We start from the raw sequence: 57671 nt of genomic DNA on the forward strand, positions 1-57671 counted from the left end.
TTGCCCCGGACGTACGCCAGCGCCACGGCCGCGCTCAGGGTTTCGGCTTCGGGGCGCCCGCCGCGCAGCGCGGGGGCGTACGCGGTGCCGTCGGCGTCGGCGTCGGGCAGACAGTCCTGGGCCATGGCGGTGAGCACAGCGTCGGGGCCGAGCTCCAGGAAGGTGGTGGCGCCCTTGTCGGCGAGGGTCCGCACACCGTCGCGGAAGCGGACCGCCTCGCGGACATGGCTCACCCAGTACTCGGGCGAGCACAGCTCCTCGGCGGTGGCGACCCGCCCGGTGACGGTGGAGACCACGGGGATGCGCGGCGGCGCGTACTCCAGCACCTGGGCGACGCGCCGGAACTCGGCGAGCATGCCGTCCATGAGCGGCGAGTGGAACGCGTGGCTGACCGTGAGCCGCTTGGTCTTGCGGCCCTGTGCCTCGAAGCCCGCCGCGATCTCCAGAGCCGTCTCCTCGTCACCCGAGACGACGACGGAGTCGGGGCCGTTGACGGCGGCGATGCCGATCCGGTCCTCACGTCCGGCGAGCAGCGGCAGCACCTCGTCCTCGGACGCCTGCACCGCGATCATCGCGCCACCGGCCGGGAGCTCCTGCATCAGCCGGCCACGGGCGGCGACCAGCGCGGCGGCGTCCTCGAGGGACAGCACACCGGCCACATGGGCCGCGCTGAGCTCGCCGATGGAGTGTCCGGCGAGCAGGTCGGGGCGCAGCCCCCAGGACTCGATGAGGCGGTAGAGCGCGACCTCGACGGCGAACAGGGCGGGCTGGGTGTAGTCGGTGCGGTCGAGGAGGGCGGCCTCGGGGGTGCCCTCCTCGGCGAAGAGCACGTCGAGGAGCGGGCGTTCGAGCTGTTCCTCGAGGTACCAGCAGGCGTCGTCGAGGGCTTCGGCGAAGACGGGGTAGGCGTTGTAGAGCTCGCGGCCCATGCCGAGGCGCTGGCTGCCCTGTCCGGTGAACAGCAGGGCGAGCTTTCCGGCGGCGGGGGCGCCGCGGACGACGGACGGGCTGTCGCCGCCCTCGGCGAGGGTGCGCAGGGCGGCGAGGAAGCCGTCCCGGTCGCCGGCGAGGAGCACGGCGCGCTGCTCGAAGGTGGCGCGGGTGGTGGCCAGGGAGTGGCCGATGTCGGTGAGGGCGAGCCCGGGGTCCGACTCCAGCCACGCGTGCAGCCGCCGGGCCTGGTCGCGGAGGGCGTCGGGGGTCTTCGCGGACAGGGTCCAGGGCAGTACGGCGGGGGTCTGTCCGTCGGGCCGCGCGGTGGACTCGCCGTCGGCGTCCCGGGTTCCGCCGTGGCCGTCGGCGCCGCCCTGCTCCCCGGCGCCGTCCCGTGTCTCGGCGCCGTCCTGGGTCTCGGCGGGAAGCGGGGGCTGTTCGATGATGGCGTGGGCGTTGGTGCCGCTCATGCCGAACGAGGAGACGCCGGCGCGGCGCGGGCGGCCGTGTTCCGGCCAGGGCCGCGCCTCGGTCAGCAGTTCGATGTCACCGGTGGTCCAGTCGACGTGCGGGGTCGGCTCGTCGATGTGCAGGCTGCGCGGCAGGACGCCGTGGCGCATCGCCATGACCATCTTGATGATGCCGCCGACACCGGCCGCGGACTGGGTGTGGCCGATGTTGGACTTGAGCGAGCCGAGCCACAGCGGCTGGTCCGCCTCCCGCTCCTGGCCGTAGGTGGCCAGCAGCGCCTGCGCCTCGATCGGGTCGCCCAGCGTGGTGCCCGTGCCGTGTGCCTCGACCGCGTCCACCTCACCGGCCGACAGTCCGGCGTTGGCGAGGGCCTGGCGGATGACGCGCTGCTGGGCGGGGCCGCTGGGGGCGGTCAGACCGTTGCTGGCGCCGTCCTGGTTGATGGCGGTGCCGCGGACGACGGCCAGCACCCGGTGGCCGTGCCGACGGGCGTCCGAGAGCCGTTCGACGAGCAGCATGCCGACGCCCTCGCCCCAGGCGGTGCCGTCGGCGGCGGCGGCGAACGGCTTGCAGCGGCCGTCGGGGGCGAGTCCGCGCTGGCGGCTGAAGGCGATGAACGAGCCGGGGTTGGCCATGACCGCCGCGCCGCCCGCGAGCGCCATGGTGCACTCGCCCGCGCGCAGCGCCTGGACGGCCAGGTGGAGCGCCACCAGGGACGAGGAGCACGCGGTGTCGACGGTGACGGTGGGGCCTTCGAAGCCGAAGGTGTAGGCGATGCGGCCGGAGGCGACGCTGGCCGCGTTGCCGGTGACCAGATAGCCCTCGAAGCCCTGTTCGGCCTCGTGCAGCCGGGGTCCGTAGTCCTGGGTCTCGGCGCCGACGAACACACCGGCCCGGCCGCCCCGGAGGGTCGTGGGGTCGATCCCGGCGCGTTCGAAGACCTCCCAGGAGGTCTCCAGCAACAGCCGCTGCTGCGGATCCATCGCGAGCGCCTCACGCGGCGAAATTCCGAAGAACGCCGGATCGAACTCATCGGCGTCGTGCAGGAATCCGCCTTCGCGGGTATAGCTGCGGCCCGCCTTGTCCGGGTCGGGGTCGTAAAGCCCGGCGAGATCCCAGCCCCGGCTCACCGGGAATTCGGAGATGACGTCCTTTCCGTCCGCGACGATTTCCCAGAGTTCTTCGGGAGAGCCGACCGAACCGGGGAAACGGCAGCTCATTCCGATAATCGCGATGGGTTCATCGGCGGCTGTCGGACCGGTGCCGGTATCGGCCGAGAGGGCGTCGGCGCCGTCGTCGGCGCCCAGCAGTTCGGCCCGCAGACGGCGGGTGAGGTCGGCCGGGGTGGGGTGGTCGAAGGCGAGGGTGACCGGCAGCCGCAGTCCGGTGGCGGCGGTCAGCCGGGCGTGCAGATCGACCGTGGCGAGGGAGTCGAAGCCCAGGTCGAGGAAGGGACGTTCGGGGTCGAGGACGTCCGGCGCCTTGTCCTTGAGGGCCTGTGCGACGACCTCGCCGACCCATGCGCCGAGAGCCTCGGCGCGCTCGGCCTCGGGAAGTCCGGCGAGTCGGTCCCGCCACGGGGACACCTCTTCGGAGCTCGCGTCCTGAATTTCGGTGTGCTCGGGCGTGAAATCCACGGACTCACTCACCATCGCGCGCCCCATTACCTCGCAAGACATAACACCTAGACCGTAGGCCAGCCTTACACAGGGCAGGACGACGAGATACCCCTTCAAACCCCCTATGGACCCCTATCATCCCTTTAGGGTCCCGTATGCACTCACCCTTTCATAAGGGCCGCGCTTAACTCAGGGTGCATGAGAATTCTGGTGGCGACAAGGAGTACGGAGAAACAAGGCGTATTCAGAGGTCGAAACCGCGGCGGCGGGGAGGTCCGTGGCGGCAGTTAAGTCCTCAGAGGTGGAGGGGCGGCCTTTCGGTACGCCCCTCCACCTCTCGGGGGATCGCCAGTTGGTCATTGGGTGGTCAGCCACGGCCGGGCGTCCGCTCGATGAATGGGGCGAGCAGCCCGGGTACCGAGGTCTCGGCGAGGGCGATCCCCTGGTCTTCGGTCAGATCGTGCACGTGGTAGGCGCCCTCGCCGGCCGCGGTGGTGGCGCCGACGGTGAGCAGTCCCGCCCGGCGCTGGAAGGGTGTGCGGGAAATCTTCCAGCCGATGATGGCGTCGCGCTGGAGGGCTACGGTGCGGTGTGCGAACGTCCCGGAGGAGGCGACCAGATAGCGGCCGCGGAGCCCATGGCCGAGGGTGCGGTAGGCGTTGATGGCGAACGCCACCAGGAGCGGCACCAGCACCACAGCCGTGATCACTCCGGTGGTGATGAGCCAGCTGCCCAGCCACAGTCCCAGGCCCACCGGGACGGCCGCGATCAGGGCCGACCACATGAGGGCGCGGTTGATCCGGCGCCGCAGGGCGGCCCTGGGGTGCGGGAGGAGGCCCTCGCGCGCGATCAGGCCGGAGCCCGCCGGCAGCACCTCGGCGGCGACCCGCAGGGCCTCGGCGCGCGGGGTGGGAGAGGTCAGGGCACGACGCCTGCGGTTCTCGTCCTCGCCTCCCAGGCCGCTGGCGACGGCGTTGAGTTTGGCGCCCTTGGCCCAGCGCAGCGGAATGGGCTCGACGAGTTCGAGGCCGCGCAGATGTCGTTCTTCGATGGTCACGGAGCGGGTGATCAGCAGTCCGCGGCGGATGCGGAGCAGTCCGCCCTCCTCACGGCGCAGTTCGTAGCCGGCCCAGTTCTCGATGAAGGTGGCGGTGGAGCCGACCACGCCGAGGGCGACGATGACGACGACGGCCACCAGGATTCCGTACCACAGCGGAACGGAGCCGAAGCGGCGCTCGATGTCCTTGACGATGCCGAGTTCGAGCGGGTCGATCTTCATCTCGTTCAGGGTGCGGTACGCACTGCCCGCGGCGATGAAGACGCCGCCGACACCCCAGACGGTGAGCGGGCCGTAGCGCAGCCAGGACCAGTCCAGCCGGCAGATCACACCGTCGTTGTCGGCCACCGCACGGGACCGGCCGGCGTCGCGCAGGGTGATGATCCGGCGGCGCAGTTCGAGGGCGTCGGCCTTGGTGATGCCGTCGAGGGCGAGCCGGCGCGCGGCGGTGTCGCTCTGCTCCCCGCTGTCGATCCGCAGCGTGGTGAGGCCGAAGATCCGGTGAACCGGGTTGGCGGTGAGGTCGACGCCACGGATGCGGCCGACCGGGATCGAGCGCTCGCTGCGGAAGAGCAGACCGGTGTGGATCTCGAAGCGGTCCTCGGTGAGCCGGTAGCGGGTGGTGAACAGCCGCATCAGCCCGATGCCGCTGATGACCAGGAAGGTCACGAACAGCGACGCGAAGGTGATGACGACCTGGAGGTTGGTCTTGCCTCCGGTGAGGACGAGGCTGGCGAGGAACATGGCCAGCGGCGCGCCGAGGAAGGACAGATTGACCAGCAGCAGCCGGCTGTTCAGCCTTCCCCAGTCATGGCCGGCCGCCTGGGGCGGCGCCGTGGTGTCAGGTGTCATGTGGCGTCTCCGGGGGCCGCCTGGACGCGTGCGGCCAGGTAGTCGACCAGACCCTGGGCGACCTTGTGGTCGATGCCCTTGATCTTCACGGCGCCCGAGGAGGAGGCGGTGGCCACGGTGACACCGGAGAGTCCGAACATCTGCTGGAGCGGACCACGCAGGGTGTCCACCGTCTGAACCCGGGACAGCGGAACGACCCGCCACTGCTGCCAGAGCCAGCCGGACGCCGCGTAGACCGCCTCGTCGGTGGCCTCCCAGCGGTGGACCCGGTAACGCCAGGCCGGCATGACGGCCATGTAGAGCAGTCCGGGGAGGCACGAGATCAGCGTGGCCCACATGAAGAACTCACGCGTCGGGGGGATGGAGGCCCACAGGATCCCGAAGGTGAGGGGCAGGGGCAGGGCGAACAGTGCCGCCTGGAGAGTCCACCAGCCCATCGCACGGCGGTCGACCCGGTGGCGAGGGGGCCGGAGCCTCAGGTTGTCATGGCGTTCCACTGCTTCACCCTGCTCTGCCTTGGGAGGGGATGCCGGGCACACCCGGCGGGGTTGGAGGGCTATGAAATCAGGCTCCGGTCGATACCCGGTCGGCGGCCTGCCGGGGCAGCTGGGCACTGCCGTCGTCCTGGGTCCTCAGCTTGCGCATCTTGGCCAGCAGAACGGCCGTACGGGTCAGCACCATGGCCAGCGCCATGAAGATGAAGGCGTTGGAGTAGGTGTCCTGGCCGCTGATGCCGTAGTCGATGGAGAACTTGATCAGGCCCACGGGGTACCAGTGCTCGGCTCCGTAGACGAAGATGACGCGCGCGCTGGAGAGGACGATCCACACCAGCGCGTAGCCGATGCCGCCGATGGTGTACAACTCGCCCGAGCCGGCGTCCTTGTGGGCGGGCAGCAGCACTCCGGCGATCAGGCCGCAGATGACACCGACGCCGACGCCCACGAGTTGCAGGGACACGTCGTTGTCGCCCACGGTCGGGAAGGAGTGGACGAAGATGGCGACGACCACGGCCACGGCGATGATCGAGCGCAGCATCCGCAGCGTGGTGATGCGGCGGCGGCCGAGGTCGGTCGCCAGGACGATGGTCAGGATGGTGCCGCTCGCGATCAGTGCGGCCATGAATTGGCTCATCTGTGGCATCTGCGACGTTCTCCAAACCAAGGGGACGATGTGCTTCGCGGTGTGACGGCTGTGCGTCCCACCAAGGTCAACCGTAGAAGCGGGCCGTACGGCGCGAGACGACTGAACGGTGGGTTCCGGCTGTCAACCGATCGGTGGACACGGTGGACACCCGTGGTAGTACTGAGACCGTGCGCAATCACTCTCCGGGGGACGGCTCGAGGACCGGTGCGTATCTGGGTCCCGAGTCCGGCACCCGCTGGTTCGGCCTCTGGGACGGCTTCTTCGCCGTTTCCTATCTCGTCACGGCCGTCCTGCTTCTCCTCTCCAGCGGCTCCCAGGTCAGCCACTCCCTCCCGGTGGCCGCGCTGACGCTGATGGTGCCCTGGTACGCGGCGGTCGGCCGGGGGCTGATGATCGAGGCGAGCTACGGGCCCCGGAACCTGGTCTTCGCGGTGGGCCTGGTGGCGCTGTTCTGTGTCACCACGGTGTTCAGCCTGATCGGCACCTTCGCGCTGTTCGCGGTCGTTCCCATGCTGATCATGAGCCTGCCGATGAGCTGGGCGGTGGCGCTGGCCACGGTGGCCAATCTGTGTCCGGTGCTGGTGGTGGTGTTCATCGGTGAGGACCTGGGGCTGAGCGTCTGGGAGATGGTGCCCGTTTCGCTGCTGAGCATCGCGCTGTCGGTCCTGCTGGGGCTGTGGATCAAACGGGTGGTGCGGCAGAGCAAGGAGCGCGGGCAGCTCATCGAGGAGTTGCGGCAGAGCCGGGAGCGGGTGGCCCGGCTCTCCCACGAGGCCGGTATCTCCGCCGAGCGCGAGCGGCTGGCCCGGGAGATCCACGACACTCTGGCGCAGAGTCTGACCAGCATCATCAGCCTGGTGCAGGCAGCCGAGTCGGAGGTGCGCGACGCACCGGACCAGGCGGTGGACCATCTGTCGCTGGCCGGGCGGGTGGCCAAGGAGTCGCTCGCCGAGGCCCGTGACTTCGTGGCCGCCCTGACCCCGCCCGCGCTGCGCGGCGGCTCGCTGTCGCAGGCGGTGCGCCGGCAGGCGGAGGGGCTGATCGCCGAAACCGGCCTGGAGGTGCGGTGTTCGGTGATGGGCGAGGAGAAGGCCCTGCCGATGGCGGTCAGCGTGGTGCTGCTGCGCACCGTGCAGGAGGCCATCGCCAATGTGCGCAAGCACGCCAAGCGGGCCCGTACGGTGGATGTGATCGTGGTCTTCGACCAGGGCGGCGTCCGGCTGCTGGTCCGCGACGACGGCGAGGGGTTCACCCCGGACGGCACACAGGAAGGCTACGGGCTGCGCGGGATGCAGGCCCGGGTGGAGGAGATCGACGGGGTGGCGTCCGTCACCAGCGGCCCCGGACGGGGCACCACCGTGGAGGTGAGCGTGCCGGTGTCGGCGCTGACCGGGGAGGCAGCGAATGGCTGAGGGAGCGTCGAACGGGTCGGGCGGGCCCATCAGGGTCCTGCTGGCCGATGACCATCCCGTGGTGCGGGAGGGGCTGAGCGCCATGCTGGACTCCGCCGAGGGGATCACGGTGGTCGGACAGGCCGGTTCCGGTGAGGAGGCGGTGGTCCAGGCGGTCGCGCTGCGGCCGGACATCACCCTGCTGGACCTGCGCATGGGCGGCATGGACGGGGTCGAGGCCACCGGGCAGATCCTGCGGCAGGTGCCGGCCTGCAAGGTGGTCATCGTGACCACCTACGAGGACGACTCCGACATCCTGCGGGCGGTGGAGGCGGGCGCCGCGGGCTATCTGCTGAAGGGCAGCTCACGTCAGGAGCTGATCGAGGCGGTGCAGACCGCGGCGCGCGGCGAGACGGTGCTCACCCCCTCGCTCGCGGGCAAGCTCTTCCGCACCCGGGTGGCCGAGCCGTCCCCGCTCTCCAACCGTGAGCGGGAGGTGCTGCGGCTGGTCGGCCGGGGGCTGACCAACGCCGAGATCGGCGCGGAGCTGTTCGTCAGCGAGGCCACGGTCAAGACGCATCTGCTGCGCTCGTATCGGAAGCTCGGCGTCTCCGACCGCACGGCCGCGGTGCTGAAGGCCATGGAGCAGGGCCTGCTCTCCTGACCTCGGCGGTGCGGTCAGCAGAGCCGGGAGGCCCTCACACCGTGCCCGTCAGACTGCTGTCGGAGAGCTTCGCGGGCAGGTCGCGGCGGCGCTTGACGTTCAGCTTGCGGTAAATGCGGGTCAGGTGCTGCTCCACGGTGCTGACGGTGACGTACAGCTTGGAGGCGATCTCCCGGTTGGTGTTGCCGTGCGCGGCCAGTACCGCGATCCGCACCTCGGCCTCGGTCAGGGCCTCCACATCGCGCTGCGCCTCCGACCCCTGGCCCGGCTGTGCGGCGGCCGCGGCGAACTCGCCGCTGTCCGCGTGCCGGGGCATCAGCTCGCGGCACAGCGGATCGGCGCCGCAGGTCTTGGCCACGTGCCAGGCCTTGCGGACGAACACCCGGCCCCGGTTGAAGTCGCCCAGGGAGCGGTAGGCGCGGCCGAGTTCGCCGAGGGCGATGGCCAGCTGGACGCGGTCGTCGCCGCCCTCCAGGATCTCGACGGCCTCCTTGAGCCGGGGCACCCGGCGCTTGAGTTCGTCGGTGCGGGCCAGGACGACCAGCAGGGCGCCGCGCAGCCGGGCGTCGTCCGGGCCCCGCCGCAGCTGCTCCTCGGCCAGCGCGCGGGCGCGCCCCGGGTCGCCGAGGGCCAGCCAGGTCTCGGCGGCGTCCAGCCGCCAGGGGGACAGCAGGGGCATGTCCATCCGCCAGGTGTCCATCAGCTCACCGGCGGCCGTGAAGTCGCCGAGCGCGGCGTGGTAACGGCCGGTGGCCAGATGGCAGCGGCCCCTCGCCCGCAGGTAGAACAGCCCGGGGAGGGTCTGGAAGAGCTCGTCGGGCAGGGGCTGTTCGAGCAGCGCCATGGCCTCGTCGTAGTGGCCCATCCCGGTCTCGGCCTGGATCAGGGTGGACAGCAGCAGCCCGATGCCCACGCCCCAGCCCTGGACCGAGATCCGCGACATCGCCGTGCGCGCCTGGTGCGCGGCGACCTGGAGATCGCCCTGGCGCAGCGCGATCTCGGCCCGTACGGCGGACAGCAGCGCCTGCCAGGTGGGCACGCGGCGGGCGGAGCACTCGCCCAGCAGCCGCTCGCACCAGGACAGGGCGAGGTCGAGCCGGCCGGCCAGGACCAGCGCCAGCAGCGCCACGACCAGCGGCTGGAGGGTGCTGTCGCTCAGGTGGTAGCGCTGGAGGACCCGTTCCGCCTCGATGACGGCCCGGTCGACCTGGCCCTCGGTGAGCGCGGCGGACATGGTGGCCGCGGCGTGGGCGTAGGCCAGGCCGGCCATGTCGCGGGGGGCGCCGGTGGCCGCCGGGCTGCCGGTGCCGACGGTGGGCAGGCGGTCGCGCAGCGGGGGGCTGAGCATCGTCAGCCACTGGGCGGAGGCGGAGACGGCGGCGGTCATCGCGGGGTCGTCGCCGCCGGCGCGGGCCGAGCGGGTCAGCGCACAGACGGCGTCGGCGGCCGCGTCCAGCCGTCCCGACCAGGCGAGGTAGGAGGTGGTCGGGGCGACGTCGCGCGGGGCGAGCCGGCCCTTCCGGGCGCCCTCGATGAGCTCGGGCAGATGGCTTTCGGCGGCGGCCGGGCCGATCCGCCAGGCGACGCCGACCAGCCGGGCCTTGAGGGCGGTGCGCTCGGGGCCGGGCTCGCAGGCGTGGTGGGCGTATTCGAGGCAGCGGAGCGCGAACTCCAGCTCCTCCTCGACCAGGGCGAACTCGGCGGCCTCGCGCAGCACGGGGACGGTCCAGCGCTCGGCGTCCTGCCGGGCGGAGACCAGCTGGCGGGCGACGTCGAGCGCGGAGGCGCCGTCGGTGTGCAGCAGCCGGGCGGCGCGGGCGTGCAGGGTGGAGCGGGCGGGCGCGGGGATCGCGTCGAGCACCGCGGTACGGGCCACCTCGTCGCGGAAGGTGTTGTGTTCCAGGAGGCCGCACTGGTGCAGGTCCTGGATGCCCTGGTGGACCGTGTTGACGCTCAGGTCGAGGAGCTGGCCGAGCAGCCGCGGGGAGCGGGCGTCGCCGAGCACGGCGATCCCGCGGGCGATCCGCAGCGCCTCGGGTTCGCCGCGGTGCAGACAGCCGAGGACGGCGTGGGCGAACGCCTCGCCGGGCACGGGCCGTTGCTGCGCCTCGCCGTGCTCGCCCACGGTCCGCCAGTCCTCCAGCAGGGCGCGCAGCAGCAGCGGGTTGCCGCCGGAGACGCGGTGGCATTCGGGGGCCAGGCGGGCGGCGACGGTGGCGGACAGGGAGCCGGACAGCGCCTCGGCGACCCCGGCCTCGGTGAGCATGTGCAGCCGCATGCGGACGCAGTTGGGCTGGCGGAGCAGTTCGGCGTGGAAGGTGAACTGTTCCTGGCGGAGCCGGGGCGATTCGGTGAGGACGATGAGGACCTTCGCCTGACGCACCCGGCGGGCCAGATGGAGCAGGAATTCCAGGGACTGGCCGTCGCCGCAGTGCACATCGTCGACGAGGACGACAAGAGTGCGATCGTCGACCATGCGCAGCAGTACCGAGGTGATCTGGGACATCACGTGCATACGTCCCGCGGCGGTGCTTTCCGGTGCGTTACCGTCCAGCAGCGCGATCGCCTCGGACCGTACGTCGGCGGGCATCGCGGCGTTGTCGAAGATCTTGCGGAGAATGCCGAAGGGAAGGTCGCTCTCGGCGCGCGAACCGGCCGCTTCCAGGAGCAGTGCGCCCTGGTCGATGGCGTGTTCGGCGAAGGTGTTCAGCAGCGTGGTCTTCCCGCTGGCCACCGCGCCACTGACCAGAGCCAGCCGGCCTCGGCCCTGCGTCGCACCGCGCAGCATGTCGCGCAGCGCCGACAGGTGGTTCTCGCACTCGAAGAGGTTCGCAGGCAAAGAATTCATCCCCCGAGGGACGCCCTCCGATGCCCCTGACGGACCGCCGGGGCATCGAGCGTGGCGCGCGGTGTTGTGCAATGCGTCGGCTAGGTTTCCTGAAGCGGTCCGGCTCAGGGTTTCGGTCCCGAAAGCGCCTCCGCGACGAGACTCATGATCTGCGCTTGATGTCCGGCCAAGAAGAAATGGCCGCCCGGGAACACCCGGATGTCGAACGCCCCGGTGGTGTGCGACCGCCATGCCGTGGCCTCATCGAGGCTGGTCCTGGGGTCGTTGTCGCCGGTCAGCACGGTGATCGGCGAGCGGACGGCGGCGTCGGGCGCGGAGCGGTAGGTCTCGATCGCCTTGTAGTCACCGCGGATCGCCGGCATCGCCATGCGCAGGATCTCCTCATTTCCGAGAATGCGTGAATCGGTGCCGCTGAGCAGCTTCATCTCGCGTACGACACCGTCGTCATCACGCCGGTGCACATTCTCGTCGCGGTAACGGGAGGGGGCCCGGCGGCCCGAGGCGAAGAGGGCGCGCGCGGAGAACCCCGCATCGGCCTCCTCCAGACGGCGGGTCACCTCGAACGCGAGCACGGCGCCCATGCTGTGCCCGAAGAAGACGACCGGGAGATCGAGCCAGGGCGTCAACTCCGCCGCGATGGCGTCCGCGTACTCCCCGATGTTGTCGATCAGCGGTTCATGCCGCCGGTCCTGACGCCCCGGATACTGCACGCACAGGACATCGGCGGACGAGGAAAGCGTTTGGGACATCGGGAAGAAGAACGGCGCCGAACCCCCGGCGTGCGGCAGACAGACCAGCCGGGCGCGACTGCTCGGCGCCGGATGGAATCGTCGTATCCAGACGCTGTCTTCTCGCGGTGCACCCATGCGTGGGGAATGTCTTTCACTCATCAAGCAATCCGTGGGGGGGACAAGAACAGCACTGCCCCCTTCATGACTAACACGACCGATGATGTAGGGGGCACCCCTAAGTTTACGGGGATCCTCATTGACTGGGCCCTCGGGGCGTGCGCGACTGCCGGGCGCTCTTGCTGAGCGCCTCCGACAGATCGTCCAGCGCGTCCACGAGTTGCTCGGCGCCGCGCAGCGCCACCCCCGGCGGGTCCCCGGCCGTCCGCTGCCACCGCTCCAGCGACCGGTGCACCGCCGCCCAGTGCGGCGGCCGCCGTTCGCGTACCGCCTCGACCGCCTCCGGCATCGCCTGCCGCAGCGCCGCGGCGAAGTCCTCGGCCTCCGCGGACGGGGGCACATCACGCTCCGGCAGATGCGCCTCCAGCAGCATGACGACCCGTCCCATCGTGGACAGCGCCGTCTGCGCGGCCCGCGCCGCGCGCCGCGACAGTCCGCGGTGGCGCACCGGTTCCCGGTGGGCCTGTGCCTCGCTCTGCTCCCAGGCGGCCCGCGCCGCGCGGGCGTCCAGCAGGGCGTCCCGCACCTGACGGGGGCGGCGGTCGGCGGGGCGGGCGTAGGCGTCGAGGACGGCGGTGGCGAACGAGCCGTTGGCGGCCAGCCAGTCGGCGAGCCGGTCCCGCAGCCGTGGTGTCTCCCAGGCGGGGAAGACCGCGTAGGCGGCCATCGCCAGCACCCCGCCGAGCAGGGTCAGCGCCACCCGCGCCTGGACGGTCTGCTGCCATGCCTCGCCCGGGATGCTGAGCAGGAAGACGACATACGCGCTCACACACGCGGAGGTCACGATGAAACCGGTGCGCAGCAGCAGATACATCGACAGCACGCACAGCACGGCCAGCGTGGTGCTCAGATAGGGGCCGGGGTGGACCAGCGCCACCAGGCCACCGCCGACCAGCACCCCCGCCAGGGTGCCGAGGAAGCGGGCGATACCACGGGAGTACGTCTGGGCGAAGTCCGGCCGCAGGACCATCGTGGAGGTCAGCGGCGCCCAGTAGGCGTGCCCCAGCGGCAGGGCCGTGGACAGCAGATAGCCGCTGACGGCGACCGCGCACAGGCGCACCGCGTGCCGCAGCACCGGCGAGGACCAGCGGGCCTCGCGGCGGACGGCGCGCAGCGCCGCGGTCACGGTGCCCGCGATACCGGGGCGGGGCAGGAAGCGGTGGACCATCCGGCCTTCGGCGGACACCTCCTCCACCGGCTCGTCGGACGCCTCCACCACGTCCGCCACCAGCGAGATGAGCCGCAGCGCGGCGCGGCGGGGGGCGCCGGTCAGCTGCCCGCCGTCCTCCGGCACCCGCACCACGGACATGGCGTCGGAGGGCACCCGCACCGGTTTGCCGTGGCGGATGGCGTGGGCCACGGCGTCCAGCACGGTGCCCGTGGCGGCCAGCAGTTCCCGCACCCGGTCGCGCTCCGGCCCCTCCTCGGGGGCGCCGACCACCGGGTCGGCGAGCGAGGCGAGCACCGGGCGGATCCGCTCGGCCAGCAGCCGGTAGCCCCGCAGCTGGCGCGGGCGGCGCCGGGCCTGACGCGGTGTGAGGGCGGCGGCGCTGCGGGCCTCCATCAGCGGCTTGGGGTCGAACGGCGCCACCGGGTCGTGGCGCAGCCGGCGGGCGTAGTCCGCGACGGCGGCGAGCGCGTCCGCGAGGGCGTCGCGCTGCACACCCCAGGGCCGCACCGGGAAGAGCACGATCAGCAGGGCCTGCACCACGCCGCCGACCCCGATCAGCAGGGCGTGTCCCAGGGCGCCCAGGACCGAGGTCGGCAGGGTGACCGTGATCAGCATGACGGCCACCATCTGGGTGGAGACCAGCCCGGAGACCGGGCCGACCGCCCATGACATGCCGGTCAGCAGCGTCCATACGGCGAGCATGAGGACGAAGCTGAGGGTGTGGGCGGCGGCCAGATAGCCGAGGAAGGTGGACACCGCGAGGAGGGCCGAGGCGGACAGCGCCAGCCAGGGACGGGGGCGCCAACTGCGCTGGAAGGTGGCGATCCCGGCGGAGAACGCGCCGAACGCCGCCGAGACGGCGAGCGTCGTGGAGCCGAGCCACAGCGCCACTGTGACGACGAGCGCGACACCGCCCGCGGCGCGGACCGCCACCAGCGGTTCGGTCCTGGTGCGCTCGATCGCGAGTCCCGTCCGGGCGGTCTCCTTCAACGCGTGCGACCAGGTCATACGGCGAGACTACGGGGTGGTCCGGGGAGAACTGAACCACCCGTTCCGGTCTGGTTCCCCCCGGGACCGCCCCTGGCGGGGATCAGTCCCCGGGCGCGCAGTCCACCTCCAGGAGCTGGAGCGGCCGGCTGCCGTCGAGGTCCACATACGCGGTGAAGGTCGCGGTCCGCGGCTCCTGAGCCCAGTGGGTGGTGATGGTCGCCCAGCCGACCCGCGCGGACTGGGCCGTGGTCACCTCGCCGACCTCGATGTCCGCCGGTTCGTTCTGCGCGCACAGCAGCAGGTCGTAGCCGGGCGTCTGGGCGTTCCGCTCCTTGAGCTGGTCGGAGACCAGGTAATCCCGCTCCCAGGGGCGCGGGCCGTGGTTGCCGTAGAAGCCTTCCAGGAAGTGGTGGATCTCCTCGGCGGTGTAGCGGCCGTTCGGGTCGGTCCGGTCGGTGGCCGAGGCGGGCGCCCCGGCGGCCAGGGCGAGTCCGAGGCCGAGCGCGGCCACGCAGCCGCCGGCCACCGCGGCGCGGGAACGAAGCGAACGAAGCATGACATATCCCCCTGTGTACGGTCGTGCGCTGATGATTCGCGCTGATTCGCCCCATGTTCGGGCGAGTACCCAGGTAGACCCGTCAGCGGTCCGAAAGGTTGCCTCAACTGTCCCTGGGACATGGGCACTCCCACGCCGCCCGCTGTCCCCGTCCCCTGCCGGACCCGGGCCCGGCAGGGACGGAGCGGGGAGCAGGGCGCCTCAGTGGTTCTTCGGGAAGCCGAGGTTGATACCGACCTCCTCCGAGGGCTCCGGCCAGCGGGTGGTGACGACCTTGCCGCGGGTGTAGAAGTGCACCCCGTCGTTGCCGTAGATGTGGTGGTCGCCGAAGAGCGAGTCCTTCCACCCGCCGAAGGAGTGGTAGCCGACCGGCACCGGGATCGGCACGTTGACGCCGACCATGCCCGCCTCGACCTCCAGCTGGAAGCGGCGCGCGGCGCCGCCGTCGCGGGTGAAGATGGCCGCACCGTTGCCCCACTTGGAGCTGTTGATCAGCTCGATGGCCTCGTCATAGGTCTCGGCGCGGACCACGCACAGCACCGGACCGAAGATCTCGTCGCGGTAGGCGTCGGCGGTCGGCGGCACCTTGTCCAGCAGCGAGACGCCGATGAAGAACCCGCTCTCGTAGCCCTCGACGGTGTACCCGGTGCCGTCCACGACCACCTCGGCGCCCTGGGCGGCGGCCCCGTGCACATAGGAGGCGACCTTGTCGCGGTGCTCCTTGGTGATGAGCGGGCCCATCTCGGAGGCCGGGTCCGTCCCGGGGCCGATCCGCAAGCGGGCCGCCCGGTCGGCGATCTTCTTCACCAGCTCGTCGCCGGTGTCGCCGACCGCGACCACGACGGAGACCGCCATGCAGCGCTCACCGGCCGAGCCGTAGGCGGCGTTGATGGCGTTGTCCGCGGCGAAGTCCAGATCGGCGTCGGGCAGCACCAGCATGTGGTTCTTGGCGCCGCCGAGCGCCTGCACCCGCTTGCCGTGCTCAACGGCCTTGGCCTGGATGTACTTCGCGATCGGCGTCGAGCCCACGAAGCTGACCGCCGCGACGTCCGGATGCTCCAGCAGCCGGTCGACGGCCACCTTGTCGCCGTTGACGACGTTGAGCACGCCGTCCGGCAGCCCCGCCTCGGTGGCCAGCTCGGCCAGCCGACGGGAGGCCGAGGGGTCCTTCTCGCTGGGCTTGAGGACGAAGGTGTTACCGCAGGCGATGGCCACCGGGAACATCCACAGCGGCACCATCGCCGGGAAGTTGAACGGGGTGATGCCCGCGACCACGCCGAGCGGCTGGCGGATCGAGGACACATCGACCCCGGTGGAGACCTGGGTGGACAGCTCGCCCTTCAGCTTCTCGGCGATCCCGCAGGCCAGCTCCACGATCTCCAGGCCGCGGGCCACCTCGCCGAGCGCGTCGGAGTGGACCTTGCCGTGCTCGGCGGTGATCAGCTCGGCGATCTCCTCCCGGTGGGCGTCCAGCAGCTCGCGGTACTTGTAGAGGATCGCGCTGCGCTTGGCGAGGGACACCGACTTCCAGGAGGCGAACGCCTCCTTGGCGGCGGCCACGGCCGCGTCGACCTCGGCCACGGAGGCGAGGGCGACCTGGGTGTCCTGGGCACCGGTGGCGGGGTTGTAGACCGGGCCGTACGCGCCGGCCGTGCCCTCGGCGGTCGTGCCGCCGATCCAGTGGTTGACGGTCTTCATGGGTGCGGGGCCTTTCTCCCGAAAACGTCTCCCTCGAAACGTCTCTCTCGAAAACGTCAGAGGTGGCGGCGGCGTGCGGCGGCCTGCCGGTCGTAGTCCTCGCGGGCCTTCACGGCGGCGGGGCGGGTCGCGGTCTGGGCGACGGGCACGTCCCACCACGCCTGTGCCTCGGGTGCGCCCGGCGCCGTACCGGCCGTCTCGGTCTCCACGTACACACAGGTGGGCCGGTCCGAGGCGCGGGCCGCGGCGAGCGCCTCGCGCAGCTCGCGCACGCTCTTCGCGCGCAGCACGCCCATGCCGAGCGAGGCCGCGTTGGCGGCCAGATCGACCGGGAGCGGATCGCCGGTGTACTGGCCGTCGGCCGCCCGGAAGCGGTAGGCGGTGCCGAACCGCTCGGCGCCGGTGGTCTCCGACAGACCGCCGATCGAGGCGTAGCCGTGGTTCTGGACCAGCACGACGTTGATGTTGATGCCCTCCTGGACCGCGGTGACGATCTCGGTGGGCATCATCAGATACGTACCGTCGCCGACCAGCGCCCAGACCGGGGTGCCGGGCGCCGCGAGCCGTACGCCGATGGCGCCGGGGATCTCGTAGCCCATGCAGGAGTAGCCGTACTCCAGGTGGTACTGGCGCGGGGAGCGGGCGCGCCACAGCTTGTGGAGGTCGCCCGGCAGCGACCCGGCCGCGTTGATCACCACGTCCTCGTCGCCGACGACCGCGTCCAGGGCGCCCAGGACCTGGGTCTGGGACGGGCGGGCGGTCTCGTCCCCGGCGGCGAAGGCGGCGTCCACCCGGCGCTCCCACGCGGCCTTGCCGGTGCGGTACTCGGCCTCGTACGTCTCGTCGACCCGGTGGCCCGCCAGCTCGGCGGTGAGCGCTTCGAGCCCGGCGCGGGCATCGGCGACCAGGGTGGTGGCGCCCAGTTTGTGGGCGTCGAACGGCGTGATGTTGAGGTTGAGGAAGCGGACGGCCGGGTCCGCGAACAGGGTCGCGGAGGCGGTGGTGAAGTCGCTGTAGCGGGTGCCCACACCGATGACCAGGTCGGCGGTGCGGGCGAGGTCGTCCGCGACGGCGGTGCCGGTGTGGCCGATACCGCCGATGTCGGCGGGGTGGTCGTAGCGCAGCGAGCCCTTGCCCGCCTGGGTGGAGGCCACCGGGATGCCGGTGGCGTCGACGAGGGCGCGCAGGCTGTCCTCGGCCTCGCTGTGGTGGATTCCGCCGCCCGCGACGATCAGCGGCCGGCGGGCGGCGCGGATCGCCTGCGCGGCGGCGGCCACCTCGGCCGCCTCCGGGGCGGGGCGGCGGACCGGCCAGACCCGGTCGGCGAAGAACTCCTCGGGCCAGTCGAACGCCTCGGCCTGCACGTCCTGCGGCAGGGCCAGGGTGACGGCGCCGGTCTCGGCCGGGTCCGCCAGCACCCGCATGGCCTGGAGCGCGGCCGGGATCAGCGCCTCGGGGCGCACCACCCGGTCGAAGTAGCGGGAGACCGGGCGCAGCGCGTCGTTCACCGAGATGTCGCCCGCGTACGGCACTTCGAGCTGCTGGAGCACCGGGTCGGCGGGGCGGGTGGTGAAGATGTCGCCGGGCAGCAGCAGCACCGGCAGCCGGTTGACGGTGGCGAGCGCGGCACCGGTGACGAGATTGGTGGCGCCGGGGCCGATGGAGGTGGTGACGGCCTGGGCGGCGAGCCGGTTGTTGTGGCGGGCGTAGCCGACCGCCGCGTGCACCATCGCCTGCTCGTTACGGCCCTGGAGGTACGGCATGGTGTCCGGCCCGGACTCCAGCAGCGCCTGGCCGAGCCCGGCCACATTGCCGTGGCCGAAGATGCCCCAGGTGGCGTTGATCAGGCGCCGCCGCCGCCCGTCCCGCTCGGTGTACTGGTGGGCCAGGAACTCCACCAGGGCCTGGGCGACGGTCAGCCGTCGCACTGCCGACGTGTTCATCGTGGGTCTCCAGCGGGTGCTTGGGTCAGGGGCAGTCGGGGGTCGACGGGCTGGTCCGGCCAGGTGGAGCGGATCCAGCCGTGCTCGGGGTGGTCGCAGATGAGCCAGGCGCGCTCCGCCCCCGGGCCCGCCATGACGTTGAGGTAGTACATGTCGTGGCCGGGGGCGGCGATGGAGGGGCCGTGCCAGCCGTCCGGGATGAGGACGGTGTCACCGGAGCGGACCTCGGCGAGGACGTCGGTGCCCCGGCCGTGGCCCGAGGGGGAGACCCGCTGGTAGCCGACGCCCTCGGTGCCGTGGGCCTCGGCGATCTCGAAGTAGTAGATCTCCTCCAGCTCGCTCTCCTCGCCGGGACGGCACTGGTCGTGCTTGTGCGGCGGGTAGGAGGACCAGTTGCCGCCCGGGGTGAGCACCTCCACCGCGATGAGCTTGTCGCACGCGAAGGTGCCGGCCGCGCCGAAGTTGTTGACCTGGCGCGAGCAGGTGCCGCTGCCGCGCAGCTCGACGGGGACGGCGGAGGCCGGTCCGTAGCGCGCGGGCAGCCGGCGCTCGCAGCGGGCGCCGGTGAGCGCGAAGCGGCCGCCGGCACCGGCGGCGATCCGCGCGTGGGAGTCGCGCGGCAGGTAGGCGAAGTCGCTCACCCCGCTGAACACGCTGTCCCGGCCGTGCAGTTCGAAGGTCTCACCCTCGGCGGTCACGGTGCAGCCGCCGCTCAGCGGCAGCACGATCCACTCGCTGTCACCGGTGTCCAGGGAGTGCGAGCCGCCGGGCGGCAGCTCGAGGACGCGCAAGCTGGAGTAGCCCCAGCCGGCCCGCTCAGGGTCGATGTCCACGGCGTAGGGTCCGTCGGCCGCCTGGCCGGCCCGCAGATGAAAGCCGGGGAACGGATCGGTGGTGGTCATGGCGTGCAGTCTCTGCCTTTCGTCACGTCACAGCAGGCCGACGGCGGTGTCCACGGCGGTCTCGACACTGCCCTCCGCCGGGTAGAGCAGGGAGCGCCCGACGACCAGCCCCTGCACGGTGGGCAGGCGCAGCGCCTTGCGCCACTTCTCGTACGCCTCCTCCTGGTCCTGCGGAGACTTGCCCACGTCGCCGCCGAGCAACACCGCCGGCAGGGTGCTCGTCTCCATCACCGCCGCCATCTCGTCGGCGTCCCTCGTGACCGGCACCTTCAGCCAGGTGTAGGCGGAGGTGCCGGCGAGCCCGGAGGCGATGGCGATGGACGTGGTGACGGCCTCGGCGCTCAGGTCGTTGACGACCTTTCCGTCCACCCGGCGGGAGATGAACGGTTCGACGAAGACGGGCAGCCGCCGCTCGGCCATCTCGTCGATGGCGCGGGCGGTGGAGGCCATGGTGGTCAGCGAACCGGCGTCGGCGTAGTCGATGCGCAGCAGCAGCTTTCCGGCGTCGAAGCGGAGCCGGGTCAGGTCCTGGGGGCGGTGCCCGGTGAACCGGTCGTCGAGTTCGAAGGAGGCCCCGGCGAGACCGCCGCGGTTCATCGAGCCCATGACGACCTTGCCGTCGAGGGCGCCGAGCAGCAGCAGGTCCTCGAGGATGTCGGCGGTGGCGAGCACCCCGTCGACCCCGGGCCGGGACAGCGCCACGCACAGCCGCTCCAGCAGCTCGACCCGGTTGGCCATGGCCAGCTTGTGGCCGCCGACGGCGAGGGCGCCGCGCGCCGGGTGGTCGGCGGCCAGGATCATCAGGCGGCCGCTGTCCCCGATCAGGGGGCGGCGGACCCGGCGGGCGGCCGCCTCGGCGATGGCCTCCGGGTGCCGGCTCCGCACCGTGACGAGGTCCGAGATGCTGATGCTCACAGTAGTTCCTCGCATTCGCGATTCATGAGGGTCACCCGGGACTCGGGCACCGCGTGACCGGACGGGGGGAAGGGCTGACGGCTGTGGTCAGTTCCCCGCCAGCAGGGCCTCGACCTCTGCTTCGGTGGGCATCGCGGAGGAGCAGGCGAGCCGGGAGGCGACGATGGCGCCCGCGGCGTTGGCGTACCGCATGATCTTCTCCAGGGGCAGGTCCGAGAGCAGCCCGTGGCACAGGGCGCCGCCGAACGCGTCGCCCGCGCCGAGGCCGTTGACCACCTCGACCGGGACGGGCGGGACCTCGGCGGTGGTGCCGTCGCGGTGCATGGCGAGAACGCCGCGGGGGCCCTGTTTGACGATGGCGAGCTCCACACCCGCCTCCAGCAGCCCCTGCGCGCACGCCTTGGGCTCACGCGCCCCGGTGGCGATCTCGCATTCGTCGACGTTGCCGACGGCGACGGTCGCATGGCGCAGCGCCTCGGCGTAGAAGGGGCGGGCGGTTTCCGGGTCGGCCCAGAACATCGGCCGCCAGTCGAGGTCGAAGACGGTGGTGCCGCTCTTGGCGCGGGCGGCGAGCGCGGCGAGGGTGCTGGTGCGGCTGGGCTCCTCGCTGAGTCCGGTGCCGGTCATCCAGAAGATCCGGGCGGCGCGGATGGCGTCGAGGTCCAGCTCATCGGAGTGGATCTCCAGATCGGGCGCCTTGGGGCGGCGGTAGAAGTACAGCGGGAAGTCGTCGGGCGGGAAGATCTCGCAGAAGGTGACCGGGGTGGGGTACTGCTCGACCGGGGTGACGAAGCGGTCGTCCACCCCGAAGGCCCGCAACTCCTGGTGGATGTAGTCGCCGAACGGGTCCGCCCCGGTGCGGCTGATCACCGCGGAGCGGTGGCCGAACCGGGCCGCGGACACCGCGACATTGGTCGCCGAGCCGCCGAGGAACTTTCCGAACGATGCGACCTGCGGCAGTGGCACACCGGTCTGGAGCGGATAGAGGTCCACTCCGATGCGGCCCATCGTGATCAGGTCGTACGGCTCACTCATGCCTGTCCCTTCGGGAAAGACGCAGCTCAGGGTCTGGTGCTCAGGATCTGGTGGTGCGGAACTCCGGGACGGACCCGGCCCTACAGGTCTAGACGCGCTCCCCTTACAGTGTCAAGACTTTGTCCTTACATTATGACGTACTTCCCGCACCGACTGGCGGGCGGGCGTTATGGCGCCGCCACGTCCAGATGAAATATTGTCCTGCCAAATCCCGGAGGCACGACAGGCGGGAGAACAGCCCGCGGCGAGGCGAACGCGGTGCGCGAGGACTCCTCCTCACTGACCAGACATCCGAATGTCCTGACGAAGTCTTGACGGCCGACCGTCCGGCCGGTGAAGCTGCCCAAAGCAGTACGACGCGGGCACCCAGCACACCGAGGAGACCCTCTGCCATGACTGCCGACGCCTCCCCCGCACCCGTCCTGGACCGCATCCGGGTCGGCTCGGCCCCCGACTCCTGGGGGGTGTGGTTCCCCGACGACGATCAGCAGGTCTCCTGGCAGCGCTTCCTCGACGAGGTCGCGGAGGCCGGCTACGAGTGGATCGAGCTGGGACCGTACGGCTATCTGCCCAGCGATCCGGCCCGGCTCACCGAGGAGACCGGACGGCGCGGCCTCAAGGTCTCCGCGGGCACCGTCTTCACCTCGCTGCACCGCGGCCCCGAGGTCTGGGACGCCACCTGGGAGCACGTCTCCCAAGTGGCCGAGCTGACCCGGGCGATGAACGCGGGACACCTCGTGGTCATCCCCTCCTTCTGGCGGGACGACAAGACCGCCGAACTGATCGAGCCCCCGACGCTCACCGCCGAGCAGTGGCGCCACCTGGCCACCGGGATGGAGCGGCTCGGCCGCGAGGTGCGGGAGCGCTTCGGACTCGACATCGTCGTCCACCCGCACGCCGACACCCATATCGACACCGAGGAGAACGTGGCCCGCTTCCTGGACGCCACCGACTCCGACCTGGTCAGCCTCTGCCTGGACACCGGCCACTACGCCTACTGCGGCGGCGACAGCGTCAAGCTGATCGAGACCTACGGCGAGCGCGTCGGCTATCTCCACCTCAAGCAGGTCGACCCGGAGATCCTCGCCGACGTGGTCAGGAACGAGGTGCCGTTCGGCCCCGCCGTCCAGCGCGGCGTCATGTGCGAACCGCCGAAGGGCGTTCCGGAGCTCGGACCCGTGCTGACCGCGGCCCAGCAGCTGGACGTGGACCTGTTCGCCATCGTCGAGCAGGACATGTACCCCTGCCCGCCCGACCAGCCCTTCCCCATCGCCGAGCGCACCCGGCGCTTCCTGCGCTCCTGCGGCGCCTGACCATCGGCGCTGACCATCGGCGCTGACCACCGGCGCCTGACCATCCGTTCGCCACACGGCCCGTTCGCCGGCAGAGAGAGAAGAGAGACGAGGCTATGACGCAGCAGGGGACGCTCGGGGTCGCCGTCATCGGGACCGGCACGATGGGCGCCGACCACGTCCGCCGCATCAACGACGTGATCAGCGGCGCGCGGGTGGCCGCCGTGGTCGACATCGACGAGGCGCGGGCCAAGGCGGCGGCCGACACCGCCGACGGCTGTCAGGCGTTCACCGACCCGGCCGCCGCGATGACCGCGCCCGGCGTGGACGCGGTGCTCATCGCCTCGCCGGGACCTGCCCATGAGGCCGCGCTGCTCAGCGCGTTCGAGCACGATCTGCCGGTGCTGTGCGAGAAGCCGCTCACCCCGGACTCCGCGTCCGCGCTGCGGGTGCTGGAGGCCGAGCAGCGGCTCGGCCACCGCCGGGTCCAGGTGGGCTTCATGCGCCGCTACGACACCGAGTTCATGAAGCTCAAGGCGCTGCTGGCGGGTGGCGAGCTGGGCCGGCCGCTGCTGCTGCACTGCCGGCACCGCAACGTCTCGGTCCACTCGTACTTCACCAACGAGATGCTGATCAGCGACTCCGTGGTGCATGAGATGGACCAGTCGCGCTGGCTGCTGGAGCAGGAGATCACCGCGGTCAGCGTGCTCAAGCCGGCCCCCAGCTCGCTGTCCCCCGAACCGCTCAGCGACCCCCAGCTGGTGATTTTCGAGACCACCGGCGGCGCGCTCGTCAATGTGGAGATCTTCGCCACCTGCGGCTTCGGCTACCAGGTCCAGGCGGAGGCGGTCTGCGAACGGGGCACCGCCCGCGTCGGCGACGCCCACGGCATGCTGGTCAACCGGCCCGGCACCTGGGGCGGGGAGATCGCCCCCGACTTCGTGGCGCGCTTCGAGGAGGCGTACGACCGCGAGGTGCAGACCTGGGTGAACGCCACCCGGCGCGGGGAGGTCGAGGGGCCCAGCGCCTGGGACGGCTATGCCGCGGCCGCCGTCTGCGAGGCGGGGATCCGGGCCCAGAGCACGGGCCGGCGCACGGCCGTCGAGATGATCGAACGCCCCGCCTTCTACCGCTGACGCCCCGCGGGCCGACGCCTCCCCGTCCGGCCCGCTGCCGCTGTCACCCGAATGTCACGGCCGTCACATCTCCACCCGCCTTCCGTCACAGGTGCTCAACAGCCCCTGGCCCTCCTTCACGCAGCGTCGTTGACCGGGCACAGGCTGATGGAATGTGAGCAGGCGCGCCGTGGCTCCCCCGACGGCCCCACTGGGCCGTGGCCGTGGCACCTGCGGAAGGGCATGAGAGATGACCGACCGGAGGCTGTGGTCCTACAGGGAGATCGCCGCGCATATCGGTGTGCAGACCAACACCGTACGGTCCTATCGCAAACACGGCCTGCTGCCGCCCCCCGATCTGGTGGAGGGCGGCAAGCCGTACTGGTACGCGGACACGATCCGCTCCTGGGTGGTCCGCAGACCCGGCAACCGCCGCGCCCGACGCGACGTCGAGGATTAGCGGCGCTGCAGCTCAACGGTGCCTTGGCTCAGCGGTGCCGAGGTTCAACGGCGCCGAGGCCGCCCCGTACCCCCCGCGCCACCCCCGCCCCCCCGCACACCGGGCCGAGGCGGGGTGCGCGCGGGCGTGGCACGGCGGGGTGCGCGCGGGCGCGACACACCTTTCGCGGACCGGCGCACCTCCAGCTTCCGGGAATACCCCCTAGGGGTATAGAGTCGGCAGTGTCAGGAGACGCTGGGGCCATCCGGCGCCTCCTGCGCACCGACCGTCACGCTCACCCCACACAGGAGAACCCCATGAGCTCCGAGGCTGTCACCACCGTCTACCAGGTGACCGGTATGACCTGCGGCCACTGCGAAGGCGCCGTATCCGAGGAGATCGGGGCCCTCGACGGGGTCGACTCCGTCAAGGCCGTGGCCTCCACCGGCCAGGTCACCGTGGTCTCGACCGCCCCGCTGGACGACGAGGCCGTCCGCGCCGCCGTGGACGAGGCGGGCTACGAGCTCGTCGGCCGGGCCTGAGCCCACCCATCCCCCGCCGGGCCGCACCGCCCTGCTCATACAGCCGCCGTACGGCCCGGCCCTCCTCCCAGGAGACCAGACATGACCACCACGGCTCCCCATGCCGGGCCCGCCGCCGGCAGCACGGCGACGGCCGGCGGGCACCCCTCGCAGGTCGAGCTCGCCATCGGCGGTATGACCTGCGCGTCCTGCGCCGCGCGCGTCGAGAAGAAGCTCAACCGCCTCGACGGCGTCACCGCCACGGTGAACTTCGCCACCGAGAAGGCCAAGGTGTCCTACACCGAGGGGATCGAGGTCGCCGACCTGATCGCCACCGTCGTCAAAACCGGGTACACCGCCGAGGTACCGCGCCCCGCGGTACCCGAGCCACGCACCCCCGAGGGCACCGGCACACCGGAGACCGACCGGCGCGGTGAGGGCGAACCGGGCTCCCTGCGCCACCGCATGCTCGTCTCCCTCGTCCTGTCCCTGCCCGTCGTGGTGCTGGCGATGGCGCCCGCGCTCCAGTTCGACAACTGGCAGTGGCTCTCGCTCACCCTCGCCGCGCCGGTCGTCGTCTGGGGCGGCGCGCCCTTCCACAAGGCCGCCTGGACGGGCGTCCGGCACGGCGCGGCCACCATGGACACCCTCGTCTCCATCGGCACCCTCGCGGCCCTCGGCTGGTCCCTGTGGGCACTGTTCTTCGGTCACGCGGGCATGCCGGGGATGCGGCACGGCTTCGATCTCACCGTCTCCCGGACCGACGGATCGTCCTCGATCTACCTGGAGGCGGCCGCCGGGGTGACCACCCTCATCCTCCTCGGCCGCTACCTGGAGGCGAAGTCCAAGCGACGGGCGGGTGCGGCGCTGCGCGCGCTGCTGGAGCTCGGCGCCAAGGACGTGGCCGTCCTGCGCGCGGGCGGTGAGGTACGGATTCCCGTCGGCGAGCTGGCGGTCGGCGACCGCTTCGTGGTCCGCCCCGGTGAGAAGATCGCCACCGACGGCACGGTGGTCGAGGGCTCCTCCGCCGTGGACGCCTCGATGCTGACCGGCGAGTCCGTACCGGTGGACGTGGTGCCCGGCGACCCGGTCGCGGGCGCGACCGTCAACACGGCGGGCCGGATCGTGGTCGAGGCCACCCGCGTGGGCGCGGACACCCAGCTGTCCCGTATGGCCAAGCTGGTCGAGGACGCGCAGAACGGCAAGGCCGAGGTGCAGCGCCTGGCCGACCGGGTCTCGGGGATCTTCGTGCCGATCGTGCTGGTGATCGCCGTGGGCACCCTGCTGGGCTGGCTGCTCACCACCAGCGACGCGGCCGCCGCCTTCACCGCGGCCGTGGCCGTCCTGATCATCGCCTGCCCGTGCGCCCTGGGCCTGGCCACCCCGACCGCGCTGATGGTCGGCACCGGCCGCGGCGCCCAGCTGGGCATCCTGATCAAGGGTCCCGAGGTGCTGGAGTCGACCCGCCGGGTGGACACCGTCGTCCTGGACAAGACCGGCACGGTGACCACCGGACAGATGCGGCTGCACGAGGTCGTGACGGCACCCGGCGTGGACGAGCAGGAGCTGCTGCGGCTCGCGGGCGCCCTGGAGCACGCCTCCGAGCACCCGATCGCCCGAGCCATCGCGGACGGCGCGGCCGAGCGGACGGGCGCCCTCCCGGCACCCGCGGACTTCCGGTCCGAGCCCGGCCTCGGCGTCCAGGGCGTGGTGGACGGCCACGCGGTACTGGTCGGCCGCGAGAAGCTGCTCGGCCAATGGGCCATCGAACTGCCCGAGGACCTGGCGGCCGCCAAGGCGGCGGCCGAGTCGGAGGGGCGCACGGCGGTCGCAGTGGCCTGGGACGGCCAGGCGCGCGGCGTCCTCCTGGTGGCCGACGCGATCAAGGAGACCAGCGCCGAGGCCATCGCCCAGCTGCGCGCACTCGGCCTCACCCCGGTGCTGCTGACCGGGGACAACCGGCTCGTCGCCGAGTCGGTGGCCCGCGAGGTCGGCATCGACGACGTCATCGCCGAAGTACTGCCGCAGGACAAGGTGGCCGTGGTGAAGCGGCTCCAAGGAGAGGGCCGTACGGTCGCCATGGTGGGCGACGGGGTCAACGACGCGGCCGCCCTGGCCACCGCCGACCTCGGACTCGCGATGGGCACGGGCACGGACGCGGCCATCGAGGCCGGGGACCTGACCCTGGTCCGGGGCGACCTACGGGTGGCGGCGGACGCGATCCGGCTGGCGCGCCGGACGCTCGGCACCATCAAGGGCAACCTCTTCTGGGCGTTCGGCTACAACGTCGCCGCGCTGCCGCTCGCGGCGGCCGGACTGCTGAACCCGATGATCGCGGGAGCCGCCATGGCGTTCTCGTCGGTGTTCGTGGTGACGAACAGTCTGCGACTGCGCACCTTCACGGCATCCACATAGATTCACCAAGTCCCCATAAGCCGCACAACACCCATACGGTGGAGCCTCGATCTTCAAATCGAGGCTCTTGCCCTTTTACGGCCCATATGGCAAGAGACGCAGATCACAGACAACCCAACGTAACCATCGCGGGGGGTCGCGAGTCTAATGGGACGGTGGGGATTCGTCTTGGGGGACGCATCCTGCTACGCGTGGCCGGGGCGATGTACTCGGGGAGCTTTGAGCGGCCCTCCCGTAGGTACCCGTCCCGGCAGATCGCGTCACCATAAGGCCCGCAAGGGCCCGTGGACGCCCGGCCGGATCCCGTGGGGGGAATCCGCTCCGGGGCAAGGGAAGCGCCCCGCTCCGACCCGTGGGGGGATCGGAAGCGGGGCGCTTCTCGTTTTTTTGGGGGCTCGGTTCGCCTCCGGGGCGCCTTAGTCGCTGTCGACGGTCGACCGTGCTCGGTCGCTCGTTCCTCGCTCCCTGCGCGCGCTCTCCCTTACGACAGCGACGCGCCCCTTCGGCTCACTCGCCGGTCAGACCAAGCACCCGGGGGCACTACGCCACCCATCGGCTTACCCCAGCGACCACCAGGGGCACCCCCAGCAGGAAAAACCAAGGGGCCGGATGCGCAATGGCACCCGGCCCCTCAAGAGGGAACCCCGGGGGTGCCCCCACTCAGCAAAGCGGGACGGGGGCACCGGAGAAGCGATGGTTACCGCTCTTCGACCGGGACGAAGTCGCGCTCGACGACGCCGGTGTAGATCTGGCGCGGGCGGCCGATGCGGGAGCCCGGCTCCTTGATCATCTCGTGCCACTGGGCGATCCAGCCCGGCAGCCGGCCGAGCGCGAACAGCACGGTGAACATCTCGGTCGGGAAGCCCATGGCCCGGTAGATCAGACCGGTGTAGAAGTCCACGTTCGGGTAGAGCTTGCGCTCCACGAAGTAGTCGTCCGCGAGGGCGTGCTCCTCGAGCTTGAGCGCGATGTCGAGCAGCTCGTCGGACTTGCCGAGGGCGGAGAGGACATCGTGCGCCGCCGACTTGATGATCTTCGCCCGGGGGTCGAAGTTCTTGTAGACGCGGTGCCCGAAGCCCATGAGCTTCACGCCGTCTTCCTTGTTCTTCACCTTGCGGATGAAGGTGTCGACGTCGCCGCCCGAGGCCTGGATGCCCTCCAGCATCTCCAGCACGGACTGGTTGGCGCCGCCGTGCAGGGGGCCCCACAGGGCGTTGATGCCCGCCGAGATGGAGGCGAACATGTTGGCCTGCGAGGAGCCGACCAGCCGGACCGTGGAGGTCGAACAGTTCTGCTCGTGGTCGGCGTGCAGGATCAGCAGCTTGTCGAGCGCGCTGACCACGATCGGGTCGAGCTCGTACTCCTGGGCGGGGACCGAGAAGGTCATCCGGAGGAAGTTCTCGACATAGCCGAGGTCATTGCGCGGGTACACGAACGGGTGGCCGACCGACTTCTTGTACGCGTAAGCGGCAATGGTCGGCAGCTTGGCCAGCAGCCGGATCGTCGAGAGGTTGCGCTGCTTCTCGTCGAAGGGGTTGTGGCTGTCCTGGTAGAAGGTCGACAGCGCGCTGACCACGGAGGACAGCATCGCCATCGGGTGGGCGTCGCGCGGGAAGCCGTCGTAGAACCGCTTGACGTCCTCATGGAGCAGCGTGTGGCGAGTGATGTCCTCGCGGAACGCCGCCAGTTCATCGACGGTCGGCAGCTCCCCGTTGATCAGCAGGAAGGCCGTCTCCAGGAAGGAGGCGCGCTCCGCCAGCTGCTCGATGGGGTAGCCGCGGTAACGCAGGATGCCCTGCTCACCGTCCAGGTAGGTGATCGCGGATTTGTACGCGGCGGTATTGCCGTAACCGGAATCCAGGGTCACCAGACCGGTCTGGGCGCGCAGCTTGCCGATATCAAAGCCCTTGTCGCCGACAGTGCTGTCGACCACCGGGTAGGTGTACTCGCCGTCCCCGTACCGCACTACTACAGAGTTGTCGCTCACGTCATCCCTCACCGACGTCTGGTTCTCTTCTTCGAGGTGCCCTGACTCCCCCCACCTTCCCCTACTCGGGTCGCGAACGTGCACTCGGGGTCGGCTGAAGAGCCTTTTGGCGGCACTGAGTGCCGCACACACGGCCATCCTGCCCCGTTCGTCACCGTTCGGAAACCCATCTGACACGCTCGACTCGCACATCGCCGCCGAGCCGGTGATCCAGCGCGGTACAGCGCCTCCCCGCCGAGACGGTGCGCACCGCCTGCCCCAGCGCCCGGCGCGAGCCGACCAGCACCACGAGGCGCTTGGCGCGGGTCACGGCCGTGTACAGGAGATTGCGCTGCAACATCATCCAGGCCCCGGTGGTCACCGGGATCACGACGGCCGGATACTCACTGCCCTGTGACCGGTGGATGGTCACCGCATAGGCATGAGCCAACTCGTCCAGCTCGTCGAAGTCGTACGGTACCTCCTCGTCCTCGTCCGTCCGCACGGTCAGCCGCTGCTCATCGGTGTCGAGTGAGGTGACGACGCCAACCGTGCCGTTGAAGACCCCGTTAGCCCCTTTCTCATAATTGTTGCGGATCTGGGTCACCTTGTCGCCGACGCGGAAGACCCGGCCTCCGAAGCGGCGCTCGGCAAGGTCCGGGCGGGCCGGGGTGATGGCCTGCTGGAGCAGTCCGTTGAGGGTGCCCGCGCCCGCCGGGCCCCGGTGCATCGGGGCCAGGACCTGCACGTCACGGCGGGGGTCGAGGCCGAACTTGGCGGGGATGCGGCGGGCGGCGACATCGACCGTGAGCCGCCCGGCCTGCTCGGTGTCGTCCTCGACGAAGAGGAAGAAATCCGACAGGCCCTGAGTGACCGGCGGCACCCCCTCGTTGATCCGGTGGGCGTTGGTGACCACCCCGGACTGCTGGGCCTGGCGGAAGATCCGGGTCAGCCGCACCGCCGGGACGGGGCTGCCGGGCGCCAGCAGATCGCGCAGCACCTCCCCGGCGCCCACGCTGGGCAGCTGGTCCACATCGCCGACGAAGAGCAGATGGGCACCCGGCGGGACCGCCTTGACCAGCTTGTTGGCCAGCAGCAGATCGAGCATCGACGCCTCGTCGACCACCACCAGATCGGCGTCGAGCGGGCGGTCCCGGTCGTACGCCGCGTCCCCGCCGGGCTTGAGCTCCAGCAGCCGGTGGACGGTGGACGCCTCCGCGCCGGTCAGCTCGGACAGCCGCTTGGCGGCCCGGCCGGTGGGCGCCGCGAGCACCACCTTGGCCTTCTTGGCACGGGCCAGCTCCACCACGGACCGCACGGTGAAGGACTTGCCGCACCCCGGCCCGCCGGTCAGCACCGCGACCTTCTCGGTCAGCGCGAGCCGCACCGCCTGGCTCTGCTCGGGCGCCAGATCGGCCCCGGTGCGGCGGGCCAGCCAGCCCAGCGCCTTGTCCCAGTCCACGTCCCGGAAGGCGGGCAGCCGGTCCTCCTCGGTGCGCAGCAGCCGCAGCACCTGGCCCGCGAGGGAGATCTCGGCGCGGTGGAAGGGCACCAGATAGACGGCGGAGACCGGCTCGCCGTCCTCCGGGCCGGGGACCGGCTCGCGCACCACGCCCTCCTCCTCGGCCGCGAGCTCGCCCAGACAGTCGATGACCAGGCCGGTGTCCACCTGGAGCAACTTCACGGCGTCCGCGATGAGCCGCTCCTCGGGGAGATAGCAGTGGCCCTGGTCGGCGGACTGGGACAGCGCGTACTGGAGGCCGGCCTTCACCCGGTCGGGGCTGTCGTGCGGAATGCCGACCGACTGGGCGATCTTGTCGGCGGTGAGGAAGCCGATGCCCCAGACGTCGGCCGCCAGCCGGTACGGCTGGTTCTTCACGACCGAGATGGACGCGTCGCCGTACTTCTTGTAGATCCGCACCGCGATGGAGGTGGAGACGCCCACCCCCTGGAGGAAGACCATCACCTCCTTGATGGCCTTCTGCTCCTCCCAGGCGGCGGCGATCATCTTGGTGCGCTTGGGGCCGAGGCCGGGGACCTCGATCAGCCGCTCGGGCCGCTCCTCGATGACGTCGAGGGTGTCGATGCCGAAGTGCTCGGTGATCCGGTCGGCGATCCGGGGGCCGATGCCCTTGATCAGGCCCGAGCCGAGATAGCGCCGGATGCCCTGGACGGTGGCGGGGAGGACGGTCTGGTAGTTCTCGACGGTGAACTGCTTCCCGTATTGCGGGTGGGAACCCCAGCGGCCCTCCATCCGCAGCGACTCGCCGGGCTGGGCCCCCAGCAGCGCACCGACGACGGTCAGCAGATCACCGGAGCCACGGCCGGTGTCGACCCGCGCGACCGTATAGCCGTTCTCCTCATTGGCGTAGGTGATCCGCTCCAGGACCCCTTCGACCACCGCGAGTTTGAGCATGCCCCGACCGTACCGCCGGGTGACGACAGGCCGTTCGGGCCTGTGGACAACCCCGGCCTGTGGACAACCTCGGCGGATCATCACGATCCGGTTTCGGCCGGTGGCCGACCCCTTGCCGCCGCCCGTGTAATCGATTCCAATTCCGTGTGATCGACCCGTGTAATCGATTCCACAGGGAGGTGTGCGGTGCCGGCCATCAAAGACGTGGCGCGGCGTGCCGGGGTCTCCGTGGCGACGGTCTCGCGGGTGCTCAACGACCACCCCTCCGTCCGCGCGGGCACCCGCGAACGGGTGCTCACCGCGGTCGCCGACCTCGGCTACCGCCCCAACGCGGTGGCCCGCTCGCTGCGCACCGCCCAGACCCGGACCCTGGGACTGGTCATCAGCGATGTGCTGAACCCCTTCTTCACGGAGCTGGCCCGTTCGGTCGAGGACGCCGCCCGCGCGCTGGGCTACAGCGTGGTCATCGGCAACGCCGACGAGCGGCCCGACCTCCAGGACCACCATGTGCGCACCCTGATGGACCGCCGCATCGACGGGCTGCTGATCAGCCCCACCGACGGCGGCTCCCCGATGATGTCGGCCGCCGCCCGCGCCGGTACCCCCATGGTCTTCGTCGACCGCTGGATCGAGGGCGAGGGCCTGGACCGGGTGCCGGTGGTCCGCACCGACGGGCGGACCGCCATCCGCGATCTGGTGGCCCATCTGTGCGCCCTGGGCCACCGCCGCCTCGCGATCATCGCGGGCCCGGCGGCCACCACGACCGGCCGCGAGCGGGTGGACGCCTTCCGCGCCGCGCTGCGCGCGTTCGGTCTGGCGCTGTCCGACGACCACATCGGCCAGGGGGACTTCCAGGCCGGCAGCGGCCGCCGGGTGACCGCCCGCTTCCTCGATCTGCCGCACCCTCCGGACGTGGTCTTCGCCACCGACAACCTGATGGCGCTCGGCGCGATGGACGAGATCCGCGCCCGCGGGCTGCGGGTGCCGGGCGATGTGGCGCTCGCCGCGTTCGACGACATCCCCTGGTTCCTCCACACCGATCCGCCGATCACCGCCATCGCGCAGCCGACCGGAGCGCTCGGCCACGCCGCCGTACGGGCGCTGATCGATCTCGTCGAGGGGCGGCCCGCCGAGTCGGTGACCCTGTCCGCCCGTCTGGTCGCCCGCCGCTCGTGCGGCGAGCCCGAAGGGAGCACGCCATGAGCCGGATCCCCGACGCCGAGGGCACGTCCGCGGGCGACGCCGGGGCGGAGCTGCTGCGCATGGAGGGGGTCCGGAAGACCTTCCCCGGGGTGGTCGCGCTCGACGGGGTGGACTTCGATCTGCGCCGGGGCGAAGTGCACGTCCTCCTGGGCGAGAACGGCGCGGGCAAGTCCACGCTGATCAAGACGCTCTCCGGCGCCCACCGCCCCGACGGCGGGCGGATCCTGGTCGACGGCGGGCCGGTGCGCATCGCCGGCGCCCAGGACGCCGAGCGGCTCGGGATCGCCACCATCTACCAGGAGTTCAACCTGGTCCCGGACCTCACCGTGGCCGAGAACATCTTCCTGGGCCGCCAGCCGCGCCGCCTCGGCATGATCGACCGCAGGACGATGGACGCGCGCGCCGCCGAACTGCTGGCCCGTGTCGGGGTGGACGTCTCGCCCCGGGCCCGGGTCCGGGACCTCGGCATCGCCCGGCTCCAGATGGTGGAGATCGCCAAGGCGCTGAGCCTGGACGCCCGCGTGCTGATCATGGACGAGCCGACCGCCGTGCTCACCACCGAGGAGGCCGACACGCTCTTCCGGATCGTGCGCACGCTGCGCGCGGACGGTGTGGGCATCGTCTTCATCACCCATCACCTGGAGGAGATCGCCGCCCTGGGCGACCGCGTCACCGTGCTGCGGGACGGCCGCAGCGTCGCCCGGGTCCCGGCCACCACCGACCGGGACGAGCTGGTGCGCCTGATGGTGGGCCGCTCCATCGAGCAGCAGTACCCGCGGGAGCGCGGGGACGCCGGTGAGCCCCTGCTGAGGGTCCGCGGGCTCACCCGGAGGGGCAGCTTCACGGACATCGGCTTCGAGGTGCGGGCCGGGGAGGTGGTGGGCCTGGCCGGGCTGGTCGGCGCGGGCCGTACGGAGGTCGTGCGGGCCCTGTTCGGCGCCGACCCGTACGACTCCGGCACCGTCGAGGTGCTCGGCCGCCCGCTGCCCCGCCATGACGTGGTGGCCGCCATGCGGGCCGGGATCGGCCTCGTACCCGAGGACCGCAAGGGGCAGGGCCTGGTCCTGGACGGCTCCGTACAGGAGAACCTGGGGCTGGTCACGCTGCGCGCCGCCACCCGCGCCGGGCTGGTGGACCGGGCCGGTCAGCGGCGCGCGGCGGCCGGTGTCGCCGAGCGGCTGGCGGTCCGGATGTCGGGGCTCGACCAGCGGGTGCGCACCCTCTCCGGCGGCAACCAGCAGAAGGTCGTCATCGGCAAGTGGCTGCTCGCCGACAGCCGGGTGCTGATCCTGGACGAGCCGACCCGCGGTATCGACGTGGCCGCCAAGGTCGAGATCTACCAGCTCATCAACGAACTCACCGCGTCCGGCCACGCCGTCCTGATGGTCTCCAGCGATCTGCCCGAGGTGCTGGGGATGAGCGACCGGGTCCTGGTCATGGCCCAGGGCCGGATCGCGGGCGAGCTGTCCGCGCGGGACGCGACCCAGGACGCCGTGATGGCCCTGGCGGTGAAGGACGTCAAGGGCGTCGACGAAGGCGTCGGCGCCGAGGAAAAGGAGGGCTCCCGTGGCCGCTGACACGCAACTGTCCACGAAGGACCCCGGGGGCTCGGCCGTGCTGCGCCGGGTGCTGCTCGACAATGGCGCGCTGAGCGCCCTGGTGCTGCTGGTGGCGGCCCTGTCGCTGCTGTCCGGCGACTTCCTCACCACCGACAACCTCCTCAACGTCGGCGTCCAGGCGGCGGTCACCGCCGTTCTCGCCTTCGGCGTCACCTTCGTCATCGTCTCCGCGGGCATCGATCTGTCGGTCGGCTCGGTGGCCGCGCTGTCCGCCACCGTGCTCGCCTGGTCCGCGAGTTCCCAGGGGCTGCCGGTCTGGTTCTCGGCCCTGCTGGCCGTCGCCACCGGTATCGCCTGCGGTCTGGTCAGCGGGGCGCTGGTCGCGTTCGGGAAGCTGCCGCCGTTCATCGCCACGCTCGCGATGCTGTCGGTCGGCCGCGGCCTGGCCCTGGTGATCTCCCAGGGCAGCCCGATACCCGTCCCGGACGCGGTGTCCGGCCTCGGCGACACGCTCGGCGGCTGGCTGCCCGTCCCGGTGATCGTGATGGTCGTGATGGGCCTGATCACCGCGGCGGTGCTGGGGCGTACGTACGCGGGCCGCGCGATGTACGCGATCGGCGGCAACGAGGAGGCGGCCCGGCTCTCCGGTATCCGGGTGGCGCGGCAGAAGCTCGTCGTCTACGCGCTCTCCGGCGGGTTCGCGGCCGTCGCGGGCATCGTGCTCGCCTCCCGGCTGTCCTCCGCGCAGCCACAGGCGGCCGTCGGCTACGAACTCGACGCGATCGCGGCGGTCGTCATCGGCGGGGCGAGCCTGTCCGGCGGCGTCGGTAAGGCGTCCGGCACGCTCATCGGCGCGCTGATCCTGGCGGTGCTGCGCAACGGGCTCAACCTGCTGGAGGTGTCCCCCTTCTGGCAGCAGGTCGTCATCGGCGCCGTCATCGCGCTCGCGGTGCTGCTGGACACGGTGCGCCGGCGCGCCGGGGCCGGGCCGGGCGCGCCCGGGGCCGCGGCGGGCGGACCGTCCGGTGGCGGCCGTAAGACGGCCATGGGCGCGGCCAAGTTCGCGCTGGCCGCCGTGGTCGTCGCCGCCATCGCCTTCGGCGCCTCCTTCTGGCGCTCGGACTCCTCCGATGGCGCGTCCACCAGGATCGGACTGTCGGTCTCCACCCTCAACAACCCCTTCTTCGTCCAGCTGAAGGCGGGCGCCCAGGAGGAGGCCAAGCGCGCCGGGATCAGCCTTACGGTCACCGACGCCCAGAACGACGCCTCCCAGCAGGCCAATCAGATCCAGAACTTCACCAGCCAGAACATGAAGTCGATCATCATCAACCCGGTCGACTCCGATGCCGCCGGCCCCTCCGTCCGGGCCGCCGGCAAGGCGGGCATCCCGGTGCTCGCCGCCGACCGCGGCGTCAACAAGGCGACGGTCGCGACCCTGGTGGCCTCCGACAACATCGCCGGCGGCAGGCTCGCCGCCAAGACGCTCGCCGAGCGGCTCGGCAAGAAGGGCACGATCCTGGTGCTCCAGGGCACCCCCGGGACCTCGGCCTCGCGTGAGCGCGGTAAGGGCTTCGCGGAGGGCCTCAAGTCCTATCCGGGCATCAAGGTCGTCGGCAAGCAGTCGGCCGACTTCGACCGGGCCAAGGGGCTCGATGTGACCACCAATCTGCTCCAGGGCCACCCCGGCATCGACGGGATCTTCGCCGAGAACGACGAGATGGCGCTCGGGGCCGTCAAGGCGCTCGGGTCCAAGGCGGGCACGTCCGTCAAGGTCGTCGGCTTCGACGGCACCCCGGACGGTCTGAAGGCGGTCGAGGACGGCAGCCTCGCCGCGACCGTCGCCCAGCAGCCGAAGGAGCTGGGCCGGATGGTGGTGCGGAACGCCATCAAGGCCGCCGAGGGCCAGAAGATCGGCGGGACGGTGAAGGTGCCGGTGAAGGTCGTCACCGCGAAGTGAGCGTCCCACCGGCGTGGATCGTCACGGGCAACAGCACCGCCACATGGGCTGACGAGCGAAGCGAAAGGACGTGCGGATGCACGACTACGACCTGCTGGTCGTGGGATCGGCCAACGCCGATCTGGTGATCGGAGTCGACCGCCGCCCCGGGGCGGGCGAGACCGTCCTCGGTTCCGACCTGGTGGTCCACCCCGGCGGCAAGGGCGCCAACCAGGCCGTCGCCGCGGCCCGGCTGGGGGCCCGGACAGCCCTGCTGGCCCGGGTCGGCGACGACGGCCACGGCCGGCTGCTGCTGGACTCGCAGCGGACCGCCGGGGTCGACACCGTGGGCGTCCTCGTCGGCGGCGCGCCCACCGGGGTCGCGCTGATCACGGTGGACCCCTCGGGCGACAACAGCATCGTGGTCTCCCCAGGGGCCAACGCCCGGCTGACCCCCGAGGACGTCCGGGCCTCGGTACGCCTGCTCGCCGCGGCGCGGGTGGTCTCCCTCCAGCTGGAGATCCCGCTGGAGACGGTCGCCGAGGTGGTCCGCACCGCGCACGCGGGCTTCGGCGGCCGCCCCGGGCCGCGCGTGGTGCTCAACCCCTCGCCGCCCGCGCCGCTGCCCGCCGATGTGCTGGCCGCCTGTGACCCCCTGGTGGTCAACGAGCACGAGGCGCGGTTCCTGCTGAGCGACGACCCGGCGGGGTCCTCCGGGGACCCCGAGAAGTGGGCCAAGGCCCTGCTGGCGCGCGGCCCGCGCTCGGTCGTGGTGACCCTGGGCGGCGAGGGCGCGCTGGTCGCCGACCGCGACCGTACGGTGCCGGTGCCCAGTGTCGCGGTGGCGGCGGTGGACACCACGGGCGCCGGGGACGCCTTCACCGGCGCGCTCGCCTGGCGCCTCGGCGTCGGCGACGACCTTCAGGCGGCGGTGCGGTTCGCGGTGCGCGTGGGCGCGGCCGCGGTGACCCGGCCCGGGGCGCAGGCGTCCTTCCCGAACGCCGAGCAGGTGGCGGCGCTGCCACGGGGGCGGTAACGCGTTTCGAGGGGCCCGGTCCGTGGCCGGGCCCCTCGTGTCCCCCTCCCCACGAGCTTCCTCCGAATCCCCCCGGATCCCTCCCCAGGAAGCCCGATGCCCGATACGACCTGCCAGGGGCCGGAAGGGTTGTCACCCGGGTTCCGGCGGTTATCGATCCGTTATGGAGATCCCGTTCCGGGGCGTTCCGTCGCGGGGCGCCGTTGTGGGGCGCCCCGTCGTGGGGCGCCGGCTCCGAGAGCGGTCACGGATTTTTTTCCGGGGCGCGACAACCTCGGGTGGGGCCGCACGTCTGGTGGGGTGAAGGCGGGTTCCGGAACGGGTCCTCGGACCCTCGGTGCGCGCCTCACCCATCAGCGTTCGCTCAACCTTTCCGGGAGTCATTCCGTATGCAGCACGTCCGCGCCAAGAAGCCCAACCGCCGTCTGCGCCCCTGGCTCATGGGGTCGGCCGCCGGTGTCGCCCTGCTCGTGGGCGGGGGCTTCGCCGCCCAGGCCGCCACCGCCGACCACTCGCGCCCGGCCAAGCCCGCGCCCGCCCAGACCAGCACCCCCGAGCCGGTGCCCACCCGGACCAGCACCCCCAAGCCGGTCCCCACCCGGACCAGCACCCCCGCGCCGGCCCCCGACCAGACCGGAACCCCCGGGCCGGCCCCCGACCAGACCAGCACCCCCGGGCCGGCCCCCGACCAGACCAGCACCCCTGAGCCGGCTCCCGACCAGACCGACACCCCCGCGCCGGTCCCCACCCGGACCAGCACCCCTGAGCCGGCTCCCGACCAGACCGGCACCCCCGGGCCGGCCCCCGACCAGACCAGCACCCCCGCGCCCGCACAGCCGCCGACCAGCGTGCCTGAGCCCGCCGAGCCCGAGCCCGCGCGGGCCGGCCGCTAACCGTCAGCCACGGGTGGGGCGGGACCGGATCCGGAGCCGGTCCCGCCGCACCGATGAGGTGAACGAGGACGATGCAGCTCACTCTTGTCCTGCCCTGGTGGGCCCGGCTGCTGCGCCGCGCCCGGACCACCGCCCCGACGCCGGCGGTGGAACCGCCGCGCGCCGAGCGGCGGTTCCGCGTCCTGCGGTCGGTGGGCGGCCGGGACGACGACGAGCCCGGCCCCACGCTGGCCGACCTGTACCAGGCCCGGCGGCTGGACATGGTCCGGCTGGCCGTCTTCCTGGTGGACGACCTGCATACCGCCGAGGACGTCGTCCAGGACGCCTTCGCCGCCGTCTGCCGCCGGCACGGCTCACGGCTGGACAGCCTCCAGGACGCCCACGCCTACCTGCACACCGCGGTGGTCAACGCGGCCCGCTCCGTGCTGCGCCGGCGGCGTACGGCACGTGCGTACACCCCGCCGTACCAGGGGCCGGGAGCGCCGGTGGACGAGCCGCTGCTGCTCGCCGAGGAGCACCGGCAGGTGCTCGACGCGATGGCCCGGCTCACCGCGCGGCAGCGCGAGGTCCTGGTGCTGCGCTACTGGTCGGAGCTGACCGAGGCACAGATCGCCGAGACGCTGGGCATCTCCCGCGGCACGGTGAAGTCGACCGCGAGCCGTGCGCTCGTCACCCTGGAAAGACTGCTGGAGGTGGACCGGTGAGCACTCCCCCGTCGCTCGAGGAACGGCTGCGCACCGCGCTCGACGCCCGTGCGCGGCTCATCAGCGCCCGTGATCTGGCACCGGCCCGTCCGCCCACCGGCCGGGCGTGGGGGACGCGGCGGATCCGGCGGGTGGTGTCCGCGGTCGCCGTGACGGCGGCGGCAGCGGCGGCGGCCGTCGCGTTCGTGCTGCTGTCCGGCTCGCCGGAGAGCGGCAGGAAGACGCCGCCCGCGCGCGAGCCCTCGCCTCCGGCCACCTCGGTACCCTCGTCGACCAGCGTCCCTTCGACCGAGCCCTCCCCCGCCTCGCCGCCCTCGGCCCCGTCCGGGACGGACACCCCGTCAGTGGCGCGCTGACCCGGTGGCGGTCGCCCCGGCCCGGCTCACTGCACGTCGAACTCGTTGCCCTCGGGGTCGGCCATCGTGACGTGGTGGGTGCCCGGCTCCTGTACGACCCCCAGCACCGTCGCGCCCAGCCCGGTCAGCCGCTTCACCTCGCGGTCCCGCTCTTCCGGGCCCACGTGCACATCGATGTGCAGCCGGTTCTTGCCCCGCTTGGGCTCCGGAACGGCCTGGAAGAGCAGTCTGCGGCCGAGTCCGACGCCGTTCGCGGGGTCGAACGGGTCGTCGGGGTGGCGTACGCCGGCGGCGTGCCGCCACGCCTTCCGTCCGTCGACCGTGGTGTGGTCGTCCGCGCCGATCGCCCCCACGCCCAGCAGGTGGTCGATCAGGACACTGTGGTCCTCGACCACATAGCCGAGGGCCTCCGCCCAGAAGGACGCGAGCCGTATCGGGTCGGCGCAGTCGACGACGAGCTTCCAGTGCACGGCCATGTGATCCTCCGGGTCCCGATGAGCGTGCACCACTTATACTGGTTACATGCGCGAGGCGACAACCGGACTGGTTCTGCGTCCCCCTGACGGCGGCTCATTCCTCTTCGACCCCGGCGCCCTGTGCCTGGAGTTCCTCACCACCGGCGGCCCCGGCGCGTTCGCCCGCTACGAGATCCTGCACGAACCGGGCGACCTCGCCGACTGGCTGGCCCTCTCCCGCCTGCGCCTGGCCGCCACGGACCTCCGCGTCGGCCCCGACGACCTCGACGCCGGGCGCCGGCTCCGCGACGCCCTGTGGCACATGGCCCGTGCCACGGCCCATGGCCGCCCCCACCGGGCCGAGGACGTGGCAGAGGTCAACCGCGCCGCCCAGCACCCGCCCCTCGCCCCGCGGATCGCCCCGGACGGCTCCCACGCCTGGTCGCTCCCGGCCGGCGGTGCCCAGGCGCTCTCCGCCATCGCCCGCGACGCCGTGGAGCTGTTCACCGGCCGCCACGCCGCTCGCGTCCGCGAATGCGCCGCCCACGACTGCTACCTGGTCTTCGTGGACACCTCGCGCCCCGGCCGCCGCCGCTGGTGCGCCATGGAGCGCTGCGGCAACCGCCACAAGGTCCGCGCCCTGAGGGCCCGCCGCGAACCAGGGCCCGCGCCGGGCTGACCGGCCCGCCGCGGCGCGGGGTCGCCGGGCCGCCGTCCGCCACCGGCCCCCACGCCGGTGGCGGACGGCGGATGTCGCCCGACGTGTGGGCGAACGCGCCGGAGGTGCGCGTCAGAGGACCAGGTCGCGGTAGCGGTCGACGACCTCCGCCAGGACCTCCGCGCCGTCCCGGGCCCAGAGGTCCGGGTTGAAGATCTCCACCTCGATCGGGCCGGTGAAGCCCGTCGCGTCGACCTGTTCGCGGAACCAGCGGAAGTCGACCGCGCCGTCGCCGAGCTGGCCCCGGCCCAGGAGCACGCCCTCCGGGAGGGGGGTGATCCAGTCGGCGAGCTGGAACGCGGCGATACGGCCTGTGGCACCCGCGCGGGCGATCTGGGCCGCCACGGCGTCGTCCCACCACAGGTGGTAGGTGTCCACGACCACGCCCACCTGGTCCGCCGGGAAGCGCTCGGCCAGGTCCAGGGCCTGGCCGAGGGTGGAGACCACACAGCGGTCGGCGGCGTACATGGGGTGCAGGGCCTCGATGGCCAGGCGGACGCCGTGGTCGGCCGCGTACGGGACGAGCTCGGCCAGTGCGTCGGCGATGCGCTCGCGGGCGGCGAAGAGGTCGCGGCTGCCCGCCGGGAGGCCGCCGGAGACCAGGACCAGGGTGTCGGTGCCCAGGGTGGCGGCCTCGTCGATGGCCTTGCGGTTGTCGGCCAGGGCGGCGGCGCGCCGCTCGGGGTCGAGCGCGGTGAAGAAGCCGCCCCGGCACAGGCTGGTGACGGTCAGGCCCGCGTTCCGCACCAGCGCGGCCGCCGCCTCGACGCCGTACTTCTGGACCGGTTCGCGCCACAGGCCCACGCCCGTGACGCCCGCCTTGGCGCAGCCCTCCGCCAGCTCCGGCAGCGACCACTGCTTGATGGTTTCCTGGTTGAGGCTCAGGCGGGGGACCGGGTTCATTGCGCGACTCCGTGGACGGTGAGCAGGTGTTTCATCCGCGATTCGGCCAGCGCCGGGTCCGGGAACAGGCCCAGCCCGTCCGCCAGTTCGTACGCGCGGGCCAGATGCGGCAGCGAACGGGCCGACTGCAGGCCGCCCACCATCGTGAAGTGCGACTGGTGGCCCGCCAGCCAGGCCAGGAGGACCACGCCCGTCTTGTAGTAGCGGGTCGGGGTCTGGAAGAGGTGGCGGGAGAGCTCCACCGTCGGGTCCAGCAGCGCGCGGAAGCCGGCCACGTCGCCGGTGTCCAGGGTGCGCACGGCCTCGGCGGCCAGCGGGCCCAGCGGGTCGAAGATGCCGAGCAGGGCGTGGCTGAAGCCCTGGTCGTCGCCCGCGATCAGCTCGGGGTAGTGGAAGTCGTCGCCCGTGTAGCAGCGCACCCCGTCCGGCAGCTTGCGCCGCAGGTCGATCTCGCGCCGGGCGTCCAGCAGGGAGACCTTGATGCCGTCGACCTTGTCGGGGTGGGCGGAGATGACGTCGAGGAAGGCGCGGGTGGCGGCGTCCAGGTCGGTGCTGCCCCAGTAGCCCTCCAGGGCCGGGTCGAACATCGGGCCCAGCCAGTGCAGGATCACCGGCTCGGCGGACTGGCGCAGCAGGTGGCCGTAGACCTCCAGGTAGTCCTCGGGGCCCTTGGCCACGGCGCACAGGGCGCGCGAGGCCATCAGGATGGCCTGGGCGCCGGACTCCTCGCAGACGGCCAGCTGTTCCTCGTACGCGGCCCGGACCTGGTCCAGGCCGTAGGGATAGCCGATCTCGGTGGCGGCCAGTTGGTCGGTGCCGACGCCGCAGGCGATACGGCCGCCGACGGCCTTCGCCTCGGCCGCCGAGCGGCGGATCAGCTCGGCGGCGCCCGCCCAGTCCAGGCCCATACCGCGCTGGGCGGTGTCCATGGCCTCGGCCACGCCCAGCCCGTGCGACCACAGGTGGCGGCGGAAGGCGAGGGTGGCGTCCCAGTCGACGGCGGCCGGGCCGTCGGGGGTCGCGTCGGCGTACGGGTCGGCCACCACATGGGCGGCCGAGAAGACGACGCGCGAGGTGAAGGGGGTGCCGGCGGCCGGCGACAGCGGCTCGGCGCGGGGTTCGTAGGCGCGGGTGGTACCGCCCGGCGCGGGGAGGTGGATGGTCACAGGCTCAGCTCCGGTACGTCCAGCCGGCGGCCCTCCGCCGACGATTTCCAGCCCAGCTCGGCGAGCTGGACGCCGCGCGCACCGGCCAGCAGGTCCCAGCGCCAGGGCTCGTCGAGGGCGACATGGCGCAGGAACAGCTCCCACTGCGCCTTGAAGCCGTTGTCGAACTCCCCGTTGTCGGGGACCTCCTGCCACTGCTCGCGGAACGCCTCGGTGGCGGGCAGGTCCGGGTTCCACACCGGCTTGGGGGTGGCCGAGCGGTGCTGGACGCGGCACTTGCGCAGGCCCGCGACGGCCGATCCCTCGGTGCCGTCGACCTGGAACTCGACCAGCTCGTCCCGGTTCACCCGGACCGCCCAGGAGGAGTTGATCTGGGCGATGGCGCCGCCCTCGAGCTGGAAGATGCCGTAGGCCGCGTCGTCGGCGGTGGCCTCGTACGGCTTGCCCTGCTCGTCCCAGCGGGTCGGGATGTGGGTGGTGGCCTGCGCCTGGACGGAGCGCACCGCGCCGAACAGCTCGTGCAGCACGTACTCCCAGTGCGGGAACATGTCGACGACGATGCCGCCGCCGTCCTCGGCCCGGTAGTTCCAGGAGGGCCGCTGGGCGCTCTGCCAGTCGCCCTCGAAGACCCAGTAGCCGAACTCCCCTCGCACGGAGAGGATGCGGCCGAAGAAGCCGCCGTCGATGAGGCGCTTGAGCTTCAGCAGCCCCGGCAGGAAGATCTTGTCCTGGACGACGCCGTGCTTGACGCCCGCCGCCTGGGCGAGCCGGGCCAGCTCCAGGGCGCCCTCCAGGCCGGTGGCGGTGGGCTTCTCGGTGTAGATGTGCTTGCCCGCCGCGATGGCCTTCCTTATGGCCTCCTCACGGGCGGCGGTGACCTGCGCGTCGAAGTAGATGTCGACGCCGTCGTCCGCCAGTACGGCGTCCAGGTCGGTCGAGACGTCCGCGACCGGGTCGAGGCCGTGGCGCTCGGCGAGCTCCTTGAGCGCGTAGGCGCGGCGGCCGACGAGCAGCGGCTCGGGCCACAGCACGGTGCCGTCGCCGAGGCTGAGCCCGCCCTGTTCGCGGATGGCGAGGAGAGAGCGGACGAGGTGCTGGCGGTAGCCCATCCGGCCGGTCACACCGTTCATGGCGATCCGCACTGTCTTGCGTGTCACGTGGGTTCTTCTCCTCACCGAGAGTCGCAGCAAGCGCATGCAGTAAGCGCTTTCTATTTACACCAAGCTAACCGTCCCTGGCCGCCCCTGTACAGACCGAACACAGGGACGGCACAGGACGGTCGGCGCCTCAGCGCAGCGTGAGCCGGTAGCGCAGCGGCGCACGCCCGGTGATCAGGACCCGCTGCCCGGCCGGGGTCAGCTCGCCGCCCATCCAGCTGTAGCGCTCGCCGGGGTCCACGACGGCGGGCTGGCGCGGACCGCTGCCGTTGCCGGGCCCGAAGGTGATCACGTCATCGCCGGCCGTATAGGTCCCGTACCCCTCGACCAGCTGATACGTGTCCCGCTGACCGGAGACCGGCACCACTCCGGTGAGCCGTCCGCCGGAGCGGAAGCACAGTTCCAGGGCGAGCGGGACCTCGGACTCCCCGACCTCGACGTCCAGGTTCCAGCCGCCGTCCGCCTCCGCGATCCGCACCTCGGTGCGCAGCGTGCGCCACTCCTTGGGGCGGTGCGGGAAGTCCATCGCGGACCAGAACCGGCCGTCGTCCGTCAGCGGGTACCGGCCGTCGGAGCGGCGGTGCTGGGGCGGCAGCGGCAGATGGTATCCGGCCCGCACCTCGGCCCACAGCCGCCAGCCGTCCGCCGTGCGCGCCACGTCCTCGGCCCGGAAGTGGCCGAGCGAGAAGAACTGCGGGGACAGCCGCAGCGAGTCCAGGATCGCCGCGCCCTTGCGCCATTTGAAGAACGTCGGATTGGTGGACAGGCCCGAGGAGATCGCGTGCACGTCGGGGAAGTCGGTGCCGCCGAAGAGGGTGGTCCGGGTGTTCCCCTTCGCGATCCGGACCAGCCCGCAGTCCTTGTCGTGGAAGGTGAACTCGCCGGGCTCGCCGGTGGCCTTCGGCAGCGGCGCGGCCACCTCCGGATGGTCCAGCACCTCGGCGAGGAAGTCCCCGAGCGGGGTCTCGTCGAAGGTCTGGTCCGCCCCGCGCCGCTGGACGGCGGCGGCGACGGCCGCGAACCGCCCGTCCTTCTCGCGCAGCGCCAGGGCGCGGAACTGGAGCCAGTACTCGGACACGTGCTTGACCGTCTTCTGGTCCTGCCGGCGCGAGTGCACCGTCTCCACCTCCCCGTCGGGTTCCAGGAGGTGCACGGTGGCCTCGAGGTTGCGGCGCACGTTCTCGTACAGCCGCGGGCGCTCGGTGAGCCGGGCGAGGGTCAGCAGCGAGGGGTTGGTGACGATGGGCGCGTAGGTGGCGCTGCGCTCGCTGTACTGGCCGCTGTCGTACTGGTCGATGCCCTCGGCCAGCCAGGCGTCGATACGGCGGGTGTAGCGCGCGTCGGGCCAGAAGGAGTTGATCCGGGCCAGCGCGGCGCACACCTTCCAGCGGTGGTTGGGGGTGTGCACCCCGCCGGTGGACAGGCCCTCGCCCGCCTTGAGCAGGATCTTCTTCAGGGTGGCCCGGACGCCCTCGGTGGTGGTGTGGCCGTCGGCGGCCAGCAGCCCGTAGAGCATGCCGAGGTCGACGATGGAGAAGGCGGTGTCCGGGGGCGAGTGCACCGCGCCCTGGTCGTAGAGACCGTCGTCGAACTGGGCGGCGGCCAGCGCGTCCACCAGCCGGGTCATCGGCGCGATCAGCGCGCCGTCGTGGTGGTGGCGGGCGTCGGCCCAGACGTGGACGGAGGTGAGCAGCCGCAGGCTACGGGCGGCGGGGCGGGCCTGGCCGAGGTTGTTCAGCTGGTCCAGGACCGTGTCGAGACCGTCCAGCACCTCGGCCACCCGGGCGTCGGCCGCCTTGGTGAGCAACTCCAGGAACGGCTTGTCGGTACGGCCGCGGGCGGCGGCCGTGGCCTGGGGACCGGCGGTGGCGAGCAGGGCGCTCACGGCGGCGGTTCCGGCGAGGAAGTGACGGCGGGAGACGTGGCTCGGGGAGGGGCTCACAGGTGGTGCTCCGTGGCTCGGGCGGCGATCGCGAGGGGGCCGGGGACGAGGAAGAGAAGCGGCGGATAGGCCCAGGCGCAGACCGCGGCGGTGGCCACGGCCAGCAGCAGCACGACGCTCGCGCGGGGCCTGCGCACCGCGTCGTACGCCGCCGAGCGCAGCGCGGCGCGCCAGCTCGTCGCCGACTCGGGGCGGGCGCAGGCCAGCAGCAGCACGACGGTGAGCAGCCCGCTCACGGCGAGCAGCGCGGGCCGGAAGACCACCGCGCCCGGCAGTCCGGCGCCCGCCGCGAGCGCGTTGAACAGCAGCAGGGCGCCGCCGGCCAGCATTCCGGCGCCGGCCAGCAGATCGCCGGTGCGCAGCCGGGCGCGCAGCGCGCGGAGGTAGCCGCCCGCGGTGGCGGGCGCGTCCTGGCGGACCCGCCGGTCCAGTACGGCGCAGGCCGTGGACATCGCGGCCGGGGCGGTGACCAGCGGCAGCGAGGCGGCGGCGGTGGCCAGGCCCACCGCCAGGACGTCGGCGAAGAGCGCGAACCGGGGGCCGAACAGCTCGCCGGGTTCGCGTTGGGTCGCGGTGGCCATGCTCATCCCTTCAGTCCGGAGCTGGCCATGCCCTCGACCAGGAACCGCTGGAAGGCGAGGAAGAAGAGCACGATGGGCAGCAGCGCGAACACCGACATCGCGAACATCGGGCCGAAGGCCGACTGGCTGGAGGCGTCCACGAAGGAGCGCAGGGCCAGGGTCAGGGTGAACTTCTCCGGCTCGAAGAGGTAGATGAGCTGGGTGAAGAAGTCGTTCCAGGTCCAGATGAAGGTGAAGATCGCGGTGGTGATCAGCGCGGGCCGGGTCAGCGGCAGGATGACGCTGAAGAACGAGCGGAAGGGCCCGCAGCCGTCGATCCGGGCCGCCTCTTCCAGCTCACGCGGCAGTCCGCGCATGAACTGCACGATGAGGAAGACGAAGAAGGCGTCGGTGGCCAGGAACTTCGGCAGGATCATCGGCCAGTAGGTGTTCACCATGCCGAGCTGGTTGAAGATGATGTACTGCGGGATGAGGATGGCGTGGTGCGGCAGCATGATCGTCGCGATCATGAACGCGAAGAGCGGGCCGCGCATCCGGAACCGCAGCCGCGCGAAGGCGTACGCGGCGAGCGAGCAGCTGATGACGTTGCCGAGCACCGCACCGCAGGCGATCAGCAGCGAGTTCCACAGCAGCCGTCCGACGCCGACCTCGTTCACCCCGTCCAGGGCGGTGGAGTAGTTGCCCCACTCGAAGTGGCTGGGCAGCAGCTTGAGGCTGGCGATGACCTCGTCGGCGGGTTTGAACGAGGTCGCCAGCAGCCAGGCCAGCGGATAGAGCATCACCAGCAGCACGGCGATCAGACCGATGTGCAGGGCGATCCGGGCGGGCGCGGGACGCTTGCGCGCCGTGCCCGCGGTGGTGATCGGGGCGGTGGTCATCGGCCCCCCTCATGGGTGTCGTTGGCGTAGAAGACCCAGGCCCGGGAGGTCCGGAAGAGCACCGCGGTGACGACCCCGATGGCCAGCAGGAGCACCCACGCCATGGCGGAGGCGTAGCCCATGTGGGAGGCGGTGAAGCCGCGGTCGTACAGGTAGAGCGTGTAGACCAGCGTGGAGTCCGCGGGTCCGCCCTTGCCCCCGCTGACCGCGAAGGCGGGGGTGAAGACCTGGAACGCCTGGATCATCTGGAGCACCAGGTTGAAGAAGAGCACCGGGGACAGCATCGGGATGGTGATGGAGCGGAACTGCCGCCACCAGGAGGCCCCGTCGACGGCCGCCGCCTCGTACAGCTCGGCGGGTATCTGCTGGAGCCCGGCCAGGAAGATCACCATGGGGGCGCCGAACTGCCAGATGGTCAGCAGCGCCACCGACAGGATGGCCCAGCCCGGTTTGTTGATCCAGCCGCCGATGTCGAGGCCGACGTCGGAGAGCAGGTTGTCGACGGTGCCGCCGTCGTTGAAGATCGCCCGCCAGACCAGGGCGATGGACATCGACGCGCCGAGCAGCGAGGGGGCGTAGAACGCGGAGCGGTAGAAGCCCTTGCCGCGCTTGACCGACTTCAGCGCGATCGCCACGGCGAGCGCCAGCACGAGCTGGAGCGGCACCGCGATCACCACGTAGGTCAGGGTGGTGCCGACCGACCGCCAGTAGCGGGGGTCCTCGGTGAACATCTGGGTGTAGTTGCGGAAGCCCACCCAGCTGGGCGCGTCGAACATGTCGTAGTCGGTGAACGACAGATACAGCGAGACGGCCATGGGCAGCAGTGTCAGCACGGTGGCGCCGAGCACCCAGGGGGACAGGAACACCCAGGCGGCGCCCTGCCGCTCGCGCTTCGGCGCCCGCTTGCCGCCGGTGGCGGAGGGCGCGGCGCTCTGGGGGCGGGTCGCGGTCGCGGTCATTGCCTCAGCTCCGCCTTCGCCTCGGTGATGTAGTCCTCCGCCGCCTCACGCGGCGACATGCGCTCGTAGGACACCTGGTCGTAGTCGCGCGCGAAGGTGCCTTGCAGGGAGGCGTCGCCCTTGGGCGGCGCGGCCGGCGGGTCCTCGAACTTGCCCTCGAACTGCTTCTGGTACGCGGAGATGACCTGGTCGAACCCCTCCAGCTTGGGCAGCACCTTCTCGCGCAGCGTGTCGTTGGCCGGGATGCCGCGGGTGGCGCCGAGGATGGTGCCCGCCTCCTGGTCGTTGAGCAGGAAGTCGATGAACTGGGCGGCCTGCTTCGGGTGTGCGGTCTTGGCCGAGGCGCCGAAGAACATCGACGGTTTGAAGTACTGGCCCGGGGTGCCGTCGTCGCCGACCGGCAGCGGCGCCATCTTCAGCCCCTCGCCGACGATGGCCGAGTAGCCGCTGACGGGGGCGTCCCAGTTGAAGTCGGAGACGGCCGTCAGCCGGCCCAGCGGGGTGTTCTCCACCGTCCCGTCCATCTGGGTGGTCTGCTCGGCGCGGGACACCGCGCCCTCCTTGCGGAGCCCGGTGCACCACTCCCAGTAGCGGGTCAGATCGTCGGCGGTGAAGCCCAGCCCGCCGTCCTCGGTGTACAGGCTCTTGCCCTGGCCGCGCAGCCAGATCTCGAAGACGTCCTCGCTCTGGCCCGGGTCGGTGCCGCCGACCCGGCCGCCGGTGGCCTCGGACTTCGACAGCTGGCGCATCGCGTCGGCCCAGTCGTCCCACGTCCAGTCCGCGGTGGGCTCGGGGACGCCCGCCTTGCGCCACAGCGTGGCGTCGTACGCCATCGTCTCGGTGCCGCGGGCGACCGGGAGCGCGTACCGCTTGCCGTCGACCACCCCGGTGTCCAGCAGCCCCTTGTCGATCTGAGAGGTCCGCAGCTCGGGGTACTTGCCGAGGTCCAGCAGGATGCCGGAGGTCGCGTACTGGTTGATCTGCCGGTAGTCCAGCTGCATCACATCGGGCGCGTCGCCGCCCGCCGCCTGTGTGGCGAGCTTCGCCTTATAGGTGTCGAATCCCGCGAAGGACGTGGTGATGTCGATGTCAGGGTGGCGCTTCTCGAAAACCTTGATGGCCTGCTCCGTGCGGGCCGCCCGGTCGGGATTGCCCCACCAGGTGAACCGCAGGGTGACCTTGCCGCCCGAGCCGCCGCCGCCATCGCCGCCGCAGCCCGTGAGGGTCCCGCCGAGTGTGAGGACGAGAGCCAGGGCGCAGGACATCTTTGTCCTGTTTCCGCGCATACCGGAGCCGACCTCCCTCCTGATGTGTCCGTTGAACGTGCGTGGTGGTGCCTGTGGCGGCTATTCGCCGTAATACGGGAGCGTGGCGCCGGGCAGTTCGTACTCGTCCCGGCGACCGCACATGCCGTAGCCGCCCCGGCGGCTGGGCCCGGTCGCGGTGACCCGCGCCTCGGCCAGGTGGGAGGCGTCGCCCGCGGCGAGCGCGGTCAGCTGCTCACCGGTGCGCCGCGCGGCGGCGAGCGCCCCGTCCCGCCAGCGCGGCTCCCACTGCCCGACCTTGGGCGCGACGATCCGCACCGCCGCCTCGTGGAAGGCGCGCAGCGGACCCGTGTCGCCCTTCTCGGCGGCGGCCCGCAGCGTCAGATAGCCCTCGACCGCCAGGTCCCGGCGGCGCCGGGCGGCCGCGTCGGCCGCCGGCCCCTCCTTGGCGGGCAGCGCGGCGGCCGCCGCGTACCGCCCGGGGTCGGCCAGCACCTCGGGCGGGAAGGTGAAGACCGCGTCCCCGGCCTCCGGCAGCCCGCTGTTCTGCATCAGCACGGTCACCTTCAGACCGCCGCCCTGCACCATCCGGTGCACCGTGCCGGGGGTGAACCACACCACCGCGCCCGGCTCCAGCGGGGTCTCGGTGAACCCGTCCGCGACGGTCAGGGTCTGCACGGCGCCGCGTCCCGCGGTCACCACATACGCCTCGGTGCAGGCCAGATGGAGATGGGGGCTGCCGCCGCACACCCCGTCGGCGGCCTCCCACTCGTACGCGCTGATGTGGGAGAGTCCCACACCGCCCGGCAGCGGGGCGGGCATCGGATGCGTCGGGGTCACCGTGGTCACCATCCGTGGTTCGCGAGGTAGCTCTCGGCGCGCGCCCGGTCCCAGGCGCCGTCGGCGACCACCACCCGGTAGCGGTAGCCGAAGGACTCCCCCGGCGGCAGCTCGAACTCCTCGAAGAACGCCCAGGAGGGGGCCACCGTGGGGATGGGCTCAGAGCGCACGAACCAGTGGGAGGGGTGGATCGTGGCCGCGCTGTCCAGGTTCTCCGGGGCGTGTGCGAACAGCAGCGTGGAGTGCGCGTCCACGTCGTCGTGCTCGGCGGTGAAGGCGATCCAGGCGGCGTCGGTGGCCGGGGTGCCCATCAGGTCCGAGGCGCCGGCCTCGCCGTCGCCGCCGCGCCCGTCCGGGCCGATGACGTCGCCGCCGGTGAAGTCGCGCGGGCCGCGCCACTGGAGCCCGGTGTATCCGGCCATCTCCCGGCCGGCGGTGGTCGGGGAGCCGAAGTGCAGGGCCTCGCCACGGATGTTGGTGAGGTGGATGGACCAGTCCAGGGCCCAGGTGCCCGCCTCCGGCTCCACCGAGTGCACTTCGACGGTGCGCAGCTCACGCGCCCACTCCTGACCGCCGTGCTCGATCCAGGTGAGCTTCTCGGTGAAGCGCAGCCGGTCCTCGTCGACGGTGAACTCCTCGAAGCCGTCGTGGCGCATCGAGCCCACGCGCTCCTCGATGCGCTGATAGCCCTGTTCGGGGCCGAGGTAGGAGTTGCCGCCCCAGAAGTTCTGGCCGGACAGATGGCTGGCGGTCATCTGGAGGCCCTTGTGCCAGCGGTGGTCGTTGGGCCGGTAGCCGGAGACCTGGTTGCCGGCGAGGGTGCGCAGCGGATGGGCGTAGGGCTTACGGACCTCGAAGGCGTCCGGGTCGGGCCGGTAGACGTACGCCATCAGCTCGACGCCGCCGGAGGCGACGGAGACACGTGTCCCGTGGGTGTGGGTGACGGTGATGCGCTGGGTCATGGCGGCCTCAGCTCTCCTTGGTGGTGGCGGTCGCCGCCTTCGGCGCCCACTCGGGGTGGTCGCCGTGCATGGCGGCGTAGTACGGGTCCCCGGGTGCGATCTCGCCCGCGCGCACGGGCTGCCCGGTGAAGGCCGCCTTGTAGAGCGCGGCGATGAACTCGAGGGTGCGGCGGGCGTCCGCGCCGCTGCCCGGGGGCCGTACGCCGTCCCGCATCGCGTCCAGCAGCCCGGACAGCTGGGCCCCGTGCGAGCTGGGCAGATCGGCGGCCGGAGTGCGCCAGCGCCGGTGCCGGGCGGTGTCCTCGCGCACATGCGGGGCGGGGGTGTAGACCCAGTCGTCGTTGCGGTGGCCGTAGAGATGGGTCAGCTCGACGGTGGCGTCCGCGCAGTCGATCCGGATGCGGCTGACCTCGTCGGGCGAGAGCACGCTGTTGACGACGGTGGCCATGGCGCCGTCCGCGAACCGCACCAGCGCGGTGGAGACGTCCTCGCTCTCCACCTGGTGCACCAGCCGTCCGGCCATGCCGCGGACCTCGGTCCAGTCGCCGAGGAGGTGGAGCAGCAGATCCATCTGGTGGATGCCGTGACCCATGGACGGGCCGCCGCCCTCGGTCTCCCAGCGGCCGCGCCAGGGCACCGCGTAGTAGGCGGTGTCGCGGTGCCAGGTGGTCTGGCAGTGGGCCACCAGCGGCCGTCCCAGGGCGCCCTCGGCCAGCAGCTCGCGGGCGTGGACGGCGCCCGAGCCGTAGCGGTGCTGGAAGACCACCGACGCGTACGGGCCGCCCGCCTCGTTCTCCGCCGCGGCGATCTCGTCGTACTCGGCGAGGGTGAGGCACAGCGGCTTCTCGCACAGCACCCAGGCGCCGGAGCGCAGCGCGGCCACCGTCTGCTCGCGGTGCAGGGAGGGCGGGGTGCCGATGAGGACCAGGTCGGGGCGCTCGGCCGCCAGCATCGCCGCCACCTCGGTGTAGCCGGTGACATCGAAGGTCCCGCCCTCGGCGGCGGTGGCGCGGAAGGCGTCGAGCCGGTCCGTGGCCACATCGACGGCGGCGACGAGGTCCACGCGGTCGGCGTGGTCACGCAGTGCGGGCAGATGGCTGCCGGTGACGATGGCTCCGGTGCCGATCACTGCGGCACGGATACGGTGGGTGGCTGCTGCGGCCATGGGCTAAGGCTCCTCGCCGACGGAAAGCGCTTGCTGGGGAGGACCCTAGGCATGGTCCGGATGACTGGACAAGACCCTGGCGGGCAGAATCGCGCCGCCCGTGGGCCGCTCGTGGGCCGCCCATGGGCCGCCCATGGACCGCCCGTGGGCCGCCCATGGGGTGAGAGCATGGATGCGCCCAACCAGCGCGCGCGGCGCACCCGAAAGTGACCACTCAACGGAGGAAACATGGCAGTGACCCTGGCCGATGTGGCGGCACGGGCTCGGGTCTCGGCGGCCACCGTGTCGCGTGTCCTGAGTGGCAACTACCCGGTGGCGGAGTCGACCCGGGCACGGGTGCTGCGCGCGGTCGACGAGCTGGAGTACGTGGTCAACGGCCCGGCAAGCGCTCTCGCCGCCGCCACCTCCGATCTGGTCGGAGTGCTGGTCAACGACATCGCGGACCCCTTCTTCGGCATCATCGCGGGCGCCGTGCAGAGCGAAATGGGCACCCCGGCGGGCGAACCGGGCCGGGGCGGCGAAAAACTCGCGGTCATCTGCAACACCGGGGGTTCGCCCGAGCGCGAGCTGAACTACCTCACCCTGCTCCAGCGGCAGCGCGCGGCCGCCGTCGTACTCACCGGCGGCGCCGTCGAGCACCCCGACCACGCCGCCGCCGTGGCCGCCAAGGCGTCCCGGCTGGCCGCGTCCGGCACCCGGGTGGTGCTGTGCGGCCGCCCGCCGATCGAGGACGCGACCACCCTCACCTTCGACAACCGCGGCGGCGCCCGCCGGCTCACCGAACACCTGCTGACCCTCGGCCACCGCCGGATCGGCTACGTGGCGGGCCCCGCCGAACGCACCACCACCCGCCACCGGCTGGAGGGCCACCGGGCCGCGCTGACCGCGGCCGGGCTGGACAGTCCCGACGCCGACGCCGAGCGGCTCACCGTCCACGGCCTCTACGACCGCGCCTCCGGCTACGACGCGACGCTTGAACTCCTGCGCCGCCACAGCGGTCTGACGGCCATCGTGGCCGCCAACGACACCATCGCGCTCGGCGTCTGCGCGGCCCTGCGCGACCAGGGCCTGCGCATCCCCGAGGACGTCTCGGTCGCGGGCTTCGACGACCTGCCGTTCAGCGCGGACGCGGTTCCGGCCCTCACCACGATGCGGCTGCCGCTGCACGAGGCGGGCGCCCGCGCCGGGCGGCTGGCCCTGGGCCGCGACCCGCAGCCGCCGGGCGGGGTGGCGATGGTCCGCGCCGAACTGATGGCCCGCGCCTCCACGGCCCCGCCGCACTCCTGAGCGCGCCGGCGCGCTCCTCCGCCCTCCGGTACCAGGGGTGAGTCCCCCTTTCCCGGATACTTGATCTGGTGCAACTATAAGGTCAAGTGTTACGGGGCGTTTCGGAAGCAGGGGTACGGAGGGATGCCGGATGGAACCGCGCGACGATCTTGACCTGGCCGTGGACGAGGTCCGCGACTTCAACCGGATGTACACCCGGCTGATCGGTGTCCTCGACTACCCAGGACAGCTCAACACCCCGTACTCGCTGAGCGAGGCCCGCATCCTCTACGAGCTGGCGCGGCGGGAGCGCACCCATGTCTCGGCGCTCCGGGAGCACCTGGGGGTCACCGCCGCGCATCTGAGCCGGACCCTGGGCCGGTTCGAGGAGCGCGGGCTGGTGACGCGCGAGCGCCATCGGCGCGACGCCCGCTACCAGGAGGTGCTGCTCACCGCGGCGGGCCGGGCGGCGGCGGAGGACCTGGACCGGCGGTCGCGGGAGGCGGTGGCCGGACTGCTGGCCAAGGTGGACCGGAACGAGCTGGGGCGGCTGCGGGAGGCACTGGCGACCGCGCGGGCCGTGTTCACCGGCCCGGCCGAGCCCACGGTGCGGCTGCGCGAACCGGCGCCGGGGGACCTGGGCTGGATCGTGCAGCGCCACGGCGCCGTATACGCACGGGAGTTCGGGTGGAACGCCGAGTTCGAGGCGCTGGTGGCCCGTATCGTCGCGGAGTTCGGCACGGGCCATGACCCGGCCCGCGAGCGGGCGTGGATCGCGGAGCTCGACGGCCGCCCGGTGGGATCGGTGATGTGCGTCCGGGACGAGCGGCCCGACACGGCCCGGCTGCGGCTGCTGCTCGTCGAGCCGGAGGCGCGGGGGCGGCGGATCGGCGAGCGGCTGGTGGGCGCGTGCATCGACTTCGCGCGCGAGGCCGGCTATCGCGAGCTGGTGCTGTGGACCAATGACGTCCTGACCTCGGCCCGCCGGATCTATGAGCGGGCCGGGTTCGAGCTGGTCGCCGAGCAGCGGCACCGCGGCTACGGCTCGCCCCTGGTCGGCCAGGACTGGCGGCTCGCGCTCGACGGCCCCGCGCCCGCCTGACCGACTGCCAAAAGGCGAACGGTGCCCCGGGAGCGCTCCCCTTGCCCGGGAGCGCTCCCATCGTAGGGCGGGGTCCGAAAAGCGGCCATACGTATGACGGGGCGTCATCGGACCGGAAAACCGCTCGCGCCGGACGGGCCGCGCCGGAAGGATCACCTCATACGCACCACGGGTGCGAACCGCACAAGAGCAAAGGGTGTACCCCCTGAGTACGCAGCAGGTCATCGAGTGGACCGAGGACGGCCGGGACCGGGCCGCCCACTGGCGATCCGAGAGCGGCGCCCCACCGCCCCGGCGGGTCGGGATCGCGGACGACCGGATGCCCGCCGACACCGCCTACCGCCTCGTCTGCGAGGGCACCGCGCTGCTGTGGCGCGGCGACTACCAGGGCGCCCGCCAGCTGCTGACGGCGCTGGCGCGCCGGATCGACCGTGGTCCGCGCCGGGCCAGGGAGCGGCGGGCAGCGGCGGCGTCACCGGCCGAGGCGTTCCACCGGCACCGCCAGGCGACGTCCCGGCGGGCCCGGCTGCTGGGCATGCTGCTGGTGCCGCTGGACGCCGACCTGTCCGTACCGCTGCGCCGGGCGCCGGACGTACGGGAGGCGTGCGCCGAGGCGTACGGCGTGGCGCACGCCCCCTCGGTGGTCTCGCTCCGTGAATTACTCGGTCTGATCGGCGCGCACGAGTGGCGGGAGAAGGGCGTCGAGGTCCCGGCGCTGGGCGGCGACCGCGTCCATCCGCACTACGGGGTCTTCGCCCCGGTGCGCGGCGAGTACGTCGACCTGGTGGCCGAGGCCCCGCTGCCCGCCTCCCGGTCGGCCGCGTTCGACATCGGCACCGGTACGGGCGTCTTGGCGGCCGTCCTCGCCCGGCGCGGCGTCGACCGCGTGGTGGCCACCGACCAGGACGCACGGGCGCTGCGCTGTGCCCGGGAGAACGTGGCCCGCCTGGGCCTGTCCGGGCGGGTCGAGGTGGTCGAGGCGGACCTCTTCCCGCCGGGCCGCGCCCCTTTGGTGGTCTGCAATCCCCCCTGGCTCCCGGCCCGGCCCTCCTCACCGCTCGAATACGCGGTCTACGACCCGTCCAGCCGTATGCTGCGCGGCTTCCTGAACGGGCTGGCCGGACATCTGACCCCCGGCGGCGAGGGCTGGCTCATCCTCTCCGACCTGGCGGAACACCTCGGACTGCGGCCGCGCGAGGAGCTGCTGGCCGCCATCGCCGCGGCCGGGCTGAAGGTGGTGGACCGCCTCGACACCCGCCCGGTCCACCCCCGCGCCACCGACCCCGCCGATCCGCTCCACTCGGCCCGCGCGGCGGAGGTGACCTCCCTGTGGCGGCTGACGGCGGGGTGAGGCCCACCCGGTCCACGCTGCAGCGGCCGTGACGGTGCGCCCCCGGGCCGCACGGCGCGGCACGTTCCCGATGACTCAGGGCTGGACTCTCCGTCAGATGCGGTTGGCCACCAGTGCGTAGTCGAGGTACAGGGGGCGGCAACCGTGCTCGGTGACGGCGCCCGGAGTCTTATACGAGATTTATAACTACGAAGATATTCTCGTCATTCTCCTTGGAGGTGCTCGGGGAATCCGAACCGGAGTGGGTCATGGGCCATTCTGCGGGGGGCACTCCGGGCCTGGTGTCGGTGAAGATCAGTCACCGGAAAGGTTCACTCGTGATCTCCGTCCGTTCTTCTCGCTCCCTTGCCGGCCGTGTCGCCGCCGGTCTCGCAGGCGCCGCCGCCGTTGGTGCGCTGGCGTTCTCCTCGCCGGCCGCTGCCGCTGCGGCCGACGCGTCCTGGACGATGGGTACGGGCTACCCCGTAGATCAGGACTACTGCTTCTCGAATATGCCACTGAACCTGAGCAAGAACTACAATTCCATCATCTCGGGTTCTTGGGACAAACCCATCACCTTCGGCGTCAAGGACCTGCCGGGCGGCTACTCGTTCACCACGACGCTGCAACCGGGATCGAACGAGAGCACGGTCAACGCCTGGGTCGCCTTCAACATTCCGATGCAGCCCGACGGTGTCTACCACCCGGTGGTCTATGCCACCGATGGCACGACGACCCAGAGCGTCACCCGCACGCTGACCGTCGGCCTGCCCTGCTGACGAGTTCGCCCACCCGGTACGCGCGGCGCACGGCACCGGCTGCCAGGACCGGACGTGACCTCGACCAGGCGACGGTGTCCGCGGCGACGACCACCGGTGGATCGAGGCGGCATGCCCCGGCGGTACGCGCCGGGGCGCTCCGCCGAACGCCCCGGCGCAGGTGGCCGTAGCAGGCGTCGGGAGCAGGGTGCTCCCTTTGACGACAGGCCCTGGCCCCAGGCAGTGCCGATACCCCCCACGGCGAGCGGCGGTGTACCGGCGAGGACGGTACGGCCCATGCCCCGGTGTGTGCGGGCGTCATGTGAGCCGGTTCACTCACCCAGCGCGGTCGGCTGCTCCGGCACGGCGGGATTGACCTCGCCCGTGCCCCTGCCTAGCGTCCGGCGTGAAGATCCCCATCCTGCGGAACCCCCACCTCACGGAGCCCGTATGAAGCTCGCCTTCTCCACCCTCGGTGTCCCCGGTATGCCCGTGCCCGAGGTCGCACGGCTCGCCGCCGGGAGCGGGTACCACGGTGTCGAACTGCGCGCCCACCCCGAGGAGCCGGTGCACCCGGGGATCGGGGCGGACGAACGCGCGCGGGTGGTGGACGGGTTCCGGGCCGCCGATGTGGAGATCCTGACCGTCGCCGGGTACGTACGGGTCGCGGCGGCGGGCCCCGACGAGCCCGTCCTGACCGGGCTGCGGGAACTCCTCGCGCTCGCCCACGACCTGGGCGCGCCCTACGTCCGCGTCTTCCCCGGCGGCGGGGAGCAGAGCGCGGAGGAGGCCGACGCCACGGCCGCCCGCCGCCTGGGCGCCGCCGCGCCGTACGCCGCCGAACTGGGCGTACGGCTGCTGCTGGAGACCCACGACTCGCACCGCACGGGCGCGGACGCGGCGCGCGTCCTCGGTCCCGTCGGCCACGGCAGCGTCGGCGCGATCTGGGATGTGATGCACACCTGGCTGGGCGGTGAGGACCCGGCCACCAGCTATGCCGCGCTCGCTCCGCAGCTGGGATACGTGCAGGTCAAGGACATCGCGTCGGCCGACGACACCACCCCGCTGCCGCTGGGCGAGGGCGTGCTGCCGCTGACCGAGTGCGTGGAGCTGCTCAGCCGTGAGGGCTGGGACGGCTGGCTGTGCTGGGAGTACGAGAAGCGGTGGTACCCGCAGGCGCGGGAGCTGCCGGAACTGCTGCCCGCCGGCCGCGAGCACCTGCTACGACTGCTGGCCGACGCGGCCTGAGAGCGGGGGCGTCCGGCCCCCGTGATGGG

47 protein-coding genes (1 of these 47 cut by a window edge) are annotated in these 57671 nt (G+C 72.0%); 20 read left to right on the forward strand and 27 right to left on the reverse strand.

Going from position 1 to position 57671, the window contains the following annotated elements:
- The 4 genes from PS467_RS15500 to PS467_RS15515 form a co-directional block, all read right to left on the reverse strand.
- On the reverse strand, positions 1-3041 hold the 5' portion of the coding sequence (locus PS467_RS15500) for a type I polyketide synthase (RefSeq protein WP_311035772.1). Its footprint begins 30658 nt before the window's first position; only the first 3041 of its 33699 coding nucleotides appear in the window; the start codon lies at positions 3039-3041; the stop codon falls past the left edge of the window.
- A gap of 349 nt (positions 3042-3390) precedes the next feature.
- On the reverse strand, positions 3391-4932 hold the full coding sequence (locus tag PS467_RS15505; RefSeq protein ID WP_311035773.1) for a PH domain-containing protein: 1542 nt from the start codon (positions 4930-4932) through the stop codon (positions 3391-3393).
- Complete coding sequence (locus PS467_RS15510; protein ID WP_311035774.1) at positions 4929-5429, reverse strand: PH domain-containing protein; 501 nt, start codon at positions 5427-5429, stop codon at positions 4929-4931. The genes PS467_RS15505 and PS467_RS15510 overlap by 4 nt, the downstream gene beginning before the upstream one ends.
- 67 nt (positions 5430-5496) lie before the next feature.
- Complete coding sequence (locus PS467_RS15515) at positions 5497-6051, reverse strand: hypothetical protein (RefSeq protein WP_311035775.1); 555 nt, start codon at positions 6049-6051, stop codon at positions 5497-5499.
- A 191-nt stretch (positions 6052-6242) separates the two neighbouring features.
- Between PS467_RS15515 and PS467_RS15520 the strand changes: the two genes are divergently transcribed.
- Complete coding sequence (locus tag PS467_RS15520; protein ID WP_311035776.1) at positions 6243-7487, forward strand: sensor histidine kinase; 1245 nt, start codon at positions 6243-6245, stop codon at positions 7485-7487.
- Positions 7480-8130: a response regulator transcription factor gene (locus tag PS467_RS15525; RefSeq protein WP_311035777.1), complete on the forward strand. Its 651-nt coding sequence runs from the start codon at positions 7480-7482 to the stop codon at positions 8128-8130. The genes PS467_RS15520 and PS467_RS15525 overlap by 8 nt, the downstream gene beginning before the upstream one ends.
- A gap of 34 nt (positions 8131-8164) precedes the next feature.
- Here the strand turns inward: PS467_RS15525 and PS467_RS15530 are convergent, their stop codons facing one another.
- From PS467_RS15530 to iolC, 9 genes are all read right to left on the reverse strand, one after another.
- The gene (locus PS467_RS15530; RefSeq protein WP_311035778.1) at positions 8165-10978 is read right to left on the reverse strand and encodes a helix-turn-helix transcriptional regulator; all 2814 of its coding nucleotides are present in this window, start codon (positions 10976-10978) and stop codon (positions 8165-8167) included.
- A gap of 104 nt (positions 10979-11082) precedes the next feature.
- Entirely contained in the window at positions 11083-11844 is a 762-nt protein-coding gene (locus PS467_RS15535; protein ID WP_311035779.1) for a thioesterase II family protein, read from the reverse strand.
- 118 nt (positions 11845-11962) lie between these two features.
- Positions 11963-14065, reverse strand: coding sequence for an FUSC family protein (locus tag PS467_RS15540; protein ID WP_311035780.1), 2103 nt, complete (start codon positions 14063-14065; stop codon positions 11963-11965).
- 82 nt (positions 14066-14147) lie between these two features.
- A complete protein-coding gene (locus PS467_RS15545) occupies positions 14148-14603 on the reverse strand; it encodes a hypothetical protein (protein ID WP_311035781.1) in 456 nt (151 codons plus the stop codon).
- A 201-nt stretch (positions 14604-14804) separates the two neighbouring features.
- Entirely contained in the window at positions 14805-16301 is a 1497-nt protein-coding gene (locus PS467_RS15550; RefSeq protein ID WP_311035782.1) for a CoA-acylating methylmalonate-semialdehyde dehydrogenase, read from the reverse strand.
- 56 nt (positions 16302-16357) lie between these two features.
- A complete protein-coding gene (gene iolD / locus PS467_RS15555; protein WP_311035783.1) occupies positions 16358-18244 on the reverse strand; it encodes a 3D-(3,5/4)-trihydroxycyclohexane-1,2-dione acylhydrolase (decyclizing) in 1887 nt (628 codons plus the stop codon).
- Positions 18241-19146 carry a 5-deoxy-glucuronate isomerase gene (gene iolB / locus PS467_RS15560; RefSeq protein WP_311035784.1) on the reverse strand — a complete coding sequence of 302 codons (906 nt, stop codon included), beginning with the start codon at positions 19144-19146 and terminating at the stop codon, positions 18241-18243. The genes iolD and iolB overlap by 4 nt, the downstream gene beginning before the upstream one ends.
- 27 nt (positions 19147-19173) lie before the next feature.
- On the reverse strand, positions 19174-20061 hold the full coding sequence (locus PS467_RS15565) for a Cgl0159 family (beta/alpha)8-fold protein (RefSeq protein WP_311035785.1): 888 nt from the start codon (positions 20059-20061) through the stop codon (positions 19174-19176).
- Between the two features lie 87 nt (positions 20062-20148).
- On the reverse strand, positions 20149-21096 hold the full coding sequence (iolC, locus tag PS467_RS15570) for a 5-dehydro-2-deoxygluconokinase (RefSeq protein WP_311035786.1): 948 nt from the start codon (positions 21094-21096) through the stop codon (positions 20149-20151).
- 392 nt (positions 21097-21488) lie between these two features.
- On the opposite strand from iolC, the gene PS467_RS15575 reads away from it, so the two are divergent.
- The 5 genes from PS467_RS15575 (at position 21489) to PS467_RS15595 (ending at position 26878) form a co-directional block, all read left to right on the forward strand.
- Complete coding sequence (locus tag PS467_RS15575) at positions 21489-22409, forward strand: sugar phosphate isomerase/epimerase family protein (protein ID WP_311035787.1); 921 nt, start codon at positions 21489-21491, stop codon at positions 22407-22409.
- Positions 22410-22504: 95 nt separating this feature from the next.
- The gene (locus tag PS467_RS15580) at positions 22505-23524 is read left to right on the forward strand and encodes a Gfo/Idh/MocA family protein (protein WP_311035788.1); all 1020 of its coding nucleotides are present in this window, start codon (positions 22505-22507) and stop codon (positions 23522-23524) included.
- Between the two features lie 229 nt (positions 23525-23753).
- Positions 23754-23963, forward strand: coding sequence for a helix-turn-helix transcriptional regulator (locus PS467_RS15585; RefSeq protein WP_311035789.1), 210 nt, complete (start codon positions 23754-23756; stop codon positions 23961-23963).
- A gap of 254 nt (positions 23964-24217) precedes the next feature.
- Positions 24218-24484: a heavy-metal-associated domain-containing protein gene (locus PS467_RS15590; RefSeq protein ID WP_311039866.1), complete on the forward strand. Its 267-nt coding sequence runs from the start codon at positions 24218-24220 to the stop codon at positions 24482-24484.
- An 81-nt stretch (positions 24485-24565) separates the two neighbouring features.
- Complete coding sequence (locus PS467_RS15595) at positions 24566-26878, forward strand: heavy metal translocating P-type ATPase (protein ID WP_311035790.1); 2313 nt, start codon at positions 24566-24568, stop codon at positions 26876-26878.
- Positions 26879-27575: 697 nt separating this feature from the next.
- Here PS467_RS15595 and PS467_RS15600 read toward each other — a convergent pair.
- Together PS467_RS15600 and recD2 are read right to left on the reverse strand one after the other, a co-directional pair.
- Entirely contained in the window at positions 27576-28865 is a 1290-nt protein-coding gene (locus PS467_RS15600) for a citrate synthase (RefSeq protein WP_268972119.1), read from the reverse strand.
- 151 nt (positions 28866-29016) lie between these two features.
- Positions 29017-31260, reverse strand: coding sequence for an SF1B family DNA helicase RecD2 (recD2, locus tag PS467_RS15605; RefSeq protein WP_311035791.1), 2244 nt, complete (start codon positions 31258-31260; stop codon positions 29017-29019).
- A gap of 186 nt (positions 31261-31446) precedes the next feature.
- On the opposite strand from recD2, the gene PS467_RS15610 reads away from it, so the two are divergent.
- The 7 genes from PS467_RS15610 to PS467_RS15640 all read left to right on the forward strand — a co-directional run bounded on the left by PS467_RS15610 (position 31447) and on the right by PS467_RS15640 (position 38947).
- Positions 31447-32463, forward strand: a complete 1017-nt coding sequence (locus PS467_RS15610) for a LacI family DNA-binding transcriptional regulator (protein ID WP_311035792.1) — start codon at positions 31447-31449, stop codon at positions 32461-32463.
- Entirely contained in the window at positions 32460-34040 is a 1581-nt protein-coding gene (locus tag PS467_RS15615; protein ID WP_311035793.1) for a sugar ABC transporter ATP-binding protein, read from the forward strand. The genes PS467_RS15610 and PS467_RS15615 overlap by 4 nt, the downstream gene beginning before the upstream one ends.
- The gene (locus PS467_RS15620) at positions 34030-35979 is read left to right on the forward strand and encodes an ABC transporter permease/substrate-binding protein (protein WP_311035794.1); all 1950 of its coding nucleotides are present in this window, start codon (positions 34030-34032) and stop codon (positions 35977-35979) included. The genes PS467_RS15615 and PS467_RS15620 overlap by 11 nt, the downstream gene beginning before the upstream one ends.
- 76 nt (positions 35980-36055) lie before the next feature.
- The gene (locus tag PS467_RS15625) at positions 36056-36994 is read left to right on the forward strand and encodes a ribokinase (protein ID WP_311035795.1); all 939 of its coding nucleotides are present in this window, start codon (positions 36056-36058) and stop codon (positions 36992-36994) included.
- Between the two features lie 389 nt (positions 36995-37383).
- Positions 37384-37887, forward strand: coding sequence for a hypothetical protein (locus tag PS467_RS15630; RefSeq protein WP_311035796.1), 504 nt, complete (start codon positions 37384-37386; stop codon positions 37885-37887).
- 71 nt (positions 37888-37958) lie between these two features.
- A complete protein-coding gene (locus PS467_RS15635) occupies positions 37959-38591 on the forward strand; it encodes a SigE family RNA polymerase sigma factor (RefSeq protein ID WP_311035797.1) in 633 nt (210 codons plus the stop codon).
- Positions 38588-38947 (forward strand): hypothetical protein, encoded by a 360-nt coding sequence (locus PS467_RS15640; RefSeq protein ID WP_311035798.1) that lies wholly within the window; start codon positions 38588-38590, stop codon positions 38945-38947. Before PS467_RS15635 ends, PS467_RS15640 begins: the two co-directional genes overlap by 4 nt.
- Before the next feature lie 26 nt (positions 38948-38973).
- Here the strand turns inward: PS467_RS15640 and PS467_RS15645 are convergent, their stop codons facing one another.
- Entirely contained in the window at positions 38974-39423 is a 450-nt protein-coding gene (locus PS467_RS15645) for a VOC family protein (protein WP_311035799.1), read from the reverse strand.
- A gap of 46 nt (positions 39424-39469) precedes the next feature.
- Between PS467_RS15645 and PS467_RS15650 the strand changes: the two genes are divergently transcribed.
- Positions 39470-40081: a CGNR zinc finger domain-containing protein gene (locus tag PS467_RS15650; RefSeq protein ID WP_311035800.1), complete on the forward strand. Its 612-nt coding sequence runs from the start codon at positions 39470-39472 to the stop codon at positions 40079-40081.
- A 111-nt stretch (positions 40082-40192) separates the two neighbouring features.
- Here the strand turns inward: PS467_RS15650 and PS467_RS15655 are convergent, their stop codons facing one another.
- From PS467_RS15655 to PS467_RS15705, 11 genes are all read right to left on the reverse strand, one after another.
- A complete protein-coding gene (locus PS467_RS15655; protein ID WP_311035801.1) occupies positions 40193-41023 on the reverse strand; it encodes a sugar phosphate isomerase/epimerase family protein in 831 nt (276 codons plus the stop codon).
- Positions 41020-42189 (reverse strand): dihydrodipicolinate synthase family protein, encoded by a 1170-nt coding sequence (locus PS467_RS15660; protein ID WP_311035802.1) that lies wholly within the window; start codon positions 42187-42189, stop codon positions 41020-41022. The genes PS467_RS15655 and PS467_RS15660 overlap by 4 nt, the downstream gene beginning before the upstream one ends.
- Positions 42186-43346, reverse strand: a complete 1161-nt coding sequence (locus PS467_RS15665; RefSeq protein ID WP_311035803.1) for a Gfo/Idh/MocA family protein — start codon at positions 43344-43346, stop codon at positions 42186-42188. The genes PS467_RS15660 and PS467_RS15665 overlap by 4 nt, the downstream gene beginning before the upstream one ends.
- 130 nt (positions 43347-43476) lie before the next feature.
- Entirely contained in the window at positions 43477-45288 is a 1812-nt protein-coding gene (locus PS467_RS15670) for a twin-arginine translocation signal domain-containing protein (protein WP_311035804.1), read from the reverse strand.
- Entirely contained in the window at positions 45285-45869 is a 585-nt protein-coding gene (locus PS467_RS15675; RefSeq protein WP_311035805.1) for a hypothetical protein, read from the reverse strand. The genes PS467_RS15670 and PS467_RS15675 overlap by 4 nt, the downstream gene beginning before the upstream one ends.
- Positions 45870-45871: 2 nt before the next feature.
- Positions 45872-46747 carry a carbohydrate ABC transporter permease gene (locus tag PS467_RS15680; protein WP_311035806.1) on the reverse strand — a complete coding sequence of 292 codons (876 nt, stop codon included), beginning with the start codon at positions 46745-46747 and terminating at the stop codon, positions 45872-45874.
- On the reverse strand, positions 46744-47706 hold the full coding sequence (locus tag PS467_RS15685; protein ID WP_311035807.1) for a carbohydrate ABC transporter permease: 963 nt from the start codon (positions 47704-47706) through the stop codon (positions 46744-46746). Before PS467_RS15685 ends, PS467_RS15680 begins: the two co-directional genes overlap by 4 nt.
- Positions 47703-48992, reverse strand: coding sequence for an ABC transporter substrate-binding protein (locus PS467_RS15690; RefSeq protein ID WP_311035808.1), 1290 nt, complete (start codon positions 48990-48992; stop codon positions 47703-47705). Before PS467_RS15690 ends, PS467_RS15685 begins: the two co-directional genes overlap by 4 nt.
- A 60-nt stretch (positions 48993-49052) precedes the next feature.
- Positions 49053-49823 (reverse strand): cupin, encoded by a 771-nt coding sequence (locus tag PS467_RS15695; protein WP_311035809.1) that lies wholly within the window; start codon positions 49821-49823, stop codon positions 49053-49055.
- A complete protein-coding gene (locus PS467_RS15700; protein WP_311035810.1) occupies positions 49817-50773 on the reverse strand; it encodes a DUF6807 domain-containing protein in 957 nt (318 codons plus the stop codon). Before PS467_RS15700 ends, PS467_RS15695 begins: the two co-directional genes overlap by 7 nt.
- 7 nt (positions 50774-50780) lie before the next feature.
- Positions 50781-51938 carry a Gfo/Idh/MocA family protein gene (locus tag PS467_RS15705; RefSeq protein WP_311035811.1) on the reverse strand — a complete coding sequence of 386 codons (1158 nt, stop codon included), beginning with the start codon at positions 51936-51938 and terminating at the stop codon, positions 50781-50783.
- Between the two features lie 228 nt (positions 51939-52166).
- Here PS467_RS15705 and PS467_RS15710 point away from each other — a divergent pair, with 228 nt between their 5' ends.
- The 5 genes from PS467_RS15710 (at position 52167) to PS467_RS15730 (ending at position 57642) form a co-directional block, all read left to right on the forward strand.
- The gene (locus tag PS467_RS15710; protein WP_311035812.1) at positions 52167-53225 is read left to right on the forward strand and encodes a LacI family DNA-binding transcriptional regulator; all 1059 of its coding nucleotides are present in this window, start codon (positions 52167-52169) and stop codon (positions 53223-53225) included.
- Between the two features lie 130 nt (positions 53226-53355).
- On the forward strand, positions 53356-54306 hold the full coding sequence (locus PS467_RS15715; protein ID WP_311035813.1) for a bifunctional helix-turn-helix transcriptional regulator/GNAT family N-acetyltransferase: 951 nt from the start codon (positions 53356-53358) through the stop codon (positions 54304-54306).
- 196 nt (positions 54307-54502) lie between these two features.
- Positions 54503-55657 (forward strand): methyltransferase, encoded by a 1155-nt coding sequence (locus PS467_RS15720; RefSeq protein ID WP_432280588.1) that lies wholly within the window; start codon positions 54503-54505, stop codon positions 55655-55657.
- Positions 55658-55938: 281 nt separating this feature from the next.
- The gene (locus PS467_RS15725) at positions 55939-56415 is read left to right on the forward strand and encodes a DUF5980 family protein (RefSeq protein WP_311035814.1); all 477 of its coding nucleotides are present in this window, start codon (positions 55939-55941) and stop codon (positions 56413-56415) included.
- 429 nt (positions 56416-56844) lie between these two features.
- Complete coding sequence (locus PS467_RS15730) at positions 56845-57642, forward strand: sugar phosphate isomerase/epimerase family protein (protein WP_311035815.1); 798 nt, start codon at positions 56845-56847, stop codon at positions 57640-57642.
- Positions 57643-57671: the final 29 nt, after the last annotated feature.

Source organism: Streptomyces luomodiensis (assembly GCF_031679605.1).
Taxonomy (GTDB): domain Bacteria; phylum Actinomycetota; class Actinomycetes; order Streptomycetales; family Streptomycetaceae; genus Streptomyces; species Streptomyces luomodiensis.

Bases quoted from the DNA above. Each gene is read 5' to 3' on its own strand.
- PS467_RS15715 (WP_311035813.1), top strand. From the start codon at position 53,356: ATGGAACCGCGCGACGATCTTGACCTGGCCGTGGACGAGGTCCGCGAC.
- PS467_RS15550 (WP_311035782.1), bottom strand. From the start codon at position 16,301: ATGAAGACCGTCAACCACTGGATCGGCGGCACGACCGCCGAGGGCACG.
- PS467_RS15680 (WP_311035806.1), bottom strand. From the start codon at position 46,747: ATGACCACCGCCCCGATCACCACCGCGGGCACGGCGCGCAAGCGTCCC.
- PS467_RS15710 (WP_311035812.1), top strand. From the start codon at position 52,167: ATGGCAGTGACCCTGGCCGATGTGGCGGCACGGGCTCGGGTCTCGGCG.
- PS467_RS15700 (WP_311035810.1), bottom strand. From the start codon at position 50,773: ATGACCCAGCGCATCACCGTCACCCACACCCACGGGACACGTGTCTCC.
- PS467_RS15635 (WP_311035797.1), top strand. From the start codon at position 37,959: ATGCAGCTCACTCTTGTCCTGCCCTGGTGGGCCCGGCTGCTGCGCCGC.
- PS467_RS15585 (WP_311035789.1), top strand. From the start codon at position 23,754: ATGACCGACCGGAGGCTGTGGTCCTACAGGGAGATCGCCGCGCATATC.
- PS467_RS15515 (WP_311035775.1), bottom strand. From the start codon at position 6,051: ATGGCCGCACTGATCGCGAGCGGCACCATCCTGACCATCGTCCTGGCG.
- PS467_RS15580 (WP_311035788.1), top strand. From the start codon at position 22,505: ATGACGCAGCAGGGGACGCTCGGGGTCGCCGTCATCGGGACCGGCACG.
- iolB (WP_311035784.1), bottom strand. From the start codon at position 19,146: ATGACCACCACCGATCCGTTCCCCGGCTTTCATCTGCGGGCCGGCCAG.
- PS467_RS15505 (WP_311035773.1), bottom strand. From the start codon at position 4,932: ATGACACCTGACACCACGGCGCCGCCCCAGGCGGCCGGCCATGACTGG.
- PS467_RS15545 (WP_311035781.1), bottom strand. From the start codon at position 14,603: ATGCTTCGTTCGCTTCGTTCCCGCGCCGCGGTGGCCGGCGGCTGCGTG.
- PS467_RS15675 (WP_311035805.1), bottom strand. From the start codon at position 45,869: ATGGCCACCGCGACCCAACGCGAACCCGGCGAGCTGTTCGGCCCCCGG.
- recD2 (WP_311035791.1), bottom strand. From the start codon at position 31,260: ATGCTCAAACTCGCGGTGGTCGAAGGGGTCCTGGAGCGGATCACCTAC.
- PS467_RS15615 (WP_311035793.1), top strand. From the start codon at position 32,460: ATGAGCCGGATCCCCGACGCCGAGGGCACGTCCGCGGGCGACGCCGGG.
- PS467_RS15730 (WP_311035815.1), top strand. From the start codon at position 56,845: ATGAAGCTCGCCTTCTCCACCCTCGGTGTCCCCGGTATGCCCGTGCCC.
- PS467_RS15525 (WP_311035777.1), top strand. From the start codon at position 7,480: ATGGCTGAGGGAGCGTCGAACGGGTCGGGCGGGCCCATCAGGGTCCTG.
- PS467_RS15595 (WP_311035790.1), top strand. From the start codon at position 24,566: ATGACCACCACGGCTCCCCATGCCGGGCCCGCCGCCGGCAGCACGGCG.
- PS467_RS15650 (WP_311035800.1), top strand. From the start codon at position 39,470: ATGCGCGAGGCGACAACCGGACTGGTTCTGCGTCCCCCTGACGGCGGC.
- PS467_RS15695 (WP_311035809.1), bottom strand. From the start codon at position 49,823: ATGGTGACCACGGTGACCCCGACGCATCCGATGCCCGCCCCGCTGCCG.
- iolC (WP_311035786.1), bottom strand. From the start codon at position 21,096: ATGAGTGAGCCGTACGACCTGATCACGATGGGCCGCATCGGAGTGGAC.
- PS467_RS15630 (WP_311035796.1), top strand. From the start codon at position 37,384: ATGCAGCACGTCCGCGCCAAGAAGCCCAACCGCCGTCTGCGCCCCTGG.
- iolD (WP_311035783.1), bottom strand. From the start codon at position 18,244: ATGAACACGTCGGCAGTGCGACGGCTGACCGTCGCCCAGGCCCTGGTG.
- PS467_RS15540 (WP_311035780.1), bottom strand. From the start codon at position 14,065: ATGACCTGGTCGCACGCGTTGAAGGAGACCGCCCGGACGGGACTCGCG.
- PS467_RS15625 (WP_311035795.1), top strand. From the start codon at position 36,056: ATGCACGACTACGACCTGCTGGTCGTGGGATCGGCCAACGCCGATCTG.
- PS467_RS15655 (WP_311035801.1), bottom strand. From the start codon at position 41,023: ATGAACCCGGTCCCCCGCCTGAGCCTCAACCAGGAAACCATCAAGCAG.
- PS467_RS15705 (WP_311035811.1), bottom strand. From the start codon at position 51,938: ATGGCCGCAGCAGCCACCCACCGTATCCGTGCCGCAGTGATCGGCACC.
- PS467_RS15530 (WP_311035778.1), bottom strand. From the start codon at position 10,978: ATGAATTCTTTGCCTGCGAACCTCTTCGAGTGCGAGAACCACCTGTCG.
- PS467_RS15645 (WP_311035799.1), bottom strand. From the start codon at position 39,423: ATGGCCGTGCACTGGAAGCTCGTCGTCGACTGCGCCGACCCGATACGG.
- PS467_RS15685 (WP_311035807.1), bottom strand. From the start codon at position 47,706: ATGACCGCGACCGCGACCCGCCCCCAGAGCGCCGCGCCCTCCGCCACC.
- PS467_RS15575 (WP_311035787.1), top strand. From the start codon at position 21,489: ATGACTGCCGACGCCTCCCCCGCACCCGTCCTGGACCGCATCCGGGTC.
- PS467_RS15690 (WP_311035808.1), bottom strand. From the start codon at position 48,992: ATGCGCGGAAACAGGACAAAGATGTCCTGCGCCCTGGCTCTCGTCCTC.
- PS467_RS15535 (WP_311035779.1), bottom strand. From the start codon at position 11,844: ATGGGTGCACCGCGAGAAGACAGCGTCTGGATACGACGATTCCATCCG.